The organism is Aeromonas intestinalis (assembly GCF_054052485.1).
In genome coordinates, this window is record NZ_JBSTYK010000001.1 from 343,965 (window position 1) to 398,448 (window position 54,484).

62 protein-coding genes (1 of these 62 running past the window's edge) are annotated in these 54,484 nt (G+C 58.6%); 22 read left to right on the forward strand and 40 right to left on the reverse strand.

Annotated elements, in window-relative coordinates:
• Nucleotides 1–427: 427 nt before the first annotated feature.
• Nucleotides 428–736, forward strand: coding sequence for a CU044_2847 family protein (locus ACW5W7_RS01520; protein WP_456500550.1), 309 nt, complete (start codon nucleotides 428–430; stop codon nucleotides 734–736).
• Nucleotides 733–3,420 carry a trypsin-like peptidase domain-containing protein gene (locus ACW5W7_RS01525; protein WP_456500551.1) on the forward strand — a complete coding sequence of 896 codons (2,688 nt, stop codon included), beginning with the start codon at nucleotides 733–735 and terminating at the stop codon, nucleotides 3,418–3,420. The genes ACW5W7_RS01520 and ACW5W7_RS01525 overlap by 4 nt, the downstream gene beginning before the upstream one ends.
• Before the next feature lie 167 nt (nucleotides 3,421–3,587).
• On the opposite strand, the gene ACW5W7_RS01530 is transcribed toward ACW5W7_RS01525, so the two are convergent.
• From ACW5W7_RS01530 to ACW5W7_RS01555, 6 genes are all read right to left on the reverse strand, one after another.
• Nucleotides 3,588–3,860, reverse strand: coding sequence for a hypothetical protein (locus tag ACW5W7_RS01530; RefSeq protein ID WP_456500552.1), 273 nt, complete (start codon nucleotides 3,858–3,860; stop codon nucleotides 3,588–3,590).
• Complete coding sequence (locus ACW5W7_RS01535) at nucleotides 3,857–4,270, reverse strand: hypothetical protein (RefSeq protein ID WP_456500553.1); 414 nt, start codon at nucleotides 4,268–4,270, stop codon at nucleotides 3,857–3,859. Before ACW5W7_RS01535 ends, ACW5W7_RS01530 begins: the two co-directional genes overlap by 4 nt.
• Before the next feature lie 49 nt (nucleotides 4,271–4,319).
• On the reverse strand, nucleotides 4,320–5,345 hold the full coding sequence (locus ACW5W7_RS01540) for a conserved phage C-terminal domain-containing protein (protein WP_456500554.1): 1,026 nt from the start codon (nucleotides 5,343–5,345) through the stop codon (nucleotides 4,320–4,322).
• Nucleotides 5,346–5,477: 132 nt separating this feature from the next.
• The gene (locus tag ACW5W7_RS01545) at nucleotides 5,478–5,696 is read right to left on the reverse strand and encodes a hypothetical protein (protein WP_456500555.1); all 219 of its coding nucleotides are present in this window, start codon (nucleotides 5,694–5,696) and stop codon (nucleotides 5,478–5,480) included.
• A gap of 4 nt (nucleotides 5,697–5,700) precedes the next feature.
• Complete coding sequence (locus tag ACW5W7_RS01550) at nucleotides 5,701–6,090, reverse strand: hypothetical protein (RefSeq protein WP_042642167.1); 390 nt, start codon at nucleotides 6,088–6,090, stop codon at nucleotides 5,701–5,703.
• Nucleotides 6,091–6,128: 38 nt separating this feature from the next.
• Nucleotides 6,129–6,347, reverse strand: coding sequence for a Cro/CI family transcriptional regulator (locus tag ACW5W7_RS01555; RefSeq protein ID WP_456500556.1), 219 nt, complete (start codon nucleotides 6,345–6,347; stop codon nucleotides 6,129–6,131).
• 53 nt (nucleotides 6,348–6,400) lie between these two features.
• On the opposite strand from ACW5W7_RS01555, the gene ACW5W7_RS01560 reads away from it, so the two are divergent.
• From ACW5W7_RS01560 to ACW5W7_RS01570, 3 genes are all read left to right on the forward strand, one after another.
• Entirely contained in the window at nucleotides 6,401–7,099 is a 699-nt protein-coding gene (locus ACW5W7_RS01560; RefSeq protein ID WP_456500557.1) for a helix-turn-helix domain-containing protein, read from the forward strand.
• Between the two features lie 197 nt (nucleotides 7,100–7,296).
• Nucleotides 7,297–7,476 (forward strand): hypothetical protein, encoded by a 180-nt coding sequence (locus ACW5W7_RS01565; protein ID WP_456500558.1) that lies wholly within the window; start codon nucleotides 7,297–7,299, stop codon nucleotides 7,474–7,476.
• A 285-nt stretch (nucleotides 7,477–7,761) separates the two neighbouring features.
• Complete coding sequence (locus ACW5W7_RS01570) at nucleotides 7,762–8,007, forward strand: hypothetical protein (protein ID WP_456500559.1); 246 nt, start codon at nucleotides 7,762–7,764, stop codon at nucleotides 8,005–8,007.
• Between the two features lie 293 nt (nucleotides 8,008–8,300).
• Here the strand turns inward: ACW5W7_RS01570 and ACW5W7_RS01575 are convergent, their stop codons facing one another.
• Nucleotides 8,301–8,855, reverse strand: coding sequence for a hypothetical protein (locus tag ACW5W7_RS01575; protein WP_456500560.1), 555 nt, complete (start codon nucleotides 8,853–8,855; stop codon nucleotides 8,301–8,303).
• Between the two features lie 147 nt (nucleotides 8,856–9,002).
• On the opposite strand from ACW5W7_RS01575, the gene ACW5W7_RS01580 reads away from it, so the two are divergent.
• The 10 genes from ACW5W7_RS01580 to ACW5W7_RS01625 all read left to right on the forward strand — a co-directional run bounded on the left by ACW5W7_RS01580 (nucleotide 9,003) and on the right by ACW5W7_RS01625 (nucleotide 16,454).
• Nucleotides 9,003–9,287 (forward strand): helix-turn-helix domain-containing protein, encoded by a 285-nt coding sequence (locus tag ACW5W7_RS01580; RefSeq protein ID WP_456500561.1) that lies wholly within the window; start codon nucleotides 9,003–9,005, stop codon nucleotides 9,285–9,287.
• Nucleotides 9,284–9,586 carry a hypothetical protein gene (locus tag ACW5W7_RS01585; protein WP_456500562.1) on the forward strand — a complete coding sequence of 101 codons (303 nt, stop codon included), beginning with the start codon at nucleotides 9,284–9,286 and terminating at the stop codon, nucleotides 9,584–9,586. The genes ACW5W7_RS01580 and ACW5W7_RS01585 overlap by 4 nt, the downstream gene beginning before the upstream one ends.
• Nucleotides 9,587–9,882: 296 nt before the next feature.
• On the forward strand, nucleotides 9,883–10,074 hold the full coding sequence (locus ACW5W7_RS01590; RefSeq protein WP_456500563.1) for a PA3496 family putative envelope integrity protein: 192 nt from the start codon (nucleotides 9,883–9,885) through the stop codon (nucleotides 10,072–10,074).
• A gap of 2 nt (nucleotides 10,075–10,076) precedes the next feature.
• Nucleotides 10,077–11,744, forward strand: coding sequence for a PD-(D/E)XK nuclease-like domain-containing protein (locus ACW5W7_RS01595; protein ID WP_456500564.1), 1,668 nt, complete (start codon nucleotides 10,077–10,079; stop codon nucleotides 11,742–11,744).
• Nucleotides 11,741–12,793, forward strand: coding sequence for a RecT family recombinase (locus ACW5W7_RS01600; RefSeq protein WP_456500565.1), 1,053 nt, complete (start codon nucleotides 11,741–11,743; stop codon nucleotides 12,791–12,793). Before ACW5W7_RS01595 ends, ACW5W7_RS01600 begins: the two co-directional genes overlap by 4 nt.
• A gap of 52 nt (nucleotides 12,794–12,845) precedes the next feature.
• Nucleotides 12,846–13,877, forward strand: coding sequence for a hypothetical protein (locus tag ACW5W7_RS01605; RefSeq protein ID WP_456500566.1), 1,032 nt, complete (start codon nucleotides 12,846–12,848; stop codon nucleotides 13,875–13,877).
• Nucleotides 13,874–14,146 carry a hypothetical protein gene (locus tag ACW5W7_RS01610; RefSeq protein ID WP_456500567.1) on the forward strand — a complete coding sequence of 91 codons (273 nt, stop codon included), beginning with the start codon at nucleotides 13,874–13,876 and terminating at the stop codon, nucleotides 14,144–14,146. Before ACW5W7_RS01605 ends, ACW5W7_RS01610 begins: the two co-directional genes overlap by 4 nt.
• Before the next feature lie 538 nt (nucleotides 14,147–14,684).
• Nucleotides 14,685–15,122: a hypothetical protein gene (locus ACW5W7_RS01615; protein WP_456500568.1), complete on the forward strand. Its 438-nt coding sequence runs from the start codon at nucleotides 14,685–14,687 to the stop codon at nucleotides 15,120–15,122.
• On the forward strand, nucleotides 15,115–15,312 hold the full coding sequence (locus ACW5W7_RS01620) for a hypothetical protein (protein WP_042642185.1): 198 nt from the start codon (nucleotides 15,115–15,117) through the stop codon (nucleotides 15,310–15,312). The genes ACW5W7_RS01615 and ACW5W7_RS01620 overlap by 8 nt, the downstream gene beginning before the upstream one ends.
• Entirely contained in the window at nucleotides 15,309–16,454 is a 1,146-nt protein-coding gene (locus ACW5W7_RS01625; protein WP_456500569.1) for an Arm DNA-binding domain-containing protein, read from the forward strand. Before ACW5W7_RS01620 ends, ACW5W7_RS01625 begins: the two co-directional genes overlap by 4 nt.
• Nucleotides 16,455–16,600: 146 nt before the next feature.
• On the opposite strand, the gene ACW5W7_RS01630 is transcribed toward ACW5W7_RS01625, so the two are convergent.
• Nucleotides 16,601–17,032: an N-acetyltransferase family protein gene (locus ACW5W7_RS01630; protein WP_456500570.1), complete on the reverse strand. Its 432-nt coding sequence runs from the start codon at nucleotides 17,030–17,032 to the stop codon at nucleotides 16,601–16,603.
• Between the two features lie 176 nt (nucleotides 17,033–17,208).
• Between ACW5W7_RS01630 and ACW5W7_RS01635 the strand changes: the two genes are divergently transcribed.
• Nucleotides 17,209–17,709, forward strand: coding sequence for an SRPBCC family protein (locus ACW5W7_RS01635; protein WP_349918793.1), 501 nt, complete (start codon nucleotides 17,209–17,211; stop codon nucleotides 17,707–17,709).
• A 259-nt stretch (nucleotides 17,710–17,968) separates the two neighbouring features.
• Nucleotides 17,969–19,009, forward strand: a complete 1,041-nt coding sequence (locus ACW5W7_RS01640; RefSeq protein WP_349918794.1) for a GGDEF domain-containing protein — start codon at nucleotides 17,969–17,971, stop codon at nucleotides 19,007–19,009.
• An 82-nt stretch (nucleotides 19,010–19,091) separates the two neighbouring features.
• Here ACW5W7_RS01640 and ACW5W7_RS01645 read toward each other — a convergent pair whose 3' ends face one another.
• Both ACW5W7_RS01645 and ACW5W7_RS01650 read right to left on the reverse strand, forming a co-directional pair.
• Complete coding sequence (locus ACW5W7_RS01645; RefSeq protein ID WP_456500571.1) at nucleotides 19,092–19,598, reverse strand: GNAT family N-acetyltransferase; 507 nt, start codon at nucleotides 19,596–19,598, stop codon at nucleotides 19,092–19,094.
• A gap of 374 nt (nucleotides 19,599–19,972) precedes the next feature.
• Entirely contained in the window at nucleotides 19,973–20,920 is a 948-nt protein-coding gene (locus ACW5W7_RS01650; RefSeq protein ID WP_456500572.1) for a GNAT family N-acetyltransferase, read from the reverse strand.
• 271 nt (nucleotides 20,921–21,191) lie between these two features.
• Here ACW5W7_RS01650 and ACW5W7_RS01655 point away from each other — a divergent pair, with 271 nt between their 5' ends.
• From ACW5W7_RS01655 to ACW5W7_RS01665, 3 genes are read left to right on the forward strand one after another with little or no spacing between them, the layout of a single operon-like run.
• Nucleotides 21,192–22,010, forward strand: a complete 819-nt coding sequence (locus ACW5W7_RS01655) for a DUF3100 domain-containing protein (protein WP_434663374.1) — start codon at nucleotides 21,192–21,194, stop codon at nucleotides 22,008–22,010.
• Nucleotides 22,007–22,456 carry a hypothetical protein gene (locus ACW5W7_RS01660; RefSeq protein WP_042642193.1) on the forward strand — a complete coding sequence of 150 codons (450 nt, stop codon included), beginning with the start codon at nucleotides 22,007–22,009 and terminating at the stop codon, nucleotides 22,454–22,456. Before ACW5W7_RS01655 ends, ACW5W7_RS01660 begins: the two co-directional genes overlap by 4 nt.
• Nucleotides 22,456–23,637, forward strand: coding sequence for a M20 metallopeptidase family protein (locus ACW5W7_RS01665; RefSeq protein ID WP_456500573.1), 1,182 nt, complete (start codon nucleotides 22,456–22,458; stop codon nucleotides 23,635–23,637). Before ACW5W7_RS01660 ends, ACW5W7_RS01665 begins: the two co-directional genes overlap by 1 nt.
• Nucleotides 23,638–23,938: 301 nt before the next feature.
• Here ACW5W7_RS01665 and ACW5W7_RS01670 read toward each other — a convergent pair whose 3' ends face one another.
• From ACW5W7_RS01670 to ACW5W7_RS01685, 4 genes are all read right to left on the reverse strand, one after another.
• Entirely contained in the window at nucleotides 23,939–24,898 is a 960-nt protein-coding gene (locus ACW5W7_RS01670; protein WP_349918804.1) for a LysR substrate-binding domain-containing protein, read from the reverse strand.
• Nucleotides 24,898–25,536 carry a pyridoxamine 5'-phosphate oxidase gene (gene pdxH / locus ACW5W7_RS01675; protein ID WP_349918805.1) on the reverse strand — a complete coding sequence of 213 codons (639 nt, stop codon included), beginning with the start codon at nucleotides 25,534–25,536 and terminating at the stop codon, nucleotides 24,898–24,900. The genes ACW5W7_RS01670 and pdxH overlap by 1 nt, the downstream gene beginning before the upstream one ends.
• Before the next feature lie 170 nt (nucleotides 25,537–25,706).
• Nucleotides 25,707–26,021, reverse strand: a complete 315-nt coding sequence (locus ACW5W7_RS01680; RefSeq protein ID WP_456500574.1) for a hypothetical protein — start codon at nucleotides 26,019–26,021, stop codon at nucleotides 25,707–25,709.
• Nucleotides 26,018–27,997 (reverse strand): reprolysin-like metallopeptidase, encoded by a 1,980-nt coding sequence (locus tag ACW5W7_RS01685; RefSeq protein ID WP_456500575.1) that lies wholly within the window; start codon nucleotides 27,995–27,997, stop codon nucleotides 26,018–26,020. The genes ACW5W7_RS01680 and ACW5W7_RS01685 overlap by 4 nt, the downstream gene beginning before the upstream one ends.
• A 211-nt stretch (nucleotides 27,998–28,208) precedes the next feature.
• Between ACW5W7_RS01685 and ACW5W7_RS01690 the strand changes: the two genes are divergently transcribed.
• A complete protein-coding gene (locus ACW5W7_RS01690; RefSeq protein ID WP_456500576.1) occupies nucleotides 28,209–29,420 on the forward strand; it encodes an RsmB/NOP family class I SAM-dependent RNA methyltransferase in 1,212 nt (403 codons plus the stop codon).
• A 63-nt stretch (nucleotides 29,421–29,483) separates the two neighbouring features.
• Here the strand turns inward: ACW5W7_RS01690 and ACW5W7_RS01695 are convergent, their stop codons facing one another.
• Nucleotides 29,484–29,828, reverse strand: a complete 345-nt coding sequence (locus ACW5W7_RS01695) for a Grx4 family monothiol glutaredoxin (RefSeq protein ID WP_349918812.1) — start codon at nucleotides 29,826–29,828, stop codon at nucleotides 29,484–29,486.
• Nucleotides 29,829–30,115: 287 nt separating this feature from the next.
• Here ACW5W7_RS01695 and sodB point away from each other — a divergent pair, with 287 nt between their 5' ends.
• The gene (gene sodB, locus ACW5W7_RS01700; protein ID WP_349918814.1) at nucleotides 30,116–30,700 is read left to right on the forward strand and encodes a superoxide dismutase [Fe]; all 585 of its coding nucleotides are present in this window, start codon (nucleotides 30,116–30,118) and stop codon (nucleotides 30,698–30,700) included.
• 108 nt (nucleotides 30,701–30,808) lie between these two features.
• Here sodB and ACW5W7_RS01705 read toward each other — a convergent pair whose 3' ends face one another.
• The 25 genes from ACW5W7_RS01705 to flhB form a co-directional block, all read right to left on the reverse strand.
• Nucleotides 30,809–31,618 (reverse strand): MlaA family lipoprotein, encoded by an 810-nt coding sequence (locus tag ACW5W7_RS01705; protein ID WP_349918816.1) that lies wholly within the window; start codon nucleotides 31,616–31,618, stop codon nucleotides 30,809–30,811.
• 80 nt (nucleotides 31,619–31,698) lie between these two features.
• The gene (ccmI, locus tag ACW5W7_RS01710) at nucleotides 31,699–32,973 is read right to left on the reverse strand and encodes a c-type cytochrome biogenesis protein CcmI (protein WP_349918818.1); all 1,275 of its coding nucleotides are present in this window, start codon (nucleotides 32,971–32,973) and stop codon (nucleotides 31,699–31,701) included.
• Nucleotides 32,970–33,449: a cytochrome c-type biogenesis protein gene (locus ACW5W7_RS01715; RefSeq protein WP_349918820.1), complete on the reverse strand. Its 480-nt coding sequence runs from the start codon at nucleotides 33,447–33,449 to the stop codon at nucleotides 32,970–32,972. Before ACW5W7_RS01715 ends, ccmI begins: the two co-directional genes overlap by 4 nt.
• A gap of 11 nt (nucleotides 33,450–33,460) precedes the next feature.
• Nucleotides 33,461–33,991 (reverse strand): DsbE family thiol:disulfide interchange protein, encoded by a 531-nt coding sequence (locus ACW5W7_RS01720; protein ID WP_349918821.1) that lies wholly within the window; start codon nucleotides 33,989–33,991, stop codon nucleotides 33,461–33,463.
• Nucleotides 33,992–34,073: 82 nt separating this feature from the next.
• Nucleotides 34,074–36,029 carry a heme lyase CcmF/NrfE family subunit gene (locus tag ACW5W7_RS01725; protein WP_349918822.1) on the reverse strand — a complete coding sequence of 652 codons (1,956 nt, stop codon included), beginning with the start codon at nucleotides 36,027–36,029 and terminating at the stop codon, nucleotides 34,074–34,076.
• On the reverse strand, nucleotides 36,026–36,517 hold the full coding sequence (gene ccmE, locus ACW5W7_RS01730) for a cytochrome c maturation protein CcmE (RefSeq protein ID WP_434663396.1): 492 nt from the start codon (nucleotides 36,515–36,517) through the stop codon (nucleotides 36,026–36,028). The genes ACW5W7_RS01725 and ccmE overlap by 4 nt, the downstream gene beginning before the upstream one ends.
• Complete coding sequence (gene ccmD / locus ACW5W7_RS01735; RefSeq protein WP_011705300.1) at nucleotides 36,514–36,720, reverse strand: heme exporter protein CcmD; 207 nt, start codon at nucleotides 36,718–36,720, stop codon at nucleotides 36,514–36,516. The genes ccmE and ccmD overlap by 4 nt, the downstream gene beginning before the upstream one ends.
• 2 nt (nucleotides 36,721–36,722) lie before the next feature.
• Complete coding sequence (locus tag ACW5W7_RS01740) at nucleotides 36,723–37,463, reverse strand: heme ABC transporter permease (protein WP_456500577.1); 741 nt, start codon at nucleotides 37,461–37,463, stop codon at nucleotides 36,723–36,725.
• 164 nt (nucleotides 37,464–37,627) lie between these two features.
• Nucleotides 37,628–38,296: a heme exporter protein CcmB gene (gene ccmB, locus ACW5W7_RS01745; protein WP_349918826.1), complete on the reverse strand. Its 669-nt coding sequence runs from the start codon at nucleotides 38,294–38,296 to the stop codon at nucleotides 37,628–37,630.
• 3 nt (nucleotides 38,297–38,299) lie between these two features.
• Nucleotides 38,300–38,935 carry a cytochrome c biogenesis heme-transporting ATPase CcmA gene (gene ccmA / locus ACW5W7_RS01750; protein WP_434663401.1) on the reverse strand — a complete coding sequence of 212 codons (636 nt, stop codon included), beginning with the start codon at nucleotides 38,933–38,935 and terminating at the stop codon, nucleotides 38,300–38,302.
• Between the two features lie 164 nt (nucleotides 38,936–39,099).
• Nucleotides 39,100–39,486, reverse strand: coding sequence for a DUF2802 domain-containing protein (locus ACW5W7_RS01755; protein ID WP_434663404.1), 387 nt, complete (start codon nucleotides 39,484–39,486; stop codon nucleotides 39,100–39,102).
• Nucleotides 39,487–39,551: 65 nt separating this feature from the next.
• A complete protein-coding gene (locus ACW5W7_RS01760; protein ID WP_349918831.1) occupies nucleotides 39,552–40,040 on the reverse strand; it encodes a chemotaxis protein CheW in 489 nt (162 codons plus the stop codon).
• Nucleotides 40,041–40,109: 69 nt separating this feature from the next.
• Nucleotides 40,110–40,979 (reverse strand): chemotaxis protein CheW, encoded by an 870-nt coding sequence (locus ACW5W7_RS01765; RefSeq protein WP_349918833.1) that lies wholly within the window; start codon nucleotides 40,977–40,979, stop codon nucleotides 40,110–40,112.
• On the reverse strand, nucleotides 40,976–41,770 hold the full coding sequence (locus ACW5W7_RS01770; protein WP_456500578.1) for a ParA family protein: 795 nt from the start codon (nucleotides 41,768–41,770) through the stop codon (nucleotides 40,976–40,978). The genes ACW5W7_RS01765 and ACW5W7_RS01770 overlap by 4 nt, the downstream gene beginning before the upstream one ends.
• Nucleotides 41,771–41,774: 4 nt before the next feature.
• Nucleotides 41,775–42,683, reverse strand: coding sequence for a flagellar motor protein MotB (locus tag ACW5W7_RS01775; RefSeq protein ID WP_456500579.1), 909 nt, complete (start codon nucleotides 42,681–42,683; stop codon nucleotides 41,775–41,777).
• A gap of 83 nt (nucleotides 42,684–42,766) precedes the next feature.
• A complete protein-coding gene (locus ACW5W7_RS01780; RefSeq protein WP_349918837.1) occupies nucleotides 42,767–43,504 on the reverse strand; it encodes a flagellar motor protein in 738 nt (245 codons plus the stop codon).
• Nucleotides 43,505–44,629: a protein-glutamate methylesterase/protein-glutamine glutaminase gene (locus ACW5W7_RS01785; RefSeq protein WP_456500580.1), complete on the reverse strand. Its 1,125-nt coding sequence runs from the start codon at nucleotides 44,627–44,629 to the stop codon at nucleotides 43,505–43,507. It lies immediately after the preceding gene.
• A 32-nt stretch (nucleotides 44,630–44,661) separates the two neighbouring features.
• Complete coding sequence (locus ACW5W7_RS01790) at nucleotides 44,662–46,854, reverse strand: chemotaxis protein CheA (protein ID WP_456500581.1); 2,193 nt, start codon at nucleotides 46,852–46,854, stop codon at nucleotides 44,662–44,664.
• A gap of 11 nt (nucleotides 46,855–46,865) precedes the next feature.
• Nucleotides 46,866–47,606 carry a protein phosphatase CheZ gene (locus tag ACW5W7_RS01795; protein ID WP_349918841.1) on the reverse strand — a complete coding sequence of 247 codons (741 nt, stop codon included), beginning with the start codon at nucleotides 47,604–47,606 and terminating at the stop codon, nucleotides 46,866–46,868.
• Between the two features lie 12 nt (nucleotides 47,607–47,618).
• Complete coding sequence (gene cheY / locus ACW5W7_RS01800; protein ID WP_425266319.1) at nucleotides 47,619–47,990, reverse strand: chemotaxis response regulator CheY; 372 nt, start codon at nucleotides 47,988–47,990, stop codon at nucleotides 47,619–47,621.
• A gap of 123 nt (nucleotides 47,991–48,113) precedes the next feature.
• The gene (locus tag ACW5W7_RS01805; protein ID WP_349918843.1) at nucleotides 48,114–48,830 is read right to left on the reverse strand and encodes an RNA polymerase sigma factor FliA; all 717 of its coding nucleotides are present in this window, start codon (nucleotides 48,828–48,830) and stop codon (nucleotides 48,114–48,116) included.
• Nucleotides 48,823–49,698: a MinD/ParA family protein gene (locus ACW5W7_RS01810; RefSeq protein WP_349922509.1), complete on the reverse strand. Its 876-nt coding sequence runs from the start codon at nucleotides 49,696–49,698 to the stop codon at nucleotides 48,823–48,825. The genes ACW5W7_RS01805 and ACW5W7_RS01810 overlap by 8 nt, the downstream gene beginning before the upstream one ends.
• A 1-nt stretch (nucleotide 49,699) precedes the next feature.
• Entirely contained in the window at nucleotides 49,700–51,121 is a 1,422-nt protein-coding gene (gene flhF / locus ACW5W7_RS01815; RefSeq protein ID WP_456500582.1) for a flagellar biosynthesis protein FlhF, read from the reverse strand.
• A 16-nt stretch (nucleotides 51,122–51,137) separates the two neighbouring features.
• Complete coding sequence (flhA, locus tag ACW5W7_RS01820) at nucleotides 51,138–53,240, reverse strand: flagellar biosynthesis protein FlhA (RefSeq protein WP_349918845.1); 2,103 nt, start codon at nucleotides 53,238–53,240, stop codon at nucleotides 51,138–51,140.
• Between the two features lie 367 nt (nucleotides 53,241–53,607).
• On the reverse strand, nucleotides 53,608–54,484 hold the 3' portion of the coding sequence (gene flhB, locus ACW5W7_RS01825; RefSeq protein ID WP_434663426.1) for a flagellar biosynthesis protein FlhB. The gene runs 254 nt beyond the window's last position; only the last 877 of its 1,131 coding nucleotides appear in the window; the start codon falls outside the window, past its right edge — the gene reads right to left on this strand; its stop codon occupies nucleotides 53,608–53,610.

Consider the following 54,484-nt stretch of genomic DNA (forward strand, 5'->3'; position numbering starts at 1 on the left):
AACACTTTGTAAAATCTGTGATCTCCTCCTGATTCAGTGCTCATTTAGCTCAACAGTCGGAACCATATGAGTTACGATTCCTGCACGGTACCCAAGCTCCATGCAAGGCCTACCCATGACACGGAACTGTTATCTGATCACAGGTCAAAAGCAGCATCTGGGGGCTGTAACCTAAGGGCGGTAGCTATGTGCAAGCCTGTTGGACACAAGTAGCAATCGCATATGAAGATTCGATGGATGTTAGCTTGATACTCTTCACTAGCGCTCTTCCTACCGAGCTAAATAATGTCGGTATATAACGATGTGTTAAAACACGGCATTAAATAAGATACATCCGTGCACGCTAGCGCAAAAATATAAATTAATACTAAATTATTTACTTGTAGTGCTTTAATCATGAATGACTGCTCAACAATGGATTTATACAATGGAAAGAAGCAAAATTATATATACAGACGATGGTATCGGATTTGAGGTTTCTGTTACAGAAGAATTTGGCGAATACGAGATTTCGTCTGGTATGAACCATTTATCTTTAGACAGTCTTGAAGAATTACTTAAAAAAGTCACAAAACCATTCACCAACGTTTATGATGAATTGAACAAGGATATCGAGATAGAGTCAGCTAAATTATCAATAGGAGTTAAAGTAGGTGTTCAAGGTTCATTTTTCATAGCAAAGAGTAGTGGTGAAGCAAATATTGGCATTGAAATAACGATGAGGACCAAGAAATGAATGATGCCGTCGTTAAAATTCATAGTTCAGTAAATACAAACTTTGGAACTGGATTTGTTTTTAAGAATACAGAAAGCTCATCTTTCATACTAACCTGTGGGCATGTTATAAAGAGCATTGAAACATCATTGTTGGTAAATGAAAAGACAGCGGAGATAATTTACTCTGCATATGAGAGTGGTTTGGATTTAGCAATACTAAAAACAGAAATAATAAATTGCACCCCTTTAACACTTTCAGACTCGAGTGATTTGAAATCATTGACCGTGACAGGATACACTTCGCTCCTGAAAGGGGTAAAAAAAGAATCCATAACAATTAATGATACAAAAAAAATAAATTATCGCGCACTAAGCAATGGTGATGAACATCCTTCACTTCGTTTATATCCTAATGAAAAAATCAGTCCTGGCTATAGTGGCTCACCAGTATTAAAACAAGATGGGTCTGTTGTCGGGATAGTAATCCTTGCATCATCAGATAATACTAACTATGCCCTATGCATTGAGAATCTAGATTTAATAATGCAAAATGAGCGTATAACATCAGCAGGGTTTCATAGGAGAGCAATTAAAAAACTCACGTCAGAAATATCACCGGAAAAAATTTCATCAATTAATTTCTCGCTGTCAAATGATTATAGAAACTCACTTCGATTTTTGTCCACAATAAATGATGTCAATGTTGAGCCAAATCTATATGACTGTAATGAATATGGCTCATTGAAATCAGAAACAAGAAAAAAAACACCTATCAACGATCTCATCAACAATACAGAGTGCACTGTCATATATGGTCGCCCACAGTACGGGTTGACTGTTTTGGCTAGACACATTTGCTTAAAAGCATTTAATGCTGGAGTGAGATCATTTTGGCTGTACTTGGATGCCAAAGAGATAAAGCCATACGACAAGGAAATTTTAGAATACATAAATGGCAAACTATCCATATTAGACTTAAAAAGAGAGGATATTGGTTGCATTGTCTTAGATGAGGTTACAAGCAAGTTACCCAGAGTACAAGATATCATAGATCGTATCAGTGCATTATTTAAAGAAATACCCTTGATTATAATGTACACCAACGTTGAAACAGTTGACCTGCCGTCAACAATTAATTTCCCACAAGATCGTAGTTTTAAAAAAATATATTTATGGCCGCTTACTAGAAATGACATTCGGAATCTCGTCTGCTCGTACAATGAAAAAAAATATATTAGTGATGAAGACTCCGTTGTAAATAGGATAGTTGCAGATTTAGATGTTCTTAACATGCCAAGAACCATACTAAACTGCTTAACTATATTACGTATTTATGAGATTGAATTCGATGATTCACCAATCAATAGAACTGAGATGATAAGGAGGGTTCTATCCTTACTCTTTAATACTGATAGCATCCCTAGCTACAAAACAAAGCCAGACCTAAAAGATACAGAGTATGTATTAGGTTACTATTGTGAAGGATTGATTAAAAACCACGACGCTACCTTTTTAAGGCAGCATTTCCTTGATGAGATAAGGGCCTTCTGTTCTGAACATGAAATAGATTTAGATACAGATACCATTTTTGACACTCTATATGAAAATAATATAATTACTCAATACAAAAACAAATATAGATTTAAATTTTCATATTGGATTTACTATTTTGCAGCTCAGAGGATGCATCAGTCTGATGAATTCGCGAAATTCATATTTGAACAAATGAATTACATATCATATCCAGAAGTAATTGAATTTTACACTGGAATTGATAGACGCAGAGATGATGCCCTTCAGCATATAACTCATGACTTACTGGAATCAATAAACACAACTAAGTCAAAATTTGGCTTCAAACATGATATTGATATCTATCACCACGCCAGATGGAAACCATCTCAAGCGATGATAGAACAAATGGACAAAGATATATCATCCGAAGTTATGAACTCAAAACTTCCATTAGAGTTCAAAGATCAGTATGCTGATAATCAGTACAATCATTGCCGTCCACTAGATCAACAGGTCCATAAGATTTTAGATGAATATTCCGTACTCCGCTTGATGAAGTGTACTAGCGCAGCATCAAAAGCTTTAAGAAACAGTGACTACACAACGCCAAAAATAAGACATGAGTTACTCAATACAATTCTTCTATCTTGGAGGCAATTAGTCAACATACTAGCCGCATTATCACCCGTAATTGCTTACAATAGAAAGGCTAGCATTGATGGTGCTACTTTCATTCTAGATAACTCATTTGAAGATGACGATCCTTGGCAGACTTTTCATGACGTTTTATCTTCTATACCTGCAAATATTGTAGGCTGGTATAAAGATGACTTGTTTTCAAAAAAAATGAGCTCGTTAATATATAAACACTATGATGATAAAAGTGACTCACTCATAAAACACACCATGATAACTTTAATTATTCAAAAGAGACCTAAAGACTGGCAGAATAAAGTTTCTGATTACATATCCAAAGTGCATAAGAACTCATTTTACCTAAGAGATATCTACTTTACTTTACGTGCGGAGTACAGATATGGGTTTATAAACAATGACGATTTAAGTAACCTTGAATTACTAATTAAATCCGTAGTTGCCAAACATACTTTCGGAGTTAAAAACCCTGGAGCCAAAGCTATATCAAATGTAAATGATTCAGCACTACCAGAGCGAATAGATGATAATTGACAACTATCGTAATTGCGGGATTCACACCGGCCTCAGGCCGGTGTATCCCTCCCCATTTTGAACAACGCCTCAGACTTGCAACCCCACGTTGCCCCGTCTCCAGGTAGAACTCCTGGCTGTGCTGAATTTGCTCTCTCGTCGGCAATACCTTGAGGTTCTCTCCACAGCTACATCAATTCAACCAATGCTCGACTGCCGAGCACCAACGATTCGAACACCACCATATCTGACAACGTGATCGGGTCTCTCTCCTCCCCCTGCTGGTAACCTGGGAAGTCAGACAAAATCATCTCGCTGGACTCTTCTGTGTATGTGACTGTCCATACCCATCCGCACACATTGACGTACTCTCTCTGATCTGTTGGAGATGGCCAGAACTCTTCCCCGATATCTTCCCAAGCCGTTAGCAGCACAACCCCTCTTGGCTCCATTTCACTCATACAACTTTACCCGTCACAGTCACTCCCTGGCGCGACTTCTCTGCCAGCACCTGTTGCAGTTCCTTGGCCACTGTGCTGGCAGGCACGGTTTGCTCCCGCCGTGACACCCTGACCACCGCCATCATTTCACAAGCCCTTATCGACACGCAGGGGCCACTCTCGGATACAGTGGCAGCAGGAGCTCCCTTGAGGATTTCAGCCTTCACTTCCGCAGGCCTTGGAGCAAATTCGCGCTCAGGATCATCAGCCATCATCGCCACTGCCGAGCGGATTTGTGCAGCACTAAATCCACGGAGGACCAGGCCAAATGCCATCGCAGTGCCATTGGCATTGGCGTTGATCTGATTTGCACTGGCCGGCCAGTTGCCGCATAGCAACGGCAGCAGCTCATTCGCCAGGAAGGCGGCCATCCCTGGGCTCACAGATAGCTCGTCACCAGTCACCGGCAGCGCGCGGATGTTAGAGGGGGGTGTCGTCGTCATAGCTGACCGCCCCCGATGCGATGAGTTGTTGCGCAGCCTGCTGGGCTGCGACCAGGTTTCCAAGAGTACGCTTGCTACCATGCCCACCCCATTCGCCATTGGCATAGCTTGGCCGGCCAAGCTCATGCCAGCGATGTGCAGAAGCCAGGTATCCCTCGAATTTCTGTGGTGCAAACAGGGTCGCTGGGCGCAAGAATTCAGCCATCTTGAGATTACCTCCCCAGTGCTCGGTTTTGTAATCGATGACTAACTGCAGCTCGGCAACGGTTCCCCCCTCCCCTAGCCTGGCGTTGATATGCTGCAGACTTGCCTTGCTGGGGCGATAGCGGCGATTGTTGGTGGTGTTGAGATGAGTAAGCACAGCCAGAGCATCTGGGGACACCTGTACCTTCTCGCGACGTTTGGTTTCGCCAGAAACCGAACAATAGTCTTTAAGATCTGTACTTGTTTTATTGTTTATATTGTTTAGATCTTCGGCGTGAAACTCCGCGGATAACTCCGCGCCATCAGATTGCGATACCACCTCTAACCCCTTATCTGATGCGGGTTCTAACTCCGCGGGTAACTCCGCGCCAATGTGTTCTGAAACTCCGCGCTGGTAAGGGTCATAATTGAGTATCGTGATCAGTGTGTATCCCTTGGTCCCCTGCTTGCTGATCCTGGTAATCATGCCCTCCCGTTCGAAGGCATCCAGGCTCCGTCTAGCACTGTCCTCTGAAACGCCACATGCCTCCCCCAGATAGCGTGCTGACCCGACTACTTGGCCTCGTGTAAGGGTCAGGCGGTTACCGTTGAAGGTGGATTCTGTAAGCTCGTGAACAGCCTCTATCAGCAGGTGTATCCACAACGCCTTGCGGGATGGGTCTTTGTAGAAGGGGCTATCCTTCATGCTCTTGAAAAGCAGGACATACCCGCTGCGGCGGTTATCGTCCACGTTGCATCCTCGGCTAACAGGCTGTTGGATGGGAGCACTTGCCCCCGGGAATTTGATGACTGCGCTCATGCCACCCTCCCCTGCTCGAGCAATGAGGAACGCCTGTAATGGCGCAAGAGATCGGCCCCAGGGGCCAGGGTTGGTTTGGTCATTGTTGGGTCCTGTGGTGTTCTGCCCGGTGGTTAAGCGGGCAGGTTGTAGCTATGCGCTAGGTTGAGCCTGAGCACGCTCGGCAGTACGAGCCTGCAGCTCGCGGGCCAGGCGCAGGGCCTGCCGGTCAGTACCTGCAGCGTGCGCTGTCGGGATGAGTGCCGTATCCAGCTCGAGTGCCAGTTCGTGGATCACCGCCTTCAAGACGATGTTGTCCCGATCGCTGACGTGCTGTGACGCCGGGCGCGGCGGCCTGAGTTGCGTAGTCATGGGGTTACCTCCTGAGAACGAAATCGATGAGCTTTTGCAGAGGGCGCTTCGGGCGCTCTACTTCATAGGTTTCCTCATCGAGGTGGGTGAAGGTGAGCAGGCCGCGCTCGGGCAAGCCGGAGCCTTCCAAGATCTCCTCCACGGTGACCAGGGGGTAGCCCTGTTCGATGAGGCTTCGATTGGCGCGTTTGACGGCCCTCGTCAGGATCTGGGGTTCATGCTGTGATATAGCCCTGAGCAAGAGCAGCAGAGAGGTGCGAGCGAATGCGGTTTCGGTCAGCTGGAGCTCAGCGCCGACTTCTTGCCACACCTGGCGGTGGGCTGGGGTGCCGCGTACTTTCAGCGCGGGGATCACATCCAGTTTGGCGTGATCTGGTAATGCTGGTCGTCCCATTGTGTTGGTCCTCTAGTGGTTATGACTCAGGCCGGTGGTCAGGCGGCCTGTTGGGTGGGGAGCTCCTGGGTTTTGTTAAGGAGGGGGTAATCCTCCAGTCCGAGCCGCAGCTCGCCATTGCTGGCGATGACAAAGCTGACTGCGTGCTGGGCCGGGATCACATCGCCCCACTTCACGGCGAGGCTGCGGGAGATGCCGATGGCTTTCATTGCGCGGGCCATGTTGCCGAAATACTCAATCACTTCGTGTTTCTTCATTGGTCGGGTCCTGTGGTGTGAATACATGCGAATAATGTCCTCCATAGAGAACGATGTCAATCACCATCGTCTCCCAAAGAGATCAGCCATGGATTTACAATCTAGTCTCTAAAGAGAACGAGAGGTTATTGATGAAAACATTTGGACAACGCCTTGAAGAAAAGCTGCAAGAGCTGGGCATCAGCATGTCTGAGCTTGCGCGACGCACGGGCTTATCCAAGAGCGTGATCAGTAACACCATCAATAATCCGAACCGCGAAATGCGCGTTTCATCCCTGATCTCAATTGCTAAAGTGTTGAAGGTTGACCCTATTTGGCTTTACTCGGGCCGTAGTAGTGGTGACCTACTAAACGACATTCAGTTCAACTCAGACAAAGTCCCTGTTTGGACTCTCGCTGATGTAGAGAACTTGGCCACCGACATGATGCCTAACATGGATAGTGGTAGATATGTGGTAGCCGAGAACCAAAGCCACAGCATCGCTATAGAGTCCAGCAACGATCATCTATCTAAGTCTGGGATAGTTGCCGGAGACATTTGCATCATTAACTTGGCTGAACGCACTCCAGAAGATGGCGCTGTCATGCTGATCCAGCTGGCTAAGAGTGGCCAAGCCAGGCTGCTAAGAGCTATGGCAGGAATTGATGGTTGGGTATACGGGGTTGATGATCCCAGGCTTGGTACAGTCACATCCAGTGAGGCGACTGTGCTAGGCAAACTTTCCGAACTGCGACGTAGCGAAATCAAGTAACCCAAAACTAGCCTTCTCAATACAGATCGCATCAACCCGCTTCGGCGGGTTTTTTGTTGTTCATAAAAAACATCGTTTCTTTTAGAGATCGATATTGACCTATCGTTCTCTTGAGATTACAGTTTGCACATCGTCCTCTTGAGAGAACGACAAAGGCAAGACTCAAAACCTGTTTTAACCAGACCAGAGGACCAACCATGAAAGTGAATGACCCTGTGCAGTACACCAACCCCCGGACCCGCGTCACCGTGCCGGCAGTGATCATCGACATCACTGACCTGGGCAAACGCCGCGGTGGCGGCCTGTTCTACACAGTCAAGACCGAGGCCGGTAAGGAACACCGGACCCGTGCAGCCAGCCTGCAAGCAGCAGCGTAACCAGTCGCTCCCGCCGAGTGCGGGAGCACTCAACCGCATGAGCATTGCCTCAGTGCTCAACCGGTTGAGACGAATCATCGGCCACCAGCAACAGGACCAGCCCTGAAAGGGGCAAGCGCCTCACCAGCGCGTAAGAACGACAAAGCCCGCACAAGGCGGGCTTCGAAGGACCGGGAACCACCCCAGTCATATTGCCGGGGGACCAACCCCAGCAACAGGACCCAACCACGCCAAAGCGAGGATGGAGTTAACGAGGACCAACCCGTCAACAGGAGCAAATGTACCATGACCAAGCGCATTTTTTCCAGAGCCGCGAAACGCACCGACCAAATGCTTGAGGCCTTCGCCGACAGGCTGAACGGTAACACAGCGCGCCGGCGCGCACTTAAACAGCGTCTCTTTGTAGCCATGCTGGCCGCCGAGCAACACCACATCGTTGCCGCTCGTGCTGCCCAGCTTCGCACCACCGGCTTCACCAGGCACAGCGCCCTCCTCCACTGGCGCGCCGAGTTCCACCGCAACGCCGTCTGACCCGGGTCTGGCGCTTCCCTGATAGCGCCATAGCCAAAGCCTCTTTCTCAAGCACCGCAAGGATGCTTTGGCTAACTGCAACCTGAATTCAGCGTTGCAGCGCTCTTTAAAAACCTGGATTGGGAAACCTCACACGAAATCCATTTTCCCGATGGATCCGCCCTGACCTGTGAAACCAGAAATTGGGTGGCTGGAAGAGGTGATAGGCGTCTGTATTAGACGCCACATCCAAGCGTCATATATGGCTCTTGGATGTGTTTACATAACTATTAGATCATTGTAGATAACTAAGCTTAAATATCTAGATGACCCGGGCATAAGCGGGACATTTCTTGCGCAATATCCAAACATGTTGGGGTGAAGTCTTTTTCTTTGATGAAATCTGTATACAAGCTGTCCAGAGTTCCAGTGAGCGGGTCTAAATAGACTGCCTTTGATAGATCAACAGTCAAGGTCATCACATCACGATTATGTTGAAGTGCGCATGACATGAAAAGTGTATTTCTAAGCTGTTCGAAAGCAGCTCTTTTTCTCTCGTCTGGCTGGTTTCTAACTGGGCAGAAACCAGCCTCAACAGATTGCATCATTAAATCATACTGCTTCTTCCCATTGTTCACATCGAAGACATCACTGGTTTTAACAACGTGAATAACAGTAAGGATAACTATTGCAGTAGATAACAAAGACACGATTTCATCAAAAATATCGACTCGGCAATACAATACCAAAAACACAATGACAGCAAATAGCATCGTGGCAATCGAAAGCAAGGGGCTGCCTTTGAAAAGCTGATAAATTCCATATGCAAATATACTGACAATAATTGCCAAGGTTAATTTTCCCATCATTTCATTACTCTTCCAAACCTAGCCATCAAGAACCTCAAAACACAAGAAAATATCAAAAGATTGATTTTGTATTGGAATCAGACTATCCGATTTAACCACCTCAGCCCTACATTTCTAAGGAATATTTTTCCACCAAAGGACCCGACCATGAAAAAGCGTACCGACCAAAGCAACCTGACCATCCCCCCTCTCAATGACGCATGCCGCAAGCGCCTGCGCCAGTTGCGTGAACACCTCGGCCTGAGCCGGCCGAAGTTCGCCGACATGCTGGGCATCCCTGCCACCACGCTCAAGAACTACGAGTTGAACTACCGGGAAATCAGCGGCGGAACCCTGTTGTTGATAGCACAACACCCCGAGCTCTCAGCCCACTTCACCTGGCTGACGACCGGCCAAGGAAAAGAGCCTGCAAAGTTGGAGACATCAGAATGAAGATTCTTGGCCTCACTAACCCTCGCAGTATCGAGAACATCGCTGTCCAGCGCAGAGTCGTGTCCATCCACATGCAGAACGATGGGATTGGCGATCGTCGATTCGTCCCCGAAGTTGCACAAGCTCTTCGCGAGATTGCACAAGCCCTGGACGATGGCCTCATTGGTAACGAAGCAGCGGAATTTCTAAGAAGTTCTGGAGGGACAGAAATCACCATTCACGGCTATAGCCTTTTTCTCGGCTCCCTATCAAACACAAACTCACGTTTGGGAGCGTCAAATGAAATAGATAGGAACTGATTATCTGGGGTTGCGTTAATCCACTCCTGAATCGTAAGGAACCTATGTGAATCACTACTCTTTTCCAACTCTGACTCAGCTGAATTTGAAACTTCATATTCACCACAGTTTGAGCAGGTAAAGAACTTCCTATTGCTGTGATCAGTTGCTACAGCCAAAGCCTCTTCTCCACAGAGACAGCACGTCATAGGACGCTGCTTCATAAACGCACCTCTTGGGTTGTGTCATATGGAACAACCTCGCACGAAATCGTAAATGGGGCAATACCAGCCCTCCCCCGACCAAGGACCCAGACCATGAAGCAACTGACCGAAGCCCAGGTGATGGGCTTTCGCGGCTCAATGCCGCCCCGCACTGAGCACCGCTACAGCGTGAACGTCGAGCCCGGTACCGAAGAACGCCGGGCTGCCCATAAACGCACTGCCACACGCCGCGCCATAGAGGAATACCACGAGGAGCGTGCTCTCCGCCTTGAAATGGGGATCTAGCCATGTCTCTTGGTATCGAATATCGCTATTCCGAACGAGGGCCAGAGCCAGAACCAATATCCGACAACATCCCTGAGCCTGTGCTTACTGGCCCACCTACCCCGCTTCACATCACCAACCAACGTCAATTCCGCATCATCACCGAATCCAGGGCTCGCATGGACAAAGCCAAGTCCATCGCTCTGGATAAGGCGCTGGCTGCCATGGACGCACTATTTAACAAACGAGGACCAACCATGGATAACTCCAACCAGAAAACCCAGATTGCCGACGCGATTGTCACCAAGTTCGAGCCTGCAGCCCCAGGCATTTACCCCGGTATCCCCGGCGAGGCCTACCACGGTGGGCCAGGCTTATCCAAAAGTGGCTTGGATTGGGCTTTGGTGTCTGGCCAGCACTATCACTACTACCAAGTAGAAGGTAACGACCAGAAGCAAACTGCAGCACTGCGAGAAGGCCGGATCCTGCACAAAGTCGTGCTGGAATTTGAGGACTTCAACAGCGAGTTCGTTGTTGAGCCTGAATGGCCAGAAGATGCCATCAACGGTGCCGAGCAGATGAAGGCCATCATCCAGGCCTACAACGAAAACCTCGAGCAGAAACCAGCGGTCGAGGAACTCATCCAGGCGATCGAGAGCCACAACGCTAAGCTGCCGAAGCCCATTGACGCAGGCAAAAGCGTGGGTGAACACGAGGCAGCCTATGAACTGCTGCCCGAAGCATTCCAAACTCTGGGTGAAGATGACAAGCGAACAGCCACAGTGCTCAAAGCCTGTATCAAGGCCCACAATGACAGCCTACCCAAGCCCGTTAAAGCATCTGGTAGCTATCAAGCCGTGCTCGAGAATTACGCCCTGCTCGGCATCCAGCAAGCAGAGCGTGCGGCCCATATCCATGCCCTGCCGACCCCGCACCCTTTGAATGGTACCAAGGCTGAAATGGCGGAGCGGATCCGTACCTTCCACCCCGACGCTATTTTCCTCGAAGAGCTCAAAGAGCAATTCATGCAAGGGGCCGGCGGCCGCGAGGTCCTGACAGCCAATGAGTATCAGCATGCTCTTCGCTATCGCGAGGCAGTCTTGGCCCATCCCGAAGCTGCAGTGCTGCTTGATGAAGGGGTCGCCGAATCAAGCCTCTACTGGCATCACCCCGAAACCAAAGCTCTGCTCAAATGCCGGCCTGACTGGATGCGTCCCGATCACGTCCTGGTAGATTTGAAATTCGTACGCAACGCCAGCCCCAGCGGTTTCGCCCGGGATGGTAGCGCCCACAACTACCACATTCAGGACGCCCATTACTGCGATGGCTATGAAACCCTGACTGGCCACAAGCCGAGCTTTGTATTCGTCGCAATCGAGAAGGACGGGCCCCTGGGCCGAGACGTGTTCAAGCCCATCCTGGTCGGCGTTTACTACTACGGTCAGGACGACCAGCGCCGGGCGCTGGAGTTGCGCAACATGGCTGTACGAAACGTGGTGCGCTGGAGCCAGGACAACTACTGGCCCGGTCACGATGGTATGGGAGAGATCATCGTCCCCACGTACCAGGCCAATGCCGAGCGCAGCACCCTCAATGAAGATGAGAGTGGCATAACGCTCACTCAAATCACTGACGTTGAGCAGCCGCTTGACGCCCTTCCCGACAACCTCTTTGGCAGCGAGGCCGCATGATGAACAATCAAGTAGCAACCCAAGAGGCCAGCCCTGTCCTGGCCAATGAGCGTGGCCAAGCCAACATGCTCAGCCTGATGATGAACGTCGATTTCATGGCGAGCATCGACAAGATGGCATCCATGATGGCCAGCGGTAAGACAACTGTTCCTCAGCATCTGCGAGGCAACCAGGCTGACTGCTTCGCCATCTGCCTACAGGCGATCCAATGGGGGATGAACCCCTTCCCGGTGGCCCAGAAGACACACCTGGTCAATGGAACCCTTGGTTATGAGGCGCAGTTGGTCAACGCCGTGGTGGTCAACTCTGGTGCGATCAAGGGGCGCTTTGACTATGAGTTCTTCGGGCCTTGGGAACGGGTGATCGGCAAGTTCAAGGTGATACGCAAAGAGAAAGAAGGGAAACCCGTCGAGTATCGCGTACCAGACTGGACCTTTGCTGATGAGGCTGGGTGCGGCGTCAAGGTCATTGCGCACCTTGCCAGTGGTCAGATTCGTGAAGTGACTTTGTTGCTACAGCAGGCACGCACCCGTAACTCCACCCTCTGGGCTGATGACCCTAAGCAGCAGTTGGCCTATCTCGGGGTCAAGCGGTGGGCCCGACTCTACACCCCGGACGTGATCCTCGGGGTTTACTCCGTCGATGAGTTGGAGGAAATCGATGTAACACCTCCGAGTGGCAGCAATGATGGAAGCTCCGATGCGAAAGCTGATCTAGCCCGTAAAGCGGCCGAGCGCCGCGCCCAGCAGCAAAAAGGACAGGTTATCGAAGGTGAAGCCCAGGTCGTCAGCGCTGGACATGAGCCCGCGGCAGAGCCCATCTCAGATACCAATGAGCAAAGTGAGCCAAAGGACCTCGAAGCAGAAGACCTCCTCGCCGATATCCTGTTCAAGATGGATCTCGCTCAATCTGGTTCCGAGATGAAAACCCTGGTTACCGAAGTCAGCCAGCTGGGTCCCCGCCTTACCACTGAACAGAAGAAGTCAGCATCTGGCATCTACCAGAAAAACGTTGACCGCCTTGGGCTCAGTACCAAGAAAGCTGCATAACCCATCTACCCAGCCCACAAACCAGTGGGCTCTTTTCCCCAAGGACCCAACCATGACCACCCAGCTGAACCCCAGCGAGGCGACCAGCCTCGCTCTGAATACCCTGAGCACTCAACTTCGGGCCATCCTCCAGATGCCGGACGGCCCGGCCAAAGTCGCCATAGCCAGCTTCGAAACTCTTCTCGCCGCCAATCTGACCATGATCAGCGACGCGGCAAACGAACATATCGACGAGTTCAATGCCCTGATCGGTGAACTGGAGGCCCGGGATCAGGAGATCGAGGCAATCACCCAAGAGCACAACGCGCTCAAGATCCAGAGCTCTCGCCTGATAGCGGCCCACCGTACCGACGAAGAGATGGTTCGCAAGATTGAGGCCACCAGCGCCCAAATAGCCCATCAACGTGACGCCTACAAACGCGACGCAGAAGAGGGCCGTCGCCATAAACCTGAGTTGGACAAGGCCAAAGCCAGGTTAAAGCGACTGGAAGAATCCGCCATCAAACGGGAGGCTGAGCACAACGAACTCAAGATGAAGCTGCAGCGCACAGAATCCCTCCTGATGCGAGCTGCCCGGGGCGTTATCCAAGCCAAGGACACGGTACAGACCGTCCAGCACCGCATGATGCAGGATGGCCTTGAGGCCGAAGTAACTATCGAAGTGAAGGGAGTCCATTACTACATCTATCGCCGCCCCTGCATCGTAGCGGAGGCCTTCAAGCCCACGGATGGTCAAGTGGCGAGCCGAGATCACATGTATGTGTTCCGCGTCGAGACCAGCGCTGGCTACCACTGGGATGCAATTCCTTTGGTAGATGGTGATGTGGGTATCGTGAAGCAGCGCGCCATGCCAAAGGAAGTGAAACAGTACCTGGTCAACGAGTACAAGCAGAGCCCCTTGTTTGAACTGGACCACATTAACCTGCGTAGCGATGAGTTGGATCAGGGGATTGGAAAACTCTCGAGCGTCCTGGCGGAGCTCGAGAACATCGACCACAGCCTGACGCCCCTCAAGGTCAAAGACAGCCTAAAGCAAACTCGTGCCCGCAAGTTGATAGGCAATTCAGGGAGGAAGGCAGCATGAGCAAATACCGCAATGGCGCCCTCTATATTCGCCGGATGAAGGAAAGCGATAAGACTGAAAGTTTCAGAACCTCATTTCGCCTTGCGTTCTACAGCATGCAGCTCAAAGCCGGGAGGGTGAAAAAGGCTTACGTGCTACTTCGTCATGGAGACCCCAATGTCATGGAAGTCGGCAAAAGTCGGGCCGATATCATGAGCACGATGATATTTGGTGGTACTAAAGGGCTCACCAAGCGTCAGGCCATGCGCAAATGGGGGAAGAAATGGTGAGCGAACACACCAAGGGCCTGCAGGCCCTTTTTCGTAACGACCAATCAGTCAGCGCTGCAGGCCAAGCGGAGCTGTCTTGCAACCAACGTTCATCCCTGAGCGGACAGATTTTTGCCGGGCTTAGTGCAGCAACAACGCTGTCAGGGCTAGATCATGGCTCAGCGACAGACGTTGTTCAGTTGATGCTGGCTGCAGCAGAAGCCAAAGGAGATGCTCCGTGCGCTATCGAGAGCCCATCATCCAGCAAGGATTGACCCGAACCGAAGCCGAAGAGACCCGTACCAGATACCTCCGCATTAACCCCGGCGCCCGGGTCACAATCGACAGCCAACCCGATAACCCCCAGCTCAAGATCCTGATAGCCCACCTTCCCGTCCTGCCATTTCGGCGAGTGCGGGATCCTGGTTTTATCGGGTACCGCGGCTGGCGAGCATAGCCACCGAACCAATCTTGCGCCCCCGGATTTGGGGAGCAAGAAATCACGGTCCTTCCTTCAATCCAATTGGCGCCCCATCCTCAAGGACAGGAGGGCCACGCCATGCAACAACTTCAACTGACCATCGACCAGGACAACCAGCTACTTAACGAGCTGGTCTGCACCGTGCGATCCCCCACCCTTTCCCGTTCGGCCAAGCTCGCCGAGATCGGCCGCATCCTGGCGCACTTCGATCTGCCTATCGAAGCGCCCCGGGTTACTGGCCAGCTCTGGAGTGCTACCGAGCTGGGCAAGGAGCTAGGGGTCAGTGCCCAGGCCATAGGCCGGCTGGCCAACCAGCACCAACTCAAACGCCCGGCGTTCGGGGAGTACCGCCTTGACCAGGCGGTCAGCAGCAGGAAGCAGGTGGAATGCTTCCTCTACAACCGAGCCGGCCGGGATGAAATAACCAAACTGACGAGGACCAACTACCATGGGAACAGTAATCGACCCCGCAAAAAGCCAGATCCCGGGCCAACTCACAATACTGAGAATGCCTGACGCCATCCCACTCAGCACCTACCTGAGCACCATCGAGCTTACCGATCGGGACACCATTAATAAGCGGATCCAGCGTGGCATCTGGCAGCTTGGGGTGCATATCGTCAACGTGGACGGTGTAAAGGAACGCTGGGTGAACATCGCGGAGGTAACAAAGTGGGCAATGAAAAACAGCTCCCACGCGGCGTGACCGTCCGTGGCGAAACCATCAATATCACCTTCACCTTCAAAGGGGTTCGCTGTCGTGAGCCCCTGTCCAACCTACCCAACACCACCGCCAACGTGCGCTATGCCGCGCGCCTGCTCGGGGAGATCCAGGGTAAGATTGAGCGGGGCCAATTCGCCTATGCAGACTATTTCCCGAAGTCCAAGAAGCTACACATGTTCGGCGGAGCCTCGATCGCCGCCAAAGTCTCCGACTATCTGGACGAATACCTGCAGCAATGTGAACGCCGGGGGCTCAGTCCCTCCACCATGGTCGGGTACCGCAAGTGCCACAAGGCGCTGGCCGACCTGCACGGGATCACAGTGTCAGAGCTGACCCCCGCCCAAGTGAAGAACTGGCTGGTCAGGAGTGACACCACTGCCAAGACCGCTCGCAACCGGTTGTCATTTCTGCGCAGTGCCATCGACGAGGCGGTCACGGATGGCCTACTGACCTCCAATCCGGTATCTCTGGTCACTGTCTCCCGATATTTGGACGGGAGTTCAACTCCTGAACGGGGAACCAAGGACGTGGATCCGTTCACCCCGGAAGAAGTGTCCGCCATCATAACGGCCGCCAGCGGTATCAACGAGCAATGGGCCAACCTGTTTACCTTCGCTTTCGCTACCGGCATGCGACCATCGGAGATCTGCGCACTGAGCTGGTCATCCATCGACTGGATTGGCGGCATGGTGCAGGTATCGAGCGCCAAGGTGGTCGGCGTCATCAAGACAACCAAGACCAGAGCCGGCACGCGAGCCATTGAGCTGACCGCCGATGCGCTGGCAGCACTAGCCAGCCAGAAGCGGTTTACCTTCATGCGGGGAGACTATGTATTTGATGACCCCAAACTCGGCCAGCCATGGGCCGGTGCGGATGCCATCAGAAAGAAAGCCTGGCTCTATACCCTCAAGCGATCCGGCGTTCGCTATCGCCACCTCTACCAGACCCGCCACACCTTCGCCACGGCCAACATCAGCCGCGGCTGCAACCTGTTTTGGCTCGCCAGCCAGATGGGACATAAGGGACCGGAGATGCTGTTTCGGCACTACGGATCCTACCTTTCCGAGTACGATGGCCAGACAGCAAAAGCGCCAATCCTGATCCAAAACCCACTCCAGAAATAAAAAACCCTTATAGTTCAATTGGTAAAGCTGCTCAGTCTGGGGGTTCAAATCCCCCCAGCTCCACCAAACGTTTGGAAAGGGCCACTTCGCAGGAAGTGGCCCTTTTTTATGCGCGATTGCCGCTCCTCACACCACCCGGTCAGACGTCACTCTTCGGCGGCCAGTATTAGCCTGCGCCAGGGGCCCGTGATGTCGCAGTGGCCCGTCTCGTCCGTGTTTTCCCAGCCGAGGCGGTGATAGAACGCCAGCGCCGTGGTGTTGCGGGTGGCGACTTTGAGGGAGGCCGGTTGCCTGGATCCGGCCAGCCCTTCAGCCAGCAGAGCCCGACCGACTCCCTGGCCATGCCAGTCCGCCGACACATAGAGATGATGCACGAAGCTATCCTGCTCCCAGATGGAGACGAAGCCACAGGGGGAGCCTCCCTTCTCTGCCACCCAGATCCGCTCCCCCCGGGTCTGCTCGGTGAAATCCTCCAGCCGGAACAGGGAGGGCTCGACCCACTCGAAGGTTTGCCGCCTGCCCTTTAAGAACAACTGTGCCAGCACGGGCGTGTCCGCCGCTCGCATCGCTCTGATCATGAAGACGTCCTTTTTCCTGGTCATTCCCACCCACTTTGCGGTGGATCCCGCTGCCCTGTCAAATGCTCAAAACAGACCCTCTTGAATACATCTCTGTGACCCAACGCTGCCTATTTTATCGCCCGAGGGGCTATACTGCCGGGGTCCCATCCATGACTGGTTCGAGGTTCACTGATATGGATAATAAGCAGATCGAAGACAGCATCCTGGTCCCGGCCCACATCGACGATGTCTGGCGAGCCTGGACCACGGAGAGTGGATTGCGCAGTTTTCTGGCACCCGAATGCCTGATGGTGGCCGAGCCCAACGGTCCGTTCGAGATCTACTTCAGGCCGGATGCGCCATTGGGTGAGCGGGGCAGCGAGGGGTGCCGGGTGATGGCGGTAATGCCTCATGACTTGCTGAGCTTCAGCTGGAATTTCCCCGTCCAGTTCCCCCATATTCGCCAGCAGAAGACCCTCATCAGCCTGCGCTTCGTGCCGGAAGGACAGGGCACCCGCCTCCACTTCCTGCAGACCGGCTGGGCCAACGACCCTGACTGGGAGCGCGGGTACGCCTACTTCCGAGAAGAGTGGCTGGAGCTGAGCCTGCCGAGGCTGCAATACAGATTCACCCACGGCCCCATCGACTGGAACAACCCTCCCAGCCGGCAACAGCTCAAAACCCTGGCACAGTAAGCCGCCCCCTTCGAGGGCCAGACCCCTTGCCGGGCAGCGCGATGAAGCGGACCAGCGACCTCTCACCGAGTCGAGGCAATGCCCTACACAGAATATGTGTATATCAATAAAAACAAGCAGATAATGTTAAAAAACTCATCAACCCCCTTTGTTTCATGCGATGATCATCGTCGGCAGAGGATGCCTTTTCTGCACAGTAGCGATATAAAACATAATAACAGCCATCCCCCTGCACCAATCCGGGGAACATGAGGTAGCCATGTTGATCGAGAAAACACTGCTTGAGCAATTCAACATCAATGAGATCGAAATCCAACGCCGGATGGAGCTCTTCAAACTGACTCCGGGTGAGCTGGATCTGCTCGCCGCACAGCAACCCATCATCGAGCGAAACCTTGAGGCCATCGTGGCCAAGTTTTATGACCAGCAAACGGAGTTCGATGAAATCGCGCTGCTCATCGGTGATTCAGATACTCTGCAGCGGCTACGCAGTGCCCAGCGGCGCTATATCCAGGATCTCTTCTCCGGCCACTATGACAACAACTACGTCAACAGCCGGCTGCGCATCGGCCTGGTCCACAAGCGGATCGGGGTCGAACCCAAGCTCTATCTCTCCGCCAGTTGCACCCTCAAATACCTGATTGAAGATGTGCTGGCCGAGCACATGAGCAACCAGACCGACCTGCCTCTGGTACTGCGAGCCCTCGACAAGCTGATCAGCTTCGATACCGCCCTGGTGTTTGATACCTATATCGGCACCCTGCTGAGCGCGGTCGAGAACGCCAAGAAGCGGATGGAAACCTATGCCCGTGAGCTGGAAGAGAAGTCCAAGATCCTGAGTGCCCATGCGGAGCGAGACCCCCTCACCGAGCTCTACAACAAACGGGCCATGCAGCGCACCATCGTCCGCGAACTCAATGCCGCCATCCGTCGCAAGAGCTTCCTGTCGGTCATCTATATCGACGTGAACAAGTTCAAGTTCATCAATGACACCTTCGGTCATGCGAAGGGAGATGAAGTCCTGCAGACCCTGGGACAGGCCATCACCGAGAGCTGCCGCGTGTCGGACTTCCCCTGCCGGATCGGCGGAGACGAGTTCTGCGTCATCCTGCCGGAGGCGAGCAAGGCCACCGCCCTGCATATCAGCGATCGCATCGAGGCCGCCTTCACCACCGCCTACCCCGAGTACTCCGTCAGCATCGGCATCTGCGTGACCGGCAATGAGAAATTCGTCACCGCCAACGAGCTCATCGAGGGGGCCGACAAGGCAATGTACGAGGCCAAGCAGCAATCCAGCTGAGGATTTCCCTCACCCGCCAAAACAAATGCCGCTCCCGGGGGAGCGGCATTGTTGTTCACGGGGTCCTGAGCGCGCCGAGACGCTACTCCTCTTCCATCTCGTCAAACAGGGGGTGATAGAGCACCTCCCCGGCCAGGCCCGCGAGGCCGCCCGGTTGCAGCTCCATCGCCATGAAGCAGTCGGCAGGCACCTCATAGATGCAGTTCAAGCCGAAATCGCTGGCGGGACGAAAACCGAAACGCGCGTAGTAGGCCGGATCCCCGAGCACCACCACCGCCTTCCAGTCCATCTCGAGGGCCGTGTCCAGCCCCTCGCGCACCAGATCCGAGCCAATCCCCTGCCCTTGCCAGTCCGGATGCACGGCCACCGGTGCCAGACCGAGCCAAGGGCCCTCCTGACCGTTGATGGTGATCGGGCTCAGCATCAGGTGCCCCATGAACTCGTACTCTTCCTCCTCGACCATGGTGACCACGGCAGCCCCGCATTCGCGCAGGCGGTTGACCAGCTCGGCCTCATCGGATCGGCCAAAAGCGGCGCTCACCAGCTCGTAGACGGGCAACATGTCGCCAGGACGCTCGGTTCTCAACATAGGGCATAACTCCTCGTACAGCAGGGGGGCCATTATTCCACACAACTGGCGCCCGACTTGAATGCCTTTATTCGAAAATGGGAGGCCGGGCTCAGGAAAACGAATGGCGACCGAGGGGATGGCTGTCCGGCCCCGCTTGTTCAACCCGGCATAGGATCAGCCTTCGACCCGCCGGGGATCCCGCAGCCCCAGCAGGTAGTCAAGCCCCAGCGCCCCCCTGTCCTTGAGCAAATAGCCCTGCCTGTGGGTCCATGACAAGGGGCCGGGAGCGGCTCGCTCACAAACAGCGTCAACGCGAGGCAAGGGCCCGCAGACCCTGCCTCATCATGCACTATGGCCACCGCCACCTCCTCCCTCGACAGCAGCGTCGCCAGTTAGTCACCCATCTCCTCGGGCTGCACCGGCCTGTTGTCCAGCCGCCAGTGGCTCAGCTCGCCCTCCTGCTCATCCGTTCCGGCCCTTGTCCCGCAGTGATGCATGCCTATCTTGGCCATCACCCGGCCGGAGGCGAGATTGTCCGGCATGTGGCGGGCCGTCAGGGCGGGCAGGTGCAACTGCTCGAACGCAAATGACTTGACCAGGGTCGCCGCCCGGGTGGCGAGCCCCCGACCCTGCCAGGGGACACCCACCCACCAGGCCAGCTCCCCGTTCCAGTGCAGGGAGATGACCCCAAGCAAGGGAGCGGGTTCCGGGCCGCATGGCAGACTGAGCGCCCAGGCTCGGCCAAGGCCGAGGGCGGCCTTGCGCCCGCTCAGGGCGAGCCAGTCCCGGGCCGCCTCCGGTGGATAGGGGTGGGGAATGTTGAGGGTATAGCGGGCGATCGCGGCGTCGGCGCAATAGTGCAGGATCTCGGCCTCATCCTCAGGCCGCAGGGGGCGCAGCACCAGGGCTTTCACCCCTGCGGATTCACGCAGCAGCGGGATCGACAACCGTCTGGCGAGCAGCCGTTGCATCACCTCGGCCAGATCGTCGTCGGGGCCCAGCATCAGATCCGCCCCCACGGGCCCCAGGGTGAGCAGGCCGCTCTCCTTGGCCAGGGTCAGCAGAGCGCTGGAGGCGCTGATCAGGATCTGGTGGCTCGGAACCGCCGCCATCACCGGGGCAGCGTCCCCGTCCAGCCAGGCGGCGAGCAGATCGCTGGCAAAGAGAATGCCATCGGGTGGACAGGCGGCCCAGTCGCTCAGCGCAGGGGGCGCCGCCTCCGTCCCCCGCCCTGTCCGGCGGCTTTGCAACAGCTGCCAGCCATGGCCGTGCGCCTGCCAGGCCTGCAATGCCCCTTGCCAGTGGGGCTGCCAGAGCCCCCCTTCAATCAATAATTCCATCCTCCCCCCAGGTGCGTGCCGCGATGAGCCGGTGCATAACCGTGATCGGGTGGCGCCGCCACGACCGTCCCATGACGGGCAGCATGGCTGACTGCTAACCGACTGTTAACCCACATCTTAATCATGGTTAAACGGCATACCCCATGAAAAAATGCCATATGTCTGCCTTGATGGGAGTCACATTAATGGGGTCTCTGCCTTTCTATCATGGCCACATCATGCACCACCAGCGCGGGTTCATGAATAACCATGCATAACAAGAGAAAAGACTATGCAGCAAACCACTCCCCTCAAGACGGTGTTAGTCAGTACCCTGGCGACCGCCCTGCTGATCTTCGTGGCCCAGTATCTGATTGGGAAACAGGAGATCAGGATCGGCATCGCCATCATCCCCATTTTGCCCATGTTGTTTGCCGTCATCATCGGCATGATCGTCTCTGCCAAACCGGTCAAGGATCGCATCCCCGGCTGGAAGAAGCTCTTCACCGAGAAAGAAGAAGGCTTCTGCGGCAAGATGGTGGGTTTTAGCCTGCTGATCCTCGGCACCCAGTATGCCGGCATGATCATCCCCAACCTCAAGATGATCCTGAGCGTCGGCGTGCCTCTCTTCCTGCAGGAGATAGGCAACCTGCTGCCCATTCTCATCGCCATCCCGCTGGCGGTGAAGTTCGGTTTCGGCCGCCGCGCCATCGGTGCCTGCTCCTCCATCAGCCGTGAACCCTCGGTCGCCGTCATTCAGGGCAAGTTCGGTACCGGCTCCCAGGAGTACATCGGCGTGCTCGCCATCTACCTGTGCGGCTCCGTCATCGGTACCCTCTGGTTCAGCGTACTCGGCAGCATAGCGCCGCTGACCGGCCTGCACCCCCTGGCTCTCGCCGCCGGTTCCGGGGTCGGTTCCGGCTCCATGCTGAGCGCCGCTTCCGGTGCCCTCATCAACGGTCTGGACGAGGCACTGGCCCAGCAGGTGCTGAGCATCGCCGCCGCCTCCAACCTGCTCTCATCGGCCCTCGGCGCCCTCTCCCTCACCTATCTGGGACTACCCCTTGCCGAGAAGATCTTCGCCATCTCTGCCAAAGGAGAGCAAGCATGAAAAGCATCGTGATGGATATGCGGTTCGTCTTCCTGGCGATCCTGCTGGCCATGTTTACCCAGACCCTGACCACCGGCCTGCCGCTGTGGCAGATGGGGGACAGCTTCGTCGCCATGGCCCTGGTGGTGTTCGCCTCCCTGGTGGCCAAGCGCTATCTGCCCTCCTCCCTGCCGGCTTTTGCCTATGCCACCATCATCGGCATTCTCATCTGCCTGCCGGAAACCCCGGTGCGCGGCCTCTTCATCGACGCGGTGGCGAAGATCTCCTTCCTCTCCTGCTGCGTGCCACTGCTGGCTTTCGCCGGCCTCTCCGTCGGCGGTCAGCTGGAAGAGCTCAAGAAGATGTCCTGGAAGGTGATCCTCATCTTCATGATCGTCTCCACCTGCTGCTTCTTCGGCGCCTCGCTGGTTGCCCAACTCGGCTTCTCCATTCAAGGGATCATCTGATGCACGACTACCATATCGAACCTGACCTGCTTGCCCTGCGTGACTTCAGCTGCGAGGTGCGCCACCACCTGCACAGCATTCCGGAATACTCGGGCGCCGAATTCAAGACCTCGGCCTACTGCCGCGCCCTGATGGAAGGGTTCGGCTACCGGATCACCGACTACCCGGGCTTCACCGGTTTTCACGGGGATCTGCACATCGATCCCAGCCTGCCCACCATCGCGTTTCGCGCCGACATGGACGGCCTTGAGATGCACGACATGACCGAGGTGGCGTTCAAGTCCACCCATGAAGGGATGGCCCACAACTGCGGCCACGACTCCCACATGGCGATCGCACTCACCACCGCCAAGTTCCTGGCCGCCCATCAGGAGAGGCTCGGCTACAACCTGCGCATCATCTTCCAGATGGCGGAAGAGGACATGCGGGTGCCGGGCGCCGGCAAGATGGTGGAACTCGGCTGCATGGCGGGGGTGGACGAGGTCTATGCCCTGCACAACGACGGCGCCATGGAAACCGGCACCATCAAGTTCAACCAGGGGGTGATGTCCTCCTGGGGCTCGGCCTGGACCCTGGACGTGCACGGCATTTCCGCCCACGGCTCGACCCCCCACAAGGGGCTGGACGCCATCCGCGAGGCGGTGCGCATCATCGAAGACATGGACTACATCGTCGCCAAGCGCACCAGCCCGTTCAGCCCGGCGGTGTTCGGCTGCGGCATGATCAACGGCGGCACCATTCCCAATGCCATCGCCGATCACGTGCAGGCCCGTGGCACCATCCGCGCCATGGATGCCGAGACGGATCAGATCCTCAAAAACAGCTTCAAGGACATGGTCGCCCAGAGCGAGCTGCGCGGCTTCAAGACCAGCATGATCTACTCAGGCTACCCGGCGGTGGAGAACCACGGCGCCGCCTGTGAGCGGTTGAAGCGGGCCGCGAGCGGCGTGCTGCCCGCCGAAGGCATCAATGCCCAGGGCCAGCCCATGACCGGCAGCGAGGACTTCAGCTACATGATCAACGCCACCCCGAACCGCATGGGCGCCATGTTCTTCCTCGGCAGCGGCTGCCAGGCCAAGGGGATCTGCAACTACCTGCATGCCAACCCCTACTACCTGGACGACGACTGCCTGCTCATTGGAGCCCAGATCTTCATCAACCTGGCGACTGGGAACGCCTGATGGATAAGGGGGGACCTGCAACTACCTGCATGTTTAACCCCCTGCTACCCGGATGACGACTGCCAGCTGATCGGGGCCCGGATCTTCGTCAATCTGGCGACCCGGGCGGCGTGAGTGCGGCCTTGAACGGTTCGATGCAGGGGCTGTGATCTGAACAGCATCGGCCATTGAACGGCGCCAGATCTTCGTCCATCCGGCAACCATGGCAGATGAAACGCTGCCTGACAGCAAAAAGAGAGGCCAATGGCCTCTCTTTTTGCTGTCATTGGCAGTGGTTTCATCCACTGCATGACGGGCTGGTTCAGAGCCAGGGCAGGGTCGACAGATTGATGGCCGGCGCCTGGTTGATGAGGGTGAGCTGTATGGTCTCCCGGCTCACGTGGGGGGCGAAGCGGTGGATGAAGTCGTAGCTGTAGTCCCGCAGGTGTACGTGCCTGCGCAGACAGATATGAATGGTGCTGGAGGCGATCAGGTGATCGATGTTGAGGGCCACCAGGCTGCCCTTGTCCCCCTCGTCGAAGGCAGAGCTCGCGATCACCCCCACCCCCATGCCGAGACGCACATAGTGCTTGATGATGTCGGTGTCGGTGGCCGTCAGCACGATGCGGGGGCTGAGGCCATGGCGACCGAACGCCTTGTCCATCTTGGAGCGGCCGGTGAAGCCGAACACATAGGTGATGAGGGGATAGCGGGCCAAGTCCGCCATGGAGAGCGGCTGACAGTCGATGAGGGGGTGGCCGTGGGGCACCACCACACTGCGCCCCCAGCGATAGCAGGGCACGGTGGCCAGCTCGTCGAACAGGTGCATGGATTCGGTGGCGATGGCCATCTCCACGTCCCCGTTCTGCACCATCTGCGCCAGCTGGGCCGGCGCCCCCTGATGCAGGTGCAGGGTAACCTCGGGGTAGTGGCGGGAGAATCCGCTGATGGCGGTGGGCAGCTTGTAGCGCGCCATGGTATGGGTCGTCGCGATGCGCAGCGCCCCGCTGGTGGCAAGCTGCTCGCAGGAGGAGAGCTGACCAATCTGCTCCACCTGGGCTACCACCCCCTTGGCCAGCTCCATCACCTGCTCCCCCATGGGGGTCAGGCCGATGAGGTTCTTGCCCTTGCGACTGAACAGCGCCAGCCCCAGCTCATCCTCCAGCATCTTCATCTGCTTGCTGAGGGTCGGTTGGGAGGTATAGAGCTTCTCCGCCGTCGCCGAGATGTTGAAGTTGTTCTTCACTATCTCGGTGAAGTTCTTGAGCCGGGCGATGTTCATCAGGGGGCCAGCCGCTCGATGTGCCAGCCTTCCCCTTCCCGGCTGTAGTAGAAGCGATCGTGCAGACGATGGGCACCGCCCTGCCAGAATTCCACGGTGTCGATGACCACCCGGTAGCCCCCCCAGAAGCTCGGCAGGGGCACCTCGCCATTGGCAAACTTCTGCTTGAGTTCGAGGAACTTGGCTTCCAGCACGCCGCGGGCCGAGATGCGGGAGGACTGCTGGGAGACCCAGGCCGCGATCTGGCTGTCTTTGGGGCGGCTGTGGAAATACTTCATCACCTCCAGGGCGCCGAGCTTCTCCACCCGGCCGGTCACATGCACCTGCCTGTCCAGGGTGTGCCAGGGGAAGTGCAGGCTGATGCGGGGGTTGCCCTCGAGCTGACCCGCCTTGCGGCTGCCCATGTTGGTGTAAAACACCATGCCCAGGGCGTCATAGTGCTTGAGCAGCACGGTACGCTGCCAGGGCTGGCCATCCGCATCCACGGTCGCCACCACCATGGCGGTGGGGTCGCTCAGCTTGGCCTCGCAGGCCTGGGCCAGCCACTTTTCAAACAGATCCAGCGGCTCGGCCGGCAGATCGGCACGGTGCAACCCCCCCTTGGTGTATTCACGGCGCAGATCGGCTACATCCATCATCTTGATTTTCCTTCTCTCTTTGCCGTTGGCACGGCCATATAGGGGGCATTGTGCGACGAGCGGAGACAGGGTTCAAGCCGCATCCTCCCAAAGGGGGGCCCAAAAAAGCGGGGAGGCCCGCGCCTCCCCGATCCTTGGCCCCATCGGCCCTGTCGCTGTGTCAGCTGCGGCTATTTTGCCGCCGGACAGTGAGCCAGCATGCGCCTGTTGTACTCGGCGGCATAGTCGCTGAGTCTGGCATGCTCCTCTTTCTGCTCTGGCCGGATCACATCCCCCAGCCCGTCGAGATAGCGCACGCCACAGCGCGCCTTGGCACCGGCTTGCGCCTGCGCCGGAATGCCGGGGGCCACCTCGCCGCGCCCGGCCCGCACGATCAGCCGATAGTCCTGCTTGGCCAGACTCTGCTCGATGGCCTGATCCAGGGTGTCGGCATCGGCCTGACAACCGGTGAGCAGGGTCAGCAGCAAGGCATAACAGGCCTTCATCTGCGCCTCCGCGACCAGCCCAGCAACGCCAGTGCCAGGGGCCAGAGACCGAGGGCGCCGCCGCCACCACCGCCCCCCTCTTCCACTCGCTGGGTCACGGAGAGCTTGAAGGGACTGATGGCGAAGAAGAGGTTGTTGCTGCAGGCGACCTTGAGGCGGGCGGTGCCGTCGTTGCCAGCGGGAATGGCCACACTCGCCGACCCAGAGTTGGCCAGGCCGCTGGCCAGCAGGGTCCAGCTCGCCCCCTCGTCACGGGTCATGGCGATGTCGACCTTGCTGCAGTTGATGGGCGCCGCGTTGGTGCCCGCCACCTCCCAGCCGATGGTCTGATTGTGACCGGCCGCCAGCGGCGTCACCAGCGGGCTGGTCAGGCGGAAGGCCTTGCCGGTGTTGACCACCTGGATCTGCATGTCATCGCTGGCCACCCCGCCCTTGCCATCCCTGGCCGTCAGCCGGAAGTTGAGCACCCGGTTGGTGGTGGGCCAGGCCTCCCCTTTCGCCAGGGTATTGGTGAGCAGGGAAGGCAGGCTCGGCAAGGTACGTTCCGGCAGGCTGATGGGGGCCACGAAGGGGAACAGCGGGCGGGAACCGTCATCAATCATGCTGGCGGCGCTAAACGACGCATTGCCCAGATCGATCTGCTCCCAGCTGTAGGAGAGGGGGTCGCCGTCCAGGTCGCTGCCGCCCCCCTTGAGCACGAAGGGGGTATTGGCCGGAATGGCATAATCGCTGCCGGCCGAGACCTGGGGCGCGTTGTTGGTCAGATTCTGGGCCGTGCCGCAGCTCGGCACCGAGGCCATGTGGGCCCGCATCTGCTCGATGGACTTGCTGTGGAAATAGGGCAGGCTGTTGGCTTGCAGGTTCTCCTCCCCGCAGATCCCGGCATAAGCCATGATGGAGCTGCCGCTGCCCGGCTCCCAGGCCTGACCGGGGGAGCGGTTGCCGCTGCCACAACTGCCGGTGGTGCCGTTGAAGGTGTGCTCGGCGCCGAACTGGTGGCCGATCTCATGGGCCACGTAGTCGATGAAGAAGGCATCCCCCACCGGATCGGCGGAGCCCGTCATCCCCGCCGAACGCTCATCGCCGCCACACAAAGAGGCCAGCTGGGCCAGGCCACCGCCACCGGTATTGACCACGTGGCCGATGTCGAAGGGACCGAGCTTGTTGCCGGCAAGGCTCTGGGCGTTCTTCTGCACGTTGACGTTGATATCGATGTCGTTGTCATCGTTCAAGAAGGGATCCATGGCGACATCGGTATAGATGATGGTGTCGTTGCCGCTGGCGAGCTGGAACTCGGCCGCCACATCCCGCTGGTACACCTCGTTGACCCGGTTGAGCATGGTGGCGATGGCGGCCAGACCGGCCTCGACGGTGCCGCCGTGATACTGGGTGTATTCCCCCGCCGCCGAGACGGCAATCACATAGCGCTTGCGCACATTGCCATCCACCAGCACCTGACGCGCCAGCTTCTTGGCCTCGCCGCCGATCACCTTGTCCGCCTCCTCCTCGAGCCGGCTGTGGGCATCCTGCTGGTAATAGACGGCATAGCCTTCGCCATTGCGCAGGGGATCGACGAACACCATCCGCCCCTCATGGCTGAACATGGCGTGGAAACCCTGAGGACCGAGGTCGAAGCGTCCCGTGTCAGTCGGCGATAGTTTATTCTGCCCCTTGAAGGTCAGGATATCGGGATATTTTGCTGCCAGGTCTACCGGCAGCAGATCATAGGGCTGAAGGGTGAAGACGGCCTCGTCGCCATCCGGCAAGGGCAGGGTCAGCTCGCGCGCGCCCCCTTTCAGGGCATCGAAGTGGTCGGCCGGCACTGTCGCTATGCGGTAGTGATTGGCCCGCACCTCGTAACCGTCGGCATCGGTGGCGCGCGCCACCAGGGTCTGCCACTCCTTGGCGGCCAGACCGGTGGAAGCCATCAGGCCCGCCACCAGCAATGCCAGCGGGGAGAATTTCATCGACTGCATCTTTTTTTCATCCTTTTTAATGCGTTCACCCGAACTGCCACGGCATCATTTGCCTGCTGCCGTCATTAGTCCAGCCCCATCCCCTGTACATTCCCCGAATGGGGATGGTTGCACCGGCTCAGTCTAGCCCCTATCATTGCGCGGATTTGTCCGTTTCAGAACCCCCTCCGTGATGGGGCCGGTTCATCCTTTTTTGGCCAAGGTTAATCTCATGCTCAAATCCCCACTGTTGCCCCGTTTCGGGGATCTGGTCGTTGCCATCGTTGATGATGTGCTGGCTCAGGGTCTCACCCTGGACAGGGCCTATGCCCGCCACTTCTCCGGCATCGAACTCAAACCCCAAGAACAGGCAAGGATTGCCCTGGTCACCGGCGATCTGCTGCGTCGGCTCAGCCTCTACTGCTTCCTGACCGGCATCCAGGTGCGCCAGGCCTCGAAAAACGTCTGGCCGCTGCTGCACAGCTGGCACGCCTTCCACAAGATAGCTCAGCCGAACAACCCGACGCTGGATCGCTTCAACGAAGAGGCCTTCCGTCGCCGCCTGACCGAGGCCAAGAAGAACCCGGTGCTGATGGATGGCTGCCCGACCTGGCTGGATAAACTCGGCAGCGAGCAACTCGGCGAGGCCTGGCCTGCCGAGCGTGCCGCCCTGGCCTGGATGCCCAAGCGTTACCTGCGGGTCAACACCCTCAAGTGCACCAAGGAAGAGCTGCAAGCGGCTCTGGCCAAGGAGCAGGTCACCACAATCCCGGTGGAGGGGGTAGAAAGCGCCCTGCAGGTCACCTCGGACGCCGCCCTGTTCCGTACCAAGGCCTTCGCCGATGGCTGGTTCGAGCAACAGGATGCGGGCTCCCAGCTGGTGGCTGCGGCCCTTGACGTCACCCCCGGCATGCGGGTCATCGACGCCTGCGCCGGTGCCGGTGGCAAGACCCTGCACCTGGCCGCCATGATGAACGGCAAGGGCCGTCTGCTGGCCATGGACGTGGAAGAGTGGAAGCTTGAGAACCTCAAGCAACGCGCCCGCCGCGCCGGTGCCCACAACGTGGAGACCCGGGTCATCGAGAGCAGCAAGACCGTCAAGCGCCTCAAGGGCACCGCCGATCGGGTGCTGCTGGACGTCCCCTGCTCCGGCCTCGGGGTCCTCAAGCGCAATCCGGATGCCAAGTGGCGCGATACCGCCGAGCGGCTGCCGGTGCTGGTCGCCCTGCAAGAAGAGATCCTGCAGCGCTACAGCCAGATGACCAAGGTGGGCGGCATCCTGGTCTACGCCACCTGCTCCATCCTGCCCGAGGAGAACCGCCAGCAGGTGGACAAGTTCCTGGCGGCCAACGACAACTACCGCCTGCTGGATGACCACAGCGTCAGCCCTGCCGCGACCGGCTTCGACGGCTTCTACATGGCGCGTATCGAGCGCATCGGCTGATGAGTCGGTGAAGATAAAAAGGGGAGCCACTGGCTCCCCTTTTTGCATGATATGGCTGCAACCTTATTCGGCGGCGGCATCATCCTGCTTGTGCTTGGCGGCCACTTCCTTGATCAGGGTCTGCAGTTCGCCGGCCTGGAACATCTCGATCATGATGTCGCAGCCGCCGATCAGCTCCCCTTCCACCCACAGCTGGGGGAAAGTCGGCCAGTTGGCAAACTTCGGCAACTCGGCGCGAATGTCCGGGTTTTGCAGGATGTCGACGTAAGCAAAGGGCTCGCCGCAGGACATCATGGCCTGGGAAGCCTGGGCAGAGAAACCGCAGCTCGGAAGCTTGGGGGAACCCTTCATGTAAAGGATGATGGGATTTTCAGCCAGCTGCTGTTTGATCTTTTCGATAGTTTCCATAGGTGCCTCACTGGAGCGATTTCGGCGCTCATTCTACTGCAAACCGGGCGGAGCACAAACTGGCAAACCGGGAGAAATGGAAGAAGAGATGCATCAATAGTCGCCCCGTTGATCCAGGTCATGGCGCGAATCAAGAGTTGTTAGCCCATCTTTGATACTGCTACAATCGATGGGCTTTGGGCCATCCGGCCCCCTATATTAACAACAATTCTTTTCACATATAGAAAAGAGTACGCAATGTCTTGCAACCGTCGCTGTCGCACGGTCCAGCCAATGGAGAGTAGAAAATGGCATTCGAACTTCCCGCTCTGCCCTATGCAATCAATGCTCTGGAACCGCACATCTCCCAGGAAACCCTGGAATATCACCACGGCAAGCACCACAACACCTACGTGGTCAACCTGAACAACCTGGTACCGGGTACCGAGTTTGAAGGCAAGTCTCTGGAAGAGATCATCAAGACCTCCACCGGTGGTGTCTTCAACAACGCCGCCCAGATCTGGAACCACACCTTCTACTGGCACTGCCTCTCCCCGAACGGCGGTGGCGAGCCCACCGGCGCCCTGGCCGATGCCATCACCAAGGCCTTCGGCTCTTTCGCCGAGTTCAAGGATGCCTTCACCAAGTCTGCCATCGGCAACTTCGGTTCCAGCTGGACTTGGCTGGTGAAAAAAGCCGACGGCTCCCTGGCCATCGTCAACACCTCCAACGCCGGCTGCCCGCTGACCGAAGCCGGGACCACCCCGCTGCTGACCGTCGACCTGTGGGAGCACGCCTACTACATCGATTTCCGCAACCTGCGTCCGAAGTACATGGAAACCTTCTGGACCCTGATCAACTGGGAATTCGTGGCCAAGAACCTGGCGGCCTGATAAGCCCAGCTCTTGCCAAAACGCCCCGCCATCGCGGGGCGTTTTTTTATGGATTCGACTGACAGAAAAGGCGCCCGCAGGCGCCTTTCTCACACAGGATGCACAAGCTTACTGGTCTATCTCGTCGAGATAGTCATCCAGGTTGCTGTCGTCCTCCTGGGGCTTCTGATCCTTGAGCTCAGCCTGGCGACCGCTCACCTTGCCGTCGTTGTACTGCAGATAGAAGTCCTTGGTCAGGGCATAAGGATCCAGGGCATTGTCGATGATCCGCTCCTGATCGATGAGCTTGGATCGGGTACCCAGTCCATCCAGTGCCCAGTGCACCACCTTCAGCGGGAAGGTCAGCAGCGCGTAGGGGAAGTAGATGGTATCGATGGTATCCCCCACCAGCTCGCGCGTGGTGGTCGGGCCGTAGACGGGCACCATGACGTAGGCGCCGTCACCGATGTCGGCCTTGCCGAGCACGGTATCCATCTCCAGGGTATTGCGCGGGAGGCCCGCATGCTTGGCCACGTCGAAGAAGCCGAACAGACCCAGGGTGGTATTGATGGTGAAACGGCCCAGGTTGGTTCCCGCTCCCGGCAGATCCCCCACCAGCAGGTGGTTCACCATGCTGCTCGGCTCGTCGAAGTTGTCCACGAAGTTTTCGATGCTGTCTCTCACCCCCTGCGGCACATAACGGGCATAACCGTGAACCACGGGACGAGCCACATAGGGCTCAAGCATATCGTAGTTGACCGCCCACATGGCCCGGTTGGCCCCCTGGAAGGGGTCACGAGGATCGCTGGCCGTGCTGGTGGCTTCGGGACGATTTGGAGTCTCTTCGAGATCCAGGCTCTCTGGGCCTGACTTGGGAGGGCCACCCGCACAGCCCCCCAACAGCAGTGCCACCACCAATGCTCCTGAACGCAGATACATATGATAATCCTAAACTTTTATGAGCGAACCGTATGAATTATAGGCGGCCCGCCCCATCCAGGGGTCGGGCCAAGAGGGTATTAGAGGGCGTGATCGATGCGGATGTCAATCGGCGCTGACGGAATGGTGGTGGTCGGTACCGTCACGGAGATCCCTTCGAAGGCTCCCTCCTTGTTCATGACGTTGCCGCCACGGGAGAGCCGGGCCTTGAATTGCAGTGCCGGATAGGTGGCCAGCTTGCTGCCTTCCATCATGGCATCATCGTCGCCAAGGGAGAGGGTCAGCGGGAACTGAGGTCCCGGGATGCGTTTGACGGCGATGGGCATGGGCGGGCCATCGGGGATCACCGCGAATACGAACAGGTGGGCATCCTCCGGCATCTGGATGCCGGGGGCCAGGGTGACGTGCAGCGGGTATTCTCCCTCCTTCACCACGGGGACCTGCACCTGGGCACTGCCTTGCTCATGCTGGGCAACCGGCGCCCGAGTGACGGCGATGCCGCGCTGGCGCAGCTGCTGCTCGGCATACTCGATGGAGCGCTCCACCATCACATAGCGGGTCGATCCCTTCTCCAGCAGCGGCAGCATGGCCTGCCAGCGAACGAGGGCGGTCTGGAAGTCCTCTTTTTGCAGCGCCATGAAGGCATAGACGGAGCGCGCCTCGATATTGCCGGGATCCTGGGCGATGGCCGCCTGCAACAGACGATCCGCCTGCGCCTCATCACCCGTCATCATCAGGGCCTGGGCATAGGGCACCGCCACCATGGCCTTCTGTGGCGCAAGCGAATAGGCACGCTCCAGCGCCTCGCGGGCCATCTCGGGATCGTTGCCATCCAGGGTGAGTCGGCCGAGCAGCAACCAGCCTCGATAGTCGTTCGGTTCTTCTTTGAGGCGGGTACGCAGGGCCAGCGTGAAGTCCAGCAGATCCTGCTCGGTCACCTCGGCATCCCGTTCCACCAGAATGCGATTGCTGAGCTCCCCGAGGCGGCTGCTGGCATCCTGCCAGCGCTGCACCTCCTGCCAGGCGCCGAGCTTGAAGTAGAGGCCGACACTCACCACCACCAGTACCAGCACACCGGGGATCCAGATCAGGCTCTTGCCACCACGGGCGGTCTGCTCCACGTCGGGGATGTCGTCCAAGAGGCTGCGCTGCAGCTCCACCAGGGACTCCGACTCCTCCGCCAGCACCCCCTGCTCGCGCTCTTCGCCTATCTCCAGCAGGCGCTGGCGATAGAGTTGCTTGTTGAGGGCCGAGCGGCTGATGCTCTGACGTCCTTCACCGCGCCACAGCGGCAGGATCAGCGCCAGACTGACCAATACCAGCAGGGCCGCGCCCAGTATCCAAAATGCGGTCATTGTTTCTCTTCCTCTTTGAGCAGGGCGGCCAGCCGGGCCTGCTCCTCCGGGCTCAGGGTCTGCTCGGGTCGTTCGGTGGCAGGGGCTCGGCGGCGGCTTCGCACCACCACGGTGGCGGCGCCGATGACGATCACCAGCAAGGGGCCGAGCCAGAGGATCAGGGTCGAGGCCATCAGGGGGGGATCATAGAGGATGAAATTGCCGTAGCGGGCCACCATGTAATCCACCACCTCCTGCTTGTCCTTGCCTTCGCGCACCATCTGATAGGTCTTGTCACGCAAGTCCTTGGCGAGGCCGGCGTTGGAATCGGCGATATCCTGGTTCTGGCACTTGGGACAGCGCAGCTCCTTGGTCAGCTCGCGAAAGGTCTGCTCCTGGGCGTCGTTGTCGAAGGTATAGACGTCGATGGCGGCGCGGGCCTGACCGGCGCCAAACAGTCCCGCCATCAACAGCAGGGATGCAATAAGCGTTTTCATCGGTTGCTCCCTTATTTCATGGCGTCATAGATGGGTTTGAGGGTCGAGGCCCAGACTTCGGGATTGACGTCCCCCACGTGGCGGTAGCGGATGATGCCCTGACTGTCGATGAAGAAGGTCTCGGGGGCGCCATAGACGCCGAGATCCAGCCCCAGCATGCCATCCGGATCATAGAGGTTGATCTGATAGGGGTTGCCGAGCTCCGCCAGCCACTTGATGGCCTTGTCCCGCTCGTCCTTGTAGTTCATGCCGACGATATAGATCCCCTGCCCCGCCAGCTGCTTGAGGTAGGTATGCTCCCCGTAGCAGGTGGGGCACCAGGTGGCCCAGACATTGAGCAGCATGGGGCGCCCCTTGAAGATGCTCCTGTCGTGCTGCTTGTCGAGATCATAGATGTCCTGCAGGGTGAAGACGGGCACCTCCTTATCCACCATCACGGATTCCAACTTGGTGGGATCGGAGTAGAGCCCCTTGAACAGGAAAACGGCGCCGGCCAAAAAGATGATGAAGGGCAGCAGAAACAACCAGGTTTTACGACTCATGCCTTGGATCCCTCTGCACAGCGGCCATGGAAGCGGTGATTGTCATTAAAAAAGGTCGGAAACAAGCCGGTTTTACGGTGCCTCATGACTTGGACTCCTCTTCACGACGACCGAAACGATAGCGCTTGTCCAGCATGGCCAGCACGCCGCCGATGGCCATGAAGACGCCACCGAACCAGATCCAGCGCACGAATGGCTTGTAGTAGATCCGCACCGCCCAGGCGCCGTTGTCGAGCTGCTCGCCGAGCGCTGCATAGAGATCCCGGGTGATGCCCGCATCGATGGCGGCTTCCGTCATCGGCATGCGGCTCACGGTGTACATCCGCTTCTCGGGTTTCAAGGTGGCCACCTGCTTGCCATCCCGGTGCACTTCCAGCACCCCCTTGAAACCGTCGTAGTTGGGGCCGTTCTTCTCGGCGATGCCGGTGAAGACGAACTCGTAATCGGCAAAGTGCACCCGATCGCCGGCCTGCATGCGCAGGTCCTTCTCGATGCTGTAGTTCTGGGTACAGGCGATGCCGATGATGCTGACCGCGAGCCCCACGTGGCCCAGGATCATGGCCCAGTGGCTGTTGCCCAGCTTGCGCACCCCGGTGGCGAAGCCGTGCTTGTGGGTGGCGCGCACCCAGGTCTCCTGCAGGCTGGTGACGATGATCCAGACCCCGAGACCGATGCCGAGCGCCGCCCAGGGCTTGAACGACTCCGCATACAGATAAGGCAATCCGAAGGCGGCCACCACGCTCAGCACCAGGGCCAGCACCACCTTGCCCTTGAGCTCACCAATCTCCTGACGGCGCCAGCGGAACAGGGGACCGAGGCCGAGCAGCAGGGCGAAGGGGATGATGAGCCAGCTGTAGATATGGTTGAAGAAGGGGGTGCCGATGGAGATGCTGCCAAGCCCCAGCTCCTTGTGCACCAGCGGCAGCAGGGTGCCGAGCAGCACGGTCAAGAGGCCCGCCACCAGCAGGATGTTATTGCCAAGCAGCAGGGTCTCCCGGCTCCACAGCTCATGCTTGCCGTGGCTCTTCACCTGGGAGCCCTTGAAGGCAAACAGCAGCAGGGAGCTGCCGATCACCGCCAGCAGGAAGCCCAGAATAAACAGACCGCGGGTCGGATCCGAAGCGAACGCATGCACCGATACCAGCACGCCGGAGCGCACCAGGAAGGTGCCGAGCAGGCTCAAGGAGAAGGCCGAGAGCGCCAGCAATACTGTCCAGGCCTTGAAGGTGGCGCGCTTCTCGCTCACCGCCAGAGAATGCAGCAGGGCCGTGCCCGCCAGCCAGGGCATGAAGGATGCGTTTTCAACCGGATCCCAGAACCACCAGCCGCCCCAGCCGAGTTCGTAATAGGCCCACCAGGAGCCGAGCACGATGCCGAGGGTCAGGAAGACCCAGGCCGCCATGGTCCAGGGACGGGACCAGCGCGCCCAGGTGGCGTCGAGGCGACCCGTCATCAGGGAGGCGATGGCAAAGGCAAACGCCACCGAGAAGCCCACATAACCCATGTAGAGCATGGGCGGGTGGAAGATGAGGCCGGGATCCTGCAGCAGCGGGTTGAGATCGCGCCCGTCCACCGGGAAGTACGGCAAGGTACGGGTGAAGGGGTCGGAGGTGAACAGCACGAAGGCGGTGAAGCCCACCGAGATGAGGCCGAGCACCCCCAGCACCCGCGCCACCGCATCGAGCGGCAGGCGGCGGCTGAACAGGGCCACGGCGGCGGTCCAGCCCCCCAGCGTCAGCACCCAGAGCAGCAGGGAACCTTCATGGGCGCCCCACACCGCCGAGATGCGATAGGCAAGGGGCAGCAGGCTGTTGGAGTTGGTAGCCACGTACTGCACGGTGAAGTCGTTGTCCACGAAGGCCCAGGTCAGGCAGAGGAACGACAGCAGCAGCAGCAGGAACTGGGTATAGGCAAGCGGGCGAGCCGCCGACATCATGCCAAGGCGCCCCCACTGGGCGCCGATCAGCGGATAACTGCCCAGCAGCAAGGCGGTGGCGAAGGCCAGGATCAGCGCGAATTGACCGAGTTCAGGGATCATTGTTTGGCTCCCTTCAACTGCGCGTCGGTGTACTCGGGTTTGAAATGCATGCCATTGGTGGCATCGGCTACCTCTGGCGGCATGTAGTTCTCATCGTGCTTGGCCAGTACCTCGAAGGCGGCGACCGTGGTGGCATCCTTGAGGGTGCCCTGGGCGACGATGCCCTGCCCTTCCCGGAACAGATCCGGCAGTATGCCGTCAAATTCCACCGTCACCAGATGGCCGCCATTGTCGATCAGCTTGAATTCGACCTTGAGGCTCTGGGGATCCCGCACCACGGACCCCGGAACCACCAGACCGCCGATGCGCAGCCGCTGCCCCTCTTCGGGCTTGATCTTGTCCGGCCCCTTGCCTTCCACCAATTCGCTCGGGGTATAGAAGAGATCGATGTTCTGGCTGAGGGCATAGAGTACCAGCCCGGTCACGCTGGCAAGGCCGAGGCTGATCGCCAGTATGATGGTGAGGCGTTTCTTGCGTCTCGGGTTCATAGGGTGTTCTCCATCTGCTGGGCCGCCTTGCGGCGGGCCTCCCGGGCCTGTTTGTTGCGCAGCTCGCCGAGCAGGGCACGGGTTTTCATTCGGGTGGAAATGACGATGCCGACCAGGCAGAGCAGGGTCAGGCCGAAAGAGAGCCAGACGTAGAAGGCGTAGCCCCCCATGGCCAGGAAGTCACTGAACGAGGCAAAGTGCATGCTTACTTCTCCTGCTCGGCAATCTCTTTGACCCAGGGGCGATGCCACTCCCGCATCAAGAGTTCATTGCGAAAACGCATCAGGGTCAGGGCACCGAGGAAGGTGGTGAACGCCAGTATCATGATGAGCAGCGGCCACAGCATCTCGGCGGAGATGGACGGTTTGTCGAACTTGGTGATGGTGGCTCCCTGGTGCAAGGTGTTCCACCACTCCACCGAGTAGTGGATGATGGGCAGGTTGATCACCCCCACCAGCGCCAGGATGCCGGCGGCGCGGCCCGCCACCACCTTGTCGCTGAAGGCGTTGTAGAGCGCGATGACGCCCAGATAGAGAAACAGCAGGATGAGCTCCGAGGTGAGGCGGGCATCCCAGACCCACCAGGTACCCCACATGGGCTTGCCCCAGGCGGCACCGGTAAAGAGCGCGATGAAGGTGAACATGGCCCCCACGGGCGCAATGGCGGCCACCGTCATGTCCGCCATGCGCAGTTGCCACACCAGGCCGATGAAGGCGGCCACCGCCATGGTGGAGTAAGCCCCCATGGAGAGGATGGCGGAGGGCACATGGATGTAGATGATCCGAAAGGAGTCACCCTGCTGGTAATCCGCGGGGGCAAAGGCCAGTCCCCAGGCGGTGCCTATGATGAAGGCGAGCAGACTCGTCACCGCAAACCAGGGCAGCAGGGTCCCGGCCAGCCGGTAGGCCCGCTCGGGTTTGGCATAAGGGTGCAACCATTTCCACATAGCTCACAAAACCTTTCAGTTATTAATTTTATAGTGGCGAGGCCTACCATACCCACTGCCGGGAAACATCATATCCCCCGAAAGCAATAAGCAGCCATCCCCTTGATCTATCTCAATTATACGTTCTCAAAACGGGCCTAAAAGAAGCCTTTTCCAGTAATTAATCAGTTGACGCTGACCCTGAGCGCGGCGGAGATCGCCAGCGGCGTCAGGGTGATGGCCCCCACCAGCATGGCCCCCAGGATCGCGAGCTGGCCCCCATAGGGCAGCCCCATACTGGCCGCATCGATGGCGGAGGTGGCAAAGATCAGCACAGGGATATAGAGCGGCAGCAGCAGCAGGCTGAGCAGCACCCCCCCCTTGCGCAGCCCCGCCGTCAGCGCCACCCCGACAGCCCCCAACAGACTCAGCACCGGAGTACCGAGCGCCAGGGTGAGCACCACGGCCAGATAGGTCTTCATGTCCAGGGAGAGCAGGATGGCGAGCAGCGGAGAGACCAGCAGCAGGGGCAGCCCGGTCAGCAACCAGTGAGCGATTACTTTCGCCAGGGCCAGCAGCCCCAGCGGATGAGGCATCAGCATCATCTGCTCGAGGGCGCCGTCGCTGAAGTCATCCCGAAACAGCCGCTCGAGGGAGAGCATGGCGGCGAGCAGGGCCGCCACCCAGATGATGCCGGGAGCTATGCGGGCCAGCAGCTGGGGCTCGGGCCCGATGCCGAGGGGAAACAGGGTGATGACGATGAGAAAGAACCAGAGCGGATTGAAGATGTCGGCGCGCTGGCGCAGCGCCATCAGCAGTTCCCGCTGGATAAGGGTGAATACGGCGCTGAGCATCCTTCAGTCCTGCAGCAAGGGGGTGAGGGAGAGGGTCTTCAGGCGTCCTTGCATCAGGGTCAGATCCTGATGGGTGGTGAGCACCACCATGCCGCCCCGATCCGCGTGGGTCAGGAACAGGCGTTCAAGCACCTTGACCCCCTGCTTGTCGATGGCGGTGAAGGGCTCATCCAGGATCCAGAGCGCGGGTGCCTCGGACAGCCAGAGCCGGGCCAGGGCCACCCGCCGCTGCTGACCGGCGGAGAGCTGACCGGCGGGATAATCCTCGAACCCGGCGAGACCGACCTGGGCCAGTACCTGCCACAGATCCACGGAACTGGCCTGGGTGCTGTGCAGTTTCTGGTAGAAGGCGAGGTTCTCGAGGGGGGTCAGGGTCGCCTTGACACCGGGCTGATGGCCCAGGTAGAGCAAGCTGGCGTGATATTCATCCCGGCAGCGGCGAATGTTCTCGCCGTTCCAGCACACCTCCCCCGCGAAGGGTTGGGAGAGTCCGGTCAACAGCCGCAACAGGCTGGTCTTGCCGACCCCGTTGGGGCCCTCAATCTGCATCAGATCGCCCGCCGAAACCGCAAAGGAGAGGTGTTCAAACAAGGTGCGATCTTCACGCACGCAGCTCAGATTGTTGGCTTGAAGCAGCATGAGGATTTAATCATCGAGAATGAAGCGGCCTGCATATTAACACAGGTTTGCAGAGCGTCTTTTCAAAGATGCCGATTATCAACAGGATTTGTGGGGAAGATCGCGCCCCGGTGCGGGATTTTATGGCAGGGACAAGGGGGAAGCGGGCGCCTCCCCCTCCGGATTCAGGGGCGACCCTTGCGCAAGGAGATCAGCAGCTCGGCTTCCGCCTGCGGCAACTCGCATTCGCTCATCACCTCGTCGAGATCGGCGCCGAGCTCCACCATCTTGGCGGCGCGGCTGTAGAGGCGGCGCTCCGGATCCTGCAGGGTCAGTTCCTGCTGGCTGTCCTGGATCTTCTGCATGGCCCCTTCCGCCGACTGCAGGCGCTGACCCATGCCGATGGCACCGGTGTGCAGCTCCATCATCTGCTTGCGCAGACTCTCGAGCTGCCCCTTGAGCGCGTCGACCTTGGCCTCGGACTCTTGCCGGGCGCGGCGCAGACCCAATACCCCGTAAAGGGCCAGCACCAGCGCCAGCAAGGACAACCCCAAGGCGGCATATTCAATCATCAAACCATCACCTTTGTAGTGGAGAGCCGCGCCAGGGCGTTGCTCTCGTGGTCTTCATGCCAAGCTCAGAGGGAACCGATATCTTCCCACTCTTCGTCGGAAAGCAGCTTGTTGAGATCCACCAGGATCAGCAACTGGCCGTCACGGTTGCTCACCCCCTGGATGAACTTGGCGCTCTCCTCGGTGCCCACCGCCGGTGCAGCGTCAATTTCGGAGGAACGCAGATAGACGACCTCGGCCACGCTGTCCACCATGATGCCGATCACCTGCTTCTCCGCCTCGATGATGACGATGCGGGAGTTCTCGCTCACGTCCCCGGCCGGCAGGCCGAAGCGGGAACGGGTATCGATGACGGTCACCACGTTGCCACGCAGGTTGATGATGCCGAGCACATAGTCGGGGGCGCCGGGCACGGGGGCGATCTCGGTGTAGCGCAACACTTCCTGCACCTGCATCACGTTGATGCCATAGGTTTCGTTTTCCAGCTGGAAGGTCACCCACTGCAGCACTTCGTCTTCCGCCAGATTCTGGGCAATATTGCGCTTGTCTGTCATGTTCCTGATCCTTTTATGAACCCGTCAACGGGTAAAATTAGCAATAAAATCACGCAAGTGCCGATGTTATCAGCGACCTTCAATGTTCACACCACGACCGAGCAGCACCAGCAGCTCCCTGACGTGGAGCAAGGCACACATCTTCTCCTTGACCATGCCCGCCAGCCAGGGGCGCTTGCCCTCCTGATGGCGCCATTTTACCTGATCCCGGCGCAGCAGCTCCGTGCCCTTGAGCTGATGGCAGGCCAGACCCCAGGGAGACTCTCCCAGCATGATCAGATACTTGTATTCGGGAACCTCCAGCGTCTGCTCCGGCATCACCCAGAGCGCCGTGTCCACCACGTTCATCTTCTGCTCCCGGGACGCCATGATGCCGCGATACCAGGCCGGTTGGCCGAACAGGGAGGTCACCTCCCCCAGCTGATGGATGCCGCCGAGCTCGGTCAGGGGCACCGCGAAGGTGACCCCGGCCACGTCGAAGAAGAGGGCCTGAAACTCGTTGCCGGTGTCCAGATTTTCCCATTGAGCGGGGGCCGGCGCCACCTCGGTTACCAGGGCCACCTCAGGCTCGGTCACCAGCTCGGTGACGGGCTCCACCATGACAGCTGTGATAGCGTCTGGTGTGAACGCGGGCTGAACCTCCTCGACGAGCGCCTGTTCGCTGGCCTCCAACTGGAAGGCCTCGACATGGACCTCCTCATGGTTCAGCACCTCCATCTCGTCCTGCACCTGGCTCACCTGGGCCAGCAGCTCGCTCAGCTGCTCCAGCCGGGTATCGGCCTCCCGATAGGGCGCCGCCACCTCGTTGTGCACGACGGGCTGACGCTGCAGGGCTGGCGCCGGAGCCTCATCGTCCAGATTCTCCCGCAGCAGGGCATCGTCCAGCAGCAGGGAGTGGAAGTAATCATCCATGGCCCGAACCTGGGTGGTCTCTCTCATGCTGTCACCTCATGGTTCCGTTGACGCTCCAGGGCGTCGAGATAGTTGAGCAAGGTCTCATAGGCATAGGTGCCTCGGCTGCCCGGCGCATAGATGGACGGGGGGATGTGCAGCAAACTGGCATCCCGGAATTTGGTGTCAATGGGGATGACGGCATTCCACACCGCCTCGCCATACTGCTCCTTGATGGACTGCAACGTCATCAGGGAGGCTCGGGTGCGCTTGTCGAACATGGTCGGGATCACGGTATAGCGGAACTTGTCCCGCTTGGAGCGCTGCATGATCTCGAAGGTCTTCATCATCCGCTCGAGGCCTTTCAGGGCCAGGAATTCGGTCTGTACCGGCACCAGGATGCGATCGCAGGCAGCCAGGGCGTTGACCATCATCACCCCCAGCACCGGCGGGCAGTCGATGAGCACGTAGTCATATTGATACTGCACCCGCAGCAGCGCCCGCTTGAGCACCAGCCCCATCCCCTCCCGGTTGCCCATGACCCTGTCCAGGGTCGCCAGGGTGATGGAGGCCGGCAGCAGGCTGATGTTCTCGAACTTGGTCTTGAGGGTCATGCGATTGACCAGCTCACTGCTCGGCTTGGCTGCCTGGAACAGCTCGTACAGAGTCCCCTCCAGCCGGTCCGAATCAAAATCGAGATAGGAGGTCAGGGAGGCGTGAGGATCGGTGTCGATCAGCAGCACGCGCAGGCCCTTCTGAGCCAGAATGCCCGCGAGAGAGACCACTGTGGTGGTTTTACCGACACCACCTTTCTGATTGGCTACCGTCCAAACGATCAATGTATCAATCCTGTCTTGTTGTTATGCGTATGCCGCCACCGGGCAGCGTCACGACTCTGACGTCTTCGCTGTCCACCGCAGCAGGCGCTGTCGCAGCCGGAGCTTGTGCCTGGGGCTGGGCGGGAGCAGGTGCGACCCAGGCGAACCTGGATATGGCGACCACCACCTTGCGATTCTGTAGCCGCCCCTGTTCAGTACCGTTATCGGCCACGGGGGAGAATTCCCCATAGGCTTCATAGGCGAGGCGCTGGGGCACTATCCCTTTTGTGATCAGGGCCCCGAGTACGGCCTCGGCCCTCGCCGCAGAGAGCGCCCAATTGGAGCTGAACATCTCGTTGTGAATCGGTTCGTTGTCCGTATAGCCCCGCACCCTGACATAGTTATCGACCGGCTTCAAAATACCTGAAAGCGTATCGAGCACGGGCGCCGCATTGGGACCGAGGAAGGCACTGCCACTGTTGAACAGCAGGCCGGCGCTGAGCTCCACCGTCAGCCAGTTGTCATCCTGGGTGATCTTGACCACCCCCGCCTCCACCAAGGAGCCCATGGTCTGCTGCAACTGCACGTCGATGGCGGCAAGGGAGGCCCCATCCTGCTGGACAGGGGTACCGGTGATGGGGGCAAGGGAGGGGGCCGGAGAGGCCTGGCTCTCCAGCAGGCTGGGGGCCGCCGATACCGCATGATCCAGCAGGGACTTGCCCTGCCCCTCCAGCAGACCGTCGCTGCGCGGGATCTGGTTGAAGGCCTGGGTCATCCCCTCGATGACGGCACGGTATTGCTCCTTGTTGACGATGGCAACGGAGTAGAGCACCACGAAAAGGGCGAAGATGAGGGTCATGTAATCGGCGTAGGAGACCAGCCAGCGGTCGAGATGTTCTCGTCCCTGCAGGTGCAAACGGTAGCGCTTGCGCATGGCTATTCCCCCTTCAATCAGATAACCCGTAACCGCCTTTGCGCTGCCAATCGGTCTCCCTCTGGACGAGTGCCAAGGATCGACTACTCCCCTTTCAGATAAGCCCGTAACCGCCGTTCAACCTGCAGACCGTTCTCCCCGTGGGCGATGGCCAGCAGCCCCTCCAGCGTCATCTCCTGATAGAGACCGTAATGGTAGTGGAATGCCCTGAGGCGATTGGCAATGGGCAGATAAATGAGGTTCGCAAACCCCACCCCGTAGATGGTTGCGACGAAGGCGATGGCAATTCCGGCCCCGAGCGTACCCGGCTCCTCCAGGTGGAACATGGCCTGGATGAGGCCGATCACCGCCCCTATGATGCCGATGGTCGGGCTGTACCCCCCCATGGCTTCGAACACCCGGGCCGCGTGCTCGTTGCGCTCCTGCTCGATGTCGATGTCGGCCTCCAATAGGCGGCGCAGATCCTCGATGGCGACCCCGTCCACTATCATGGTGAGCCCCTGACGGGTGAAGGGTTCAAGCTCCTCCTCCGCCTGGTTCTCCAGTGCCAGCAAGCCTTGCTGGCGGGCAAACTGGGCCCAGGTCTGCAGCCGTTCGGCCTGCGCAGGGAGATCCCACTGGGGCGGGAACAGCATCCAGCGGGCCTGCTTCAAGGCCGCCAGCATGTATTTGCGGGGGGTCTGCAGGATCACCGCCCCCCAGGTGCCGCCGACCACGATGACGAAGGCCGGGCCGTCGAGCAGGGTCAGCAGGCTGCCCCCGTGCCACCACTGGGCAATCGCCAGGGCAGCCAGCGCAAGCACCAGGCCGAGCATACCCATCTAGCGGCCCAACTCGACCAGGATGCGCTGGGCGACCCTGTCCAGCGGCAGGGATTCACTGGCGATGCCCGCCTTGGCGACCGCCTGGGGCATGCCATAAACGACGCAGGAGGCTTCATCCTGCGCCCAGATGGTAGCCCCTTGCTCTTTCAGCAGGCGAGCCCCATCCCGACCATCGGCCCCCATGCCGGTCAGCACGATCGCCAACACCTTGTCCCCGTAGATCTTGGCGGCGGAGGCGAAGGTGATGTCGACACAGGGCTTGTAGTTGACCTTGTCGTTGCCATCCAGGATGCGGATGCGCGAACCGGGGCCACGCCCCTCCAGCAGCATCTGCTTGCCACCGGGAGCCAGATAGGCATGACCGGGTTTAAGCACGTCGCCATCTTCGGCCTCCTTGACGCCGATCTGGCACAACCCGTTGAGGCGGGCGGCGAAGGCGGCGGTAAAGGTCGCCGGCATATGCTGGATTAACAAAATCGGATGGGGGAAATCCCCCGGCAACTTGGTCAGCACATTTTGCAGCGCCACCGGCCCACCGGTGGAGGTCCCGATGGCCACCAGCTGGTAGCTCTTGCCACTGCGCTTGAAGCTGGCGGGGGCACTTGGCGTTCGCACCGGCTCGGCGGGGCGCACGGCCACACCAGCAGCAGTGGTACTGGCAGCGCCGCCCAGCACGGGGCGTGCCACGGGTTCTGGGGCTCTGGGCCTGGCCGCCATCAGGAAGCGCTTGCGGGCTATCTCCCTGACCCGCTGCTGCAACAGGCTGACCGCTTCGTCCTTGTCGCGGGCGATGTCTTCAAACTTCTTGGGCAGAAAGTCGAGGGCACCGGCATCCAGCGCATCCAGGGTCGCCTTGGCGCCGTCGTGGGTCAGGGAGGAGAACATCAGGATGGGCGTCGGGCATTTGGCCATGATCTCGCGCACGGCGCTGATGCCATCGAGCACCGGCATCTCGATGTCCATGGTGATGACATCGGGCCGCAACTGCTGCGCCTTGTCTACCGCCTCCCGCCCGTTCTGGGCCGTGTCGATCACCGTCATCAGGGGATCCTGATTGATGATCTCGCTCACCCTGCGGCGGAAGAAACTCGAATCGTCGACCACTAATACCTTGACTGCCATTGTGCTTTTTCTAACTCCTTGGGCCAGACCGATCAGTGACGACGTGCATAGGCCTTGAGCAGGCTGGGCACATCCAGAATGAGGGCGATGCCGCCATCGCTGGTGATGGTGGCCCCCGCCATGCCCGGGGTGCCTTGCAGCAGGTTGTCCAGGGGCTTGATGACCACCTCTTCCTGGCCGATGAGGTTGTCCACCACGAAGCCCACCTGCTGGGTGCCAATCTGGACGATGACCACGTGACCGGTGTCCTGGCGGGCAGACTTGGCGCCGCGCACCAGCCACTTGTGCAGGTAGAACAGCGGGATGGCCTTGTCGCGCACTATGATGGTGAGCTGACCGTCGACCATGTTGGCCTTCTTCAGATCCAGATGGAAAATCTCGTTCACGCAGCCAAGGGGCAGCGCAAAGGTCTGCTGACCCACTTCCACCATCAGGGTCGGCAAGATGGCCAGAGTGAGGGGTACCTTGATCTCGAGGCGAGTGCCCTTGCCCCAGGTGGAGTCGATATGCACGGAACCATTGAGGCTGACGATGCTGGTTTTCACCACATCCATGCCGACACCACGGCCGGAAATATCGGAAATCTCCGATTTTGTAGAGAAACCGGGTGAAAAAATCAGGTTGTAGGCGTCGTTATCACTCATGCGCGCTGCACTGTCGGCGTCCAGTACGCCACGACTGATGGCGATGGATTTCAGCTTCTCCGGATCCATGCCGGCGCCATCGTCCTCGATGCAGAGCAGGATGTGATCTCCCTGCTGGGAAGCGCTCAGGGTGATGGTACCCTGACGGGGCTTGCCCGCCTTCTCCCGCACATCCGGCATCTCGACGCCGTGATCGCAGGAGTTGCGCACCAGGTGAACCAGGGGATCGGCCAGGGCCTCCACCAGGTTCTTGTCGAGATCCGTGTCCTCACCGACCATGATGAGTTCGATATCTTTCTTGAGGGTCCGGGCCAGGTCGCGCACCACCCGCGGGAAGCGGCCGAACACCTTCTTGATGGGCTGCATGCGGGTCTTCATGACTGCCCCTTGCAGGTCAGCCGTCACCACATCCAGGTTCGCCACCGCCTTGGACATCTCTTCGTCATTGCTGGCGATGCCGAGGCTCACCAGGCGGTTACGCACCAGCACCAGCTCACCCACCATGTTCATGATGACGTCCAGGGTCTTGGTATCCACCCGCACCGTGGTATCGCTCTGCACCGCACTGTTCTCGGCGGGTGCAGCGGGCTTGGCTGCAGCCGAGGCCTGGGGAGCTTTGGCCACCGGCGCTGGCGCAGGCTTGGCGGCGGGAGCCGGTTTGGCTGCCTGGGCGGGAGCTGCGGCGGGCGGTGGGGTTGTCGCTGCCGGAGCAGCCGGAGCAGCCGGAGCAGCCGGAGCAGCCGGAGCAGCCGGAGCAGCCGGAGCAGCCGGAGCAGCCATGCTATGTTGCGGACTCTGGCCACGGCCATGCAACTCATCGAGCAGGCGCTCGAACTCGTCGTCGCCGATGAGGTCGTCCACCTCCTGCTGCACCGATTGCAGCGGGGCGAGATCCGGCTTGCCGCCGTGCTGACCCTGGCCGTGCAGCTGGTCGAGCAGGGCTTCGAATTCGTCGTCGGTGATATCGCCTGTGTCACTCAGCACCGGAGACGCGGAGATGGTCGGCGCCTTGCCGACACCGTGCAGTTCGTCCAGCAGGCGCTCGAACTCATCGGCGGAGATCTCGTCGATGGAGCCGCCGCCATTGACGGCGGTCGGGGCCTCAGGGGCTGTCATGACGGGTTCCGGTTCGGGCTCGGGTTCGGGTTGTGGCACAGCGGCAGCGCGGGCGGTCAGCAATTGCTCCTGGCCCTCGGGTTTGCACAGCTCGTGCAAGTCGTGCAGCAGTTCGTCAGAGGCCGGGCTGGTGGGCTCCCGGTTTTGTACCTGGGCGAACATGACGTTGATGGCATCCAGCGCCTGCAGGATCACATCCATCAGCTCGGCGGTGACGCTTCGCTTGCCGTTGCGCAGGATATCGAAGATGTTCTCGGCGCCGTGGCAGACGTCCACCAGTTCGGTCAGGGAGAGGAAGCCGGCCCCGCCCTTGACGGTATGGAAGCCGCGGAAAATGGCATTCAACAGATTCTTGTCATCGGGTCGCTTTTCCAGGTCGACCAGTTGCTCAGACAACTGTTCCAATATTTCTGATGCTTCGACCAAAAAGTCTTGCAGTATGTCTTCATCAACTTCGAAGGCCATGCGTCACTCCATTAAAATCCCAGGCTAGACAGCAGATCGTCCACATCATCTTGACCGTTGACCACATCGGACCGCGTCTGGGGGTTCATGATGGGGCCTTCTGCCTCGATGCCACTCACGGGCTGGCTGCGGGTGACCTGTTCACCGGCGGCCTCACCAAACATGGTCAGCATCTCTATCAATTTTGTTTCCACTTCCTGCACCAGCTTGATGACCTTGCGGATCATCTGACCGGTCAAGTCCTGGAAATCCTGTGCCATCAGAATTTCCGTCAGCAGTTGACGTAACTTATCGGCATCGGACTCCGAAGCCTTAATGAAATCATTCAGTTGATGGCAGAGCGCCTTGAATTGACCCAGTTCCAATTCCCGGCTCATCAAGGCATTCCAATTGGGCATAACCAGCTGGATGTTGTCGTTGAGACGATCGGCGATCGGCAGACTGGCCTCCACCGCATCCATGGTGCGGTTGGCCGCCTTGTCCGTCATGTCGATGACATAGCTCAGGCGCTCCCGGGCATCGGGGATCTCGTGGGTGGCGAGATCCGGGATCCGGGGATCCAGGCGAAAGTCCTGCAAAGAGTTGTGCAACTGGCGGGTCAGCTGCCCTACCTTGTCAAACAGGGTCGCCGCATTGGGGGCACACACATCGGCGAGAATGGTATCGGCCTGTTCAAACTCCTCGCGCTCCAGATGGGCAACCAGCATCCTTGCCTGCTCGAGCGAGATCATGGCACTCGTTTTGGCCTTCATCCCTGCCACTCCTTAGCCGATTCGTTCGAAGATTTTGTCGAGCTTCTCTTTGAGGGTGGCGGCAGTGAACGGCTTGACGATGTAGCCATTGACCCCGGCCTGAGCGGCTTCGATGATCTGCTCGCGCTTGGCTTCGGCAGTGACCATCAGGACCGGCAGGTGCTTGAGTTTGTCATCCAGGCGAATGGCCTTGAGCAGGTCGATGCCCTGCATGCCCGGCATGTTCCAATCGGTGACCACAAACTGGTAGTCGCCATTCTTGAGCATCGGCAGCGCCGTGTTGCCGTCGTCTGCTTCGTGGGTGTTGTTGTATCCCAGGTCACGCAGCAAGTTCTTGATAATCCGGCGCATCGTTGAAAAATCATCGACGATGAGGATTTTCATGTTCTTGTCCAAAATTCCCTCCTAATTAGCCGTCAGGACGGCTCACTTACATGATGCTGAACGTAGCGTTAATGGTGCGGATTATGCCTTAGAGTTGGGTCTCAGTGTAGCCAGTACAACCACTTATAAATTCCAATCTCGCAGGCGCGCCCGCAATCTGTGCATGGCCTGACTGTGGATCTGGCTCACGCGAGACTCGCTCACGCTCAATACTTCACCGATCTCACGCAAGTTCAATTCTTCGTCGTAATACAGCGAAAGCACCAGGGCTTCCCGCTCGGGCAAGCGGGCGATGTGCTCCGCCAGGGCCCCCTGGAAGCGCTCGGCCGCCAAATCGTCGTAACCGCCGTGACTGATGTCATCGGGATGGCCTATCACATCCTCGCTGACCCCCAGATCCTCGATGCCGATGATCTTGCCGCAGGAGACATCCTGCAGCATGGCGTGGTAATCACCGAGGGAGACTCCCATCTGGGAGGCCACTTCCGTATCCCTGGCATCACGGCCGTGGGCCTGTTCCACGTTTTCGATGGCCTCGGCGATGGCGCGACTGTTGCGATGCACCGAACGGGGCACCCAGTCGCCACGGCGGATCTCGTCGAGCATGGCACCGCGGATGCGGATGCCGGCGTAGGTCTCAAAGCTGGCGCCCTTGCTGCCGTCAAAGTTTCGGGAAGCTTCGAGCAGCCCAATCATACCTGCCTGGATCAGGTCATCCAGCAAGACACTGCTTGGCAGGCGAGCCAATAGATGCTGGGCAATCCGTTTCACCAGCGGAGCGTGACGCTCCACCAGCACGTAGGAATCCTGATGACGCAAGTATGCTTGGGCTTTATTCACGGGACTCTTCCTGTGCTATGACCGGCTTTTGCAATAAATTCTCGAGGAAAAACTCGAGGTGACCACCCGGCTGGTTCGGAATGGGCCAGCTCGCCGCCTTGTTGGCCAGGGCGCGAAACGCCAGGGCTGCCGGCGACTTGGGGAAGGCCTCAACGATCAGCTTCTGCTTGCGCACGGCGGCGCGCAGGTTGGTGTCGTAAGGCACGCAGGCCACCAGCTCCAGAGAGGTGTCGAGGAAGCGATCGGTGACCCGGGTCAGCTTGGCGTAAAGCTCCTGCCCTTCGCGCAGGGAACGCACCATGTTCGCCACCACCTTGAAGCGGAACACCCCGTGATCCTTGGAGAGGATCTTGATGAGAGCATAGGCATCGGTAATGGAAGTGGGCTCGTCGCACACCACCACCATGATGTCCTGGGCGGCGCGGGTAAAGCTCAGCACCATGTCGGAGATCCCCGCCGCCGTGTCCACCAACAGCACGTCCACCTGGGTCTTCATCTCCCCGAAGGCGCGGATGAGCTCGGCGTGTTGTACCGGGGAGAGCTCCACCATGGACTGGGTACCCGAGGTCGCCGGCACTATCATCATGCCATAGGGCCCCTCGACGATGATGTCATCGATGGTGCACTCGCCGGCCAGCACGTGGGAGAGGTTGCGATGCACCCGCAGCCCCAGCATGACGTCGACGTTGGCCAGACCCAGGTCGGCATCCAGCACCATCACCCGCTTGCCCTGGGCGGCCATGGCTCCCGCCACGTTCAGGGTGACGTTGGTTTTGCCCACGCCCCCCTTGCCTCCGGACACGGCGATCACTTTCACTCTATTGTTTTGACGCATTTTGCGCAGACCACTCGCCTGATCCATATACATGTTACTCATAAAACTCCGAATCCTCGGTCTCGCCAAAGCCAGCCCCCCAGAAATAGGGGTCTTCCGCTTCTCGCTCCAGCGAACCCATGGCGGCGCCGACCAGCAGCGCCGCATTGGCAACTTGAATGTCTTCCGGCACCCGTTGTCCATCGGTGATGTAGCTGATGGGCAGGGCATTTTGAATGCAGACGTTGATCACTTCCCCCAGATTCAGGCTCTCGTCGAGCTTGGTCAGGATGCAGCCGGACAGGGGAATACGCCGGAAGTGATCCACCGCCTCCTGCATCACCCGGCGCTGGGAGGTGGCCGACATGACCAGATAGCTGCGAATCCGCATCTTGGCATTCTTGACCAGGGTATCGAGCTGCTCGGTCAGACGGACATCCCGCTGCCCCACCCCGGCGGTATCGATAAGCACCAGCCGGCGGTTGCGGAACTGGTAGAGCGCATTGGCCAGCTCTTCGGCATCCCGCACCTGGCGCACCGGGCAACCCATGATGCGACCATAGGTCTGCAACTGCTCGTGGGCACCGATCCGGTAGTTGTCCGTGGTGATGAGTGCCACCTGCTCGGCACCGTACTTCATGGCAAAGCGGGCCGCCAGCTTGGCGATGGTGGTGGTCTTGCCGACCCCGGTCGGGCCGAGCAGAGCCACCGCGCCGCCCTGGCGCAAGATGTCATCTTCGCTGATCTTGAGCTGGGCCGTCAGCACCTCGGCCAGCTGGGCCATGGCCTGATGGATGGGCATGTCTTCCGGAATCAGACCCGCCAGCTGATCGGAGAAGGCGTCATCGAAGCCCATCTTCTTGAGCTCCTTGATGAGCAGGGCCCGCATCGGCTCGCGGCGCTCCACCTCCTGCCACATCAGACCGGAGATCTGGTGCTCCAGCAGCTTGCGGATGCTGGCCATCTCCTTGCGCATCCCTTCCATCTCCTGATCCCGCTGGGGAGCCTGAGCCGGGCGGGACGGAGACGCTGGACGGGGCCTGGGCTTGGCAGGCTCGGGGGCAGCCCCCCACTGGCCCTGTTCCGCCAGGGTCTTGGGGGCGGCAGTGGCCGACACCAGACCGGCAGACTGGTTGCTGTTGCCCCTCTCCCCTGCCGGGTTGGCGGGGTTGAGCTTCTGCTGGCGCGCCAGCAGCGCGGCCAGGGTATCGGCATAATATTCGTTCTGCTCCTTGGGAGCCTGGCGCGTCATCTGCTTGCCCGCAGACGAGATATTGACGCTCTCATCGTTCAACTGACGGCGAACCGGCGCATCCTTGGGTCCGGGCACCTGGGACTGGTAGTCGACGGCTGCGACTATCTCCACCCCACCGGTGACCTTCTTGTTGGACATGATGACAGCATCCGGCCCGAGAGTCTCCTTGACCTCGGCCAGCGCAGTACGCATGTCTTTGGCAAAAAACCGCTTAATCTTCACCCGTCATCTCCGCTAACTAGCCTTGTCCTACCGCACTGACGATGCGGATCTGCTTGTCGTCAGGCACTTCCTGATAGGACAGCACGCGTAATCCAGGAATGGCATTCTTGACAAACTTCGCCAGGGTATTGCGCAGTATCCCCGATGTCAGAAGCACGGCCGGTTGGCCTTCCAGTTCTTGTCGTTGAGTGGCTTCCACCAGGGAGCGCTGCATCCGCTCCGCCAGTCCCGGCTCTATGCCGGCGCCATCTCCCCCACCTGCTTGCAGGGATTGATGCAATATACGTTCCAATTCTGGCGACAGGGTGATCACCGGCAGCTCCGGTTCGGGGCCTGCGATCTCCTGCACGATGAGTCTGCGCAGGGCGATACGACAGGCGGCCGTCAGCACTTCCGGATCCGGGCTGCGGGGCGCATATTCCACGAGGGTCTGCAGGATAGTGCGCATATCGCGAATTGGCACGCCTTCATTGAGGAGATTTTGCAGCACCTTGACCAGATTGCCCATGCTGATCACCTCGGGAACCAGACCTTCCACCAGCTTGCTCTGGTGCTTCCCTATCATATCCAGCAGTTGTTGCACTTCGTCATGACCCAACAGCAGCGCCGCGTGGTTGGAGAGGATCTGGCTCATGTGGGTGGCGACCACGGTGGCGGCATCCACCACCGTATAGCCCAGGGTCTGGGCCTGGGAGACCTGCTCCTTGGCGACCCAGACCGCCTCCAGCCCGAAGGCGGGGTCCTGGGTGGCGATACCCTGGATCTGGCCAAACACCTGGCCCGGATTGATGGCCATCTCCTTGTCGTGATAGACGGTGGCCTCCCCTGTGCTCACCCCCATCAGGGTGATGCGGTACTGGTTCGGCGCGAGATCCAGGTTGTCCCGGATATGCACGGCAGGCACCAGGAAGCCGAACTCCTGGGAGAGCTTCTTGCGCACCCCCTTGATCCGGTTGAGCAGTTCTCCGCCCTGGCTCTTGTCCACCAGCGGAATAAGCTGGTAACCCACCTCGAGACCGATGACATCCACCGGCATGACGTCATCCCAGCTCAGATCCTTCTGCTCATGAGGTTGATCGGCCGCCTGCGGCAACAACTCGCCACTGGCCGCTTTGGCGGCCCGCAGCTTGTCACGGCGCAGCAGCCACCAGGCACCAACCGCGGCGATGGCACCGAGGCTCAGGAACGCCAGGTGTGGCATGCCGGGCACTATGCCCATCAACAGCAAGATGCCGGCGGAGATCACCAGTGCCTTGGGGTTTTCGAACAACTGGCCGAGCACCGCCGTGCCCATGTCCTGATCCGTGTTCTGGCGGGTCACGATGATGGCGGCGGCGATGGAGAGCAGCAACGAGGGGATCTGGGCCACCAGGCCGTCACCGATGGCGAGCAGGGTGTAGACCTGGGCCGCCTCGCTGAAGGTGAGCTGGTGCTGCATCATGCCGATGATGAAGCCACCGATGATGTTGATGAAGAGGATCATGATGCCGGCGATGGCATCCCCCTTCACGAATTTGGAGGCACCGTCCATGGAGCCATAGAAGTCCGCCTCCTGGGTCACGTCCTGACGGCGCTTCTTGGCCTCTTCCTGATTGATGAGGCCGGCGTTGAGATCCGCATCGATGGCCATCTGCTTGCCGGGCATGGCATCCAGGGTGAAGCGGGCGCTCACCTCGGAGATACGGCCGGCACCCTTGGTGACCACCACGAAGTTGATGATCACCAGGATCATGAAGACGATGATGCCGACCGCATAGTTGCCGCCGATCACCACGTTGCCGAAGGCCTCGATCACGTGACCGGCGGCCGCGCTGCCGTTGTGCCCTTCCAGCAGCACCACCCGGGTGGAGGCCACGTTGAGGGCCAGACGCAGCAGGGTCGCAATCAGCAGGACGGTGGGGAAGGCGGCAAATTCCAGGGGGCGGCGAGTGTAGACGGCCACCAGCAGCACCACGATGGAGAGGGCGATGTTGAAGGAGAACAGGATATCCAGCATCAGGGGCGGAATGGGCAGCACCACCATGCCGAGGGAGGCGAGCACCAGCAGCGGGGTCCCTACCCCCTTGCCAAGCAACCACCTGTACTCTTTTAAACGGCCCAATCCTGCCTTGAATCCCATCGCTGTTCTCAGTTATCGACTGCCAGTTTCCGGATTAAAGCAAACATCAAGCCAATAATTCAAATTATTGATATACAAGGGTTTTGTTTTGACGCTGTCAGAAGTTCGACGTTGGTGAATCTTTCATCACCGACATAACGCAAAGGGGATCGGCAGCTCCATGGTGATGGGGTCGGTCGGCGACCACGGCGGAACGTCTTGAGCGGAGAGACGTAGGCCGGCACCTGGCCCACGGCGGCAAGACTACTTGCGAAACGCCAGTGGGATCGGCAGCTCAGTGGCGATGGGGGTCGGTCGGCGACCACGGCCACGTAGGAACGTCTTGAGCGAAGAGACGTAGGCTAGCACTTAGCCCACGGCGGAAAGGCTACTTGCGAAATTCCGGCGGGATCGGCAGCTCAGTGGCGATGGGGGTCGGTCGGCGACCACGGCCACGGCGGAACTTCTTGAGCTGATAGACATAGGCCAGCACCTGGGCCACGGCGGCAAACAGCCCCTCCGGGATCTCCTGCCCTATCTCGGTGGCATGGAAGATGGCACGGGTGAGCGGCGGCGAGGCCATGATGGGGATATCGTACTCGCGGGCGATCTCCCGTATCTTCATCGCCACCTCGTCCGCCCCCTTGGCCAGTACCTTGGGGGCCGCCCCGGGCTTGCTGGCGTCGTATTTGAGCGCCACCGAGTAGTGGGTCGGGTTGGTGATCACCACGTCGGCCTTGGGCACATCCCCCATCATGCGGCGCATCGCCATCTGCATCTGCAACTGGCGGATCTTGCCCTTGACCTCGGGCTTGCCCTCGCTGTCCTTGAACTCGTCTTTTATCTCCTGCTTGGTCATCTTCAACTGGCGGGTGTGGTTCCAGGTCTGGAAGGGCACATCGATGGCGACGATGGGGATGAGGGCGCAGCAGAGGATGATGAGCATCCAGAGCAGCAGATCCAGGGCATCGATGATGCCGCCGGGGAAGCCCTCGAGGGAGAGATTCAGCAGATGATTGAACTGGCTGGAGAGCATCCACCAGGCGAACAGACTGATGAACAGCACTTTCGCGATGGATTTGAGCAGTTCCACCAGGGATTGCACCCCGAACATCCGTTTCAGACCATTCAAGGGGCTGAGCTTGCTCCATTTGGGTAACATCGCCTCGGAGGAGAAGTTCATCCCGCCGAGCAGGGTGTTGCCGACGAAGGCGGCGATGGCCACCAGCAGGAACAGCATGCCCAGCGGCTGCACCAGCTCCCAC

Coding starts and splice junctions, on each gene's coding strand:
- ACW5W7_RS01520 (WP_456500550.1), top strand. CDS start 428: ATGGAAAGAAGCAAAATTATATATACAGACGATGGTATCGGATTTGAG.
- ACW5W7_RS01525 (WP_456500551.1), top strand. CDS start 733: ATGAATGATGCCGTCGTTAAAATTCATAGTTCAGTAAATACAAACTTT.
- ACW5W7_RS01530 (WP_456500552.1), bottom strand. CDS start 3,860: ATGAGTGAAATGGAGCCAAGAGGGGTTGTGCTGCTAACGGCTTGGGAA.
- ACW5W7_RS01535 (WP_456500553.1), bottom strand. CDS start 4,270: ATGGCCGCCTTCCTGGCGAATGAGCTGCTGCCGTTGCTATGCGGCAAC.
- ACW5W7_RS01540 (WP_456500554.1), bottom strand. CDS start 5,345: ATGAGCGCAGTCATCAAATTCCCGGGGGCAAGTGCTCCCATCCAACAG.
- ACW5W7_RS01545 (WP_456500555.1), bottom strand. CDS start 5,696: ATGACTACGCAACTCAGGCCGCCGCGCCCGGCGTCACAGCACGTCAGC.
- ACW5W7_RS01550 (WP_042642167.1), bottom strand. CDS start 6,090: ATGGGACGACCAGCATTACCAGATCACGCCAAACTGGATGTGATCCCC.
- ACW5W7_RS01555 (WP_456500556.1), bottom strand. CDS start 6,347: ATGAAGAAACACGAAGTGATTGAGTATTTCGGCAACATGGCCCGCGCA.
- ACW5W7_RS01560 (WP_456500557.1), top strand. CDS start 6,401: ATGTCAATCACCATCGTCTCCCAAAGAGATCAGCCATGGATTTACAAT.
- ACW5W7_RS01565 (WP_456500558.1), top strand. CDS start 7,297: ATGAAAGTGAATGACCCTGTGCAGTACACCAACCCCCGGACCCGCGTC.
- ACW5W7_RS01570 (WP_456500559.1), top strand. CDS start 7,762: ATGACCAAGCGCATTTTTTCCAGAGCCGCGAAACGCACCGACCAAATG.
- ACW5W7_RS01575 (WP_456500560.1), bottom strand. CDS start 8,855: ATGATGGGAAAATTAACCTTGGCAATTATTGTCAGTATATTTGCATAT.
- ACW5W7_RS01580 (WP_456500561.1), top strand. CDS start 9,003: ATGAAAAAGCGTACCGACCAAAGCAACCTGACCATCCCCCCTCTCAAT.
- ACW5W7_RS01585 (WP_456500562.1), top strand. CDS start 9,284: ATGAAGATTCTTGGCCTCACTAACCCTCGCAGTATCGAGAACATCGCT.
- ACW5W7_RS01590 (WP_456500563.1), top strand. CDS start 9,883: ATGAAGCAACTGACCGAAGCCCAGGTGATGGGCTTTCGCGGCTCAATG.
- ACW5W7_RS01595 (WP_456500564.1), top strand. CDS start 10,077: ATGTCTCTTGGTATCGAATATCGCTATTCCGAACGAGGGCCAGAGCCA.
- ACW5W7_RS01600 (WP_456500565.1), top strand. CDS start 11,741: ATGATGAACAATCAAGTAGCAACCCAAGAGGCCAGCCCTGTCCTGGCC.
- ACW5W7_RS01605 (WP_456500566.1), top strand. CDS start 12,846: ATGACCACCCAGCTGAACCCCAGCGAGGCGACCAGCCTCGCTCTGAAT.
- ACW5W7_RS01610 (WP_456500567.1), top strand. CDS start 13,874: ATGAGCAAATACCGCAATGGCGCCCTCTATATTCGCCGGATGAAGGAA.
- ACW5W7_RS01615 (WP_456500568.1), top strand. CDS start 14,685: ATGCAACAACTTCAACTGACCATCGACCAGGACAACCAGCTACTTAAC.
- ACW5W7_RS01620 (WP_042642185.1), top strand. CDS start 15,115: ATGCCTGACGCCATCCCACTCAGCACCTACCTGAGCACCATCGAGCTT.
- ACW5W7_RS01630 (WP_456500570.1), bottom strand. CDS start 17,032: ATGATCAGAGCGATGCGAGCGGCGGACACGCCCGTGCTGGCACAGTTG.
- ACW5W7_RS01635 (WP_349918793.1), top strand. CDS start 17,209: ATGGATAATAAGCAGATCGAAGACAGCATCCTGGTCCCGGCCCACATC.
- ACW5W7_RS01640 (WP_349918794.1), top strand. CDS start 17,969: ATGTTGATCGAGAAAACACTGCTTGAGCAATTCAACATCAATGAGATC.
- ACW5W7_RS01645 (WP_456500571.1), bottom strand. CDS start 19,598: ATGTTGAGAACCGAGCGTCCTGGCGACATGTTGCCCGTCTACGAGCTG.
- ACW5W7_RS01650 (WP_456500572.1), bottom strand. CDS start 20,920: ATGGAATTATTGATTGAAGGGGGGCTCTGGCAGCCCCACTGGCAAGGG.
- ACW5W7_RS01655 (WP_434663374.1), top strand. CDS start 21,192: ATGCAGCAAACCACTCCCCTCAAGACGGTGTTAGTCAGTACCCTGGCG.
- ACW5W7_RS01660 (WP_042642193.1), top strand. CDS start 22,007: ATGAAAAGCATCGTGATGGATATGCGGTTCGTCTTCCTGGCGATCCTG.
- ACW5W7_RS01665 (WP_456500573.1), top strand. CDS start 22,456: ATGCACGACTACCATATCGAACCTGACCTGCTTGCCCTGCGTGACTTC.
- ACW5W7_RS01670 (WP_349918804.1), bottom strand. CDS start 24,898: ATGAACATCGCCCGGCTCAAGAACTTCACCGAGATAGTGAAGAACAAC.
- pdxH (WP_349918805.1), bottom strand. CDS start 25,536: ATGATGGATGTAGCCGATCTGCGCCGTGAATACACCAAGGGGGGGTTG.
- ACW5W7_RS01680 (WP_456500574.1), bottom strand. CDS start 26,021: ATGAAGGCCTGTTATGCCTTGCTGCTGACCCTGCTCACCGGTTGTCAG.
- ACW5W7_RS01685 (WP_456500575.1), bottom strand. CDS start 27,997: ATGCAGTCGATGAAATTCTCCCCGCTGGCATTGCTGGTGGCGGGCCTG.
- ACW5W7_RS01690 (WP_456500576.1), top strand. CDS start 28,209: ATGCTCAAATCCCCACTGTTGCCCCGTTTCGGGGATCTGGTCGTTGCC.
- ACW5W7_RS01695 (WP_349918812.1), bottom strand. CDS start 29,828: ATGGAAACTATCGAAAAGATCAAACAGCAGCTGGCTGAAAATCCCATC.
- sodB (WP_349918814.1), top strand. CDS start 30,116: ATGGCATTCGAACTTCCCGCTCTGCCCTATGCAATCAATGCTCTGGAA.
- ACW5W7_RS01705 (WP_349918816.1), bottom strand. CDS start 31,618: ATGTATCTGCGTTCAGGAGCATTGGTGGTGGCACTGCTGTTGGGGGGC.
- ccmI (WP_349918818.1), bottom strand. CDS start 32,973: ATGACCGCATTTTGGATACTGGGCGCGGCCCTGCTGGTATTGGTCAGT.
- ACW5W7_RS01715 (WP_349918820.1), bottom strand. CDS start 33,449: ATGAAAACGCTTATTGCATCCCTGCTGTTGATGGCGGGACTGTTTGGC.
- ACW5W7_RS01720 (WP_349918821.1), bottom strand. CDS start 33,991: ATGAGTCGTAAAACCTGGTTGTTTCTGCTGCCCTTCATCATCTTTTTG.
- ACW5W7_RS01725 (WP_349918822.1), bottom strand. CDS start 36,029: ATGATCCCTGAACTCGGTCAATTCGCGCTGATCCTGGCCTTCGCCACC.
- ccmE (WP_434663396.1), bottom strand. CDS start 36,517: ATGAACCCGAGACGCAAGAAACGCCTCACCATCATACTGGCGATCAGC.
- ccmD (WP_011705300.1), bottom strand. CDS start 36,720: ATGCACTTTGCCTCGTTCAGTGACTTCCTGGCCATGGGGGGCTACGCC.
- ACW5W7_RS01740 (WP_456500577.1), bottom strand. CDS start 37,463: ATGTGGAAATGGTTGCACCCTTATGCCAAACCCGAGCGGGCCTACCGG.
- ccmB (WP_349918826.1), bottom strand. CDS start 38,296: ATGCTCAGCGCCGTATTCACCCTTATCCAGCGGGAACTGCTGATGGCG.
- ccmA (WP_434663401.1), bottom strand. CDS start 38,935: ATGCTGCTTCAAGCCAACAATCTGAGCTGCGTGCGTGAAGATCGCACC.
- ACW5W7_RS01755 (WP_434663404.1), bottom strand. CDS start 39,486: ATGATTGAATATGCCGCCTTGGGGTTGTCCTTGCTGGCGCTGGTGCTG.
- ACW5W7_RS01760 (WP_349918831.1), bottom strand. CDS start 40,040: ATGACAGACAAGCGCAATATTGCCCAGAATCTGGCGGAAGACGAAGTG.
- ACW5W7_RS01765 (WP_349918833.1), bottom strand. CDS start 40,979: ATGAGAGAGACCACCCAGGTTCGGGCCATGGATGATTACTTCCACTCC.
- ACW5W7_RS01775 (WP_456500579.1), bottom strand. CDS start 42,683: ATGCGCAAGCGCTACCGTTTGCACCTGCAGGGACGAGAACATCTCGAC.
- ACW5W7_RS01780 (WP_349918837.1), bottom strand. CDS start 43,504: ATGGGTATGCTCGGCCTGGTGCTTGCGCTGGCTGCCCTGGCGATTGCC.
- ACW5W7_RS01785 (WP_456500580.1), bottom strand. CDS start 44,629: ATGGCAGTCAAGGTATTAGTGGTCGACGATTCGAGTTTCTTCCGCCGC.
- ACW5W7_RS01790 (WP_456500581.1), bottom strand. CDS start 46,854: ATGGCCTTCGAAGTTGATGAAGACATACTGCAAGACTTTTTGGTCGAA.
- ACW5W7_RS01795 (WP_349918841.1), bottom strand. CDS start 47,606: ATGAAGGCCAAAACGAGTGCCATGATCTCGCTCGAGCAGGCAAGGATG.
- cheY (WP_425266319.1), bottom strand. CDS start 47,990: ATGAAAATCCTCATCGTCGATGATTTTTCAACGATGCGCCGGATTATC.
- ACW5W7_RS01810 (WP_349922509.1), bottom strand. CDS start 49,698: ATGTATATGGATCAGGCGAGTGGTCTGCGCAAAATGCGTCAAAACAAT.
- flhA (WP_349918845.1), bottom strand. CDS start 53,240: ATGGGATTCAAGGCAGGATTGGGCCGTTTAAAAGAGTACAGGTGGTTG.